Raw genomic sequence first — 53865 nt, 5'->3', positions numbered from 1 at the left:
CCGGAACCGGCGGGCCTGCCTGGAGGCGGAACCGCCGGTGTCTCAGACGTACTCGGAGATCTCGACGCCGTAGGTACCCGGCTCGAGGGCTTCGAAGATGTGGGGGACGTCGCCGGGGTAGGAGATGTAGTCACCCGGGTGCAGTTCCTCCGGGGCGTCCGTCACGCCGACGCGAGCCCGGCCCGCGCAGAGCACGATGTGCTCGACCACCCCGGTCATGTGCGGGTCGGAGCGCCGCGGCGTGCCCGGCTCGCCGCGGACCACGTAGATGTCCCGCCGGGCGCCGGTGGGACAGGCCGACAGCAGCGTGCACGCGTAGTCGGCGTGCTCGGCGAACACCGTCGGGCCCTTGCCGGCGCGGACCACGCGGACCTTCGGCCGCTCCGGCTCCACCAGCCGGGAGAACGGGACGTCGAGGGCGACGCCGAGCGCCCACAGCGTTTCGACGCTGGGGTTGCCGGTGCCGGACTCCAGCTGCGACAGCGTCGACTTGGCCAGGCCGGCCCGGCGCGCCACCTCGGTCAGGGACAGCCCCGCGCGGGTCCGTTCGCGGCGCAGCGACGCCGCGATGATCTCCAGCGGCGCTCCGCCGGCTTCCTGCGCCATCCGTTCGCTCCATCGGTCTGTTTGTTCGCCTTGACGAACATGGGGTGTGTCGTTCACTGTAGAACACATGCGTTCGATCTGGCGAACACTCGATCGGGATCTCGCCCGGGACATCGGCCTGGTCTGTCTCGCCGATTGTCTCGTGGGGGTCTCCTACGGCGCCATCGCGGTGAGCTCGGGCTTTCCGCTGTGGCTGCCGATGCTGATGTCGCTGCTGGTCTTCGCCGGGGCGTCGCAGTTCATGTTCGTCGGCATCGTGGCCGCCGGCGGCAACCCGTTCGCGGCCGTGCTCGCCGGGCTGCTGGCCAACGCGCGGCACCTGCCGTTCGGCTTCGCGGTCGGCGACGTCCTGGGCGAGCGGTGGGCGGCCCGGCTGGCCGGCAGCCACCTGATGATCGACGAATCGGTCGCGTTCGCCCTGGCCCAGCGCGAGGCGCACCGCCGCCGCGCGGCGTACTGGGCCTGCGGGATCGGCCTGTTCGCCTGCTGGAACCTCGGCGTGGCCGCCGGCGCGTTCGCCGGGACGGCGATCAGCGACACCGACGTGTTCGGCCTCGACGCGGCGTTCCCGGCGGTGCTGCTGGCCCTGGTGCTCCCGTCGCTGCGCGACCAGGCGGCGCGGCTGCCGGTGCTGACCGGGGTGGTCGTGGCGCTGGCCGCGACGCCGTTCCTGCCCGCCGGGCTGCCGGTGCTGCTCGCGCTGGCGGGCGTCGTCGTCGGCGTCGCGGCGAAGGAGCCCGAACTGCAGGAGGTGTCCTGATGGACGGGGTGGAGCTGCTGGTCGGCACGGCGGTGCTGGCGCTGGGGACGTTCGCGTTCCGGTTCGCCGGCCCGGTGCTGCGCAGCCGGGTGAAATTGTCGCCTCGGGCGGAACGGCTGATGGCGCTGGCGGCGGTGGTGCTGCTGGCGGCGCTGGTCGCGGTCAGCGCGCTGACGGAGGGGCACGGCTTCGCGGGCTTCGCCCGGCCGGCCGGGGTGCTAGTCGGCGGGGTGCTGGCGTGGCGGAAGGCCCCGTTCGTGCTGGTGGTGGTCGCGGCCGCGGCGACGGCGGCGCTGCTCAGGCTCGCCGGGGTGCCCTGACCGGGGGCGCGCGGCGGCGAGGGGGGCGGACCGGAGGTCGCGAATGACTCATTCGCGACCTCCGGTGCCGCGAATGAGTCATTCGCGGCGGTGTGGCCGGGGCGCTGACCTGCCGGGAAGCCGTGGAGTGCGGGCGTCTAGGCTGGTGGGAAGGTCTTTCGGGAGGTCGGGTTGTCGTCGGAGCCGGTGATCGGTGTGCTCGCCATGCAAGGCGCCGTGCGCGAGCACGTCGCGATGCTGGCCGAAGCGGGGGCGCGGGCCAAGCCCGTGCGCCGCGCCGCCGAGTTGTCCGAAGTGGACGGTCTGGTGCTGCCCGGTGGCGAGTCGACCGCGATGTCGCGGCTGCTGGAGAGCTTCGAGCTGCTCGAGCCGCTGCGGGCGCGGATCGCCGAGGGGCTGCCCGCGTTCGGCTCGTGCGCCGGGATGATCCTGCTGGCGCGGCAGACCCTCGACGGGCGGCCGGACCAGCAGCAGCTCGGCGGGCTCGACGTCGTCGTCCGGCGCAACGCCTTCGGCAGGCAGGTCGACTCCTTCGAGGCCGACCTGGACTTCGCCGGCGTGGACGGCGAGGTCCACGCCGTGTTCATCCGGGCCCCATGGGTCGAGAAGGCCGGTGACGGCGTCGACGTGCTGGCCACGGTCAGCGGCGTGCCCGGCGTGGACGAGGAGACCGCTAGGATCGTCGCGGTCCGGCAGGGGGCGGTGCTGGCGACCGCGTTCCACCCGGAACTGACGCCCGACGTGCGGGTGCACCGGCTGTTCGTCGACCTCGTGCGAAAGGCTGCCTGAGACGCGGTGCCCGGCCGGGGTACGGAACAGATGGAGGAGAGATGAGCGGCCACTCCAAGTGGGCCACCACGAAGCACAAGAAGGCCAACCTCGACGCGAAGCGCGGCAAGCTCTTCGCGCGGTTGATCAAGAACATCGAGGTGGCCGCCCGCACGGGCACCGGTGGTGGCGACCCGGATGGCAACCCCACGCTCTACGACGCCATCCAGAAGGCGAAGAAGAACTCGGTCCCGCAGGACAACATCGAGCGCGCCCGCAAGCGCGGCGCCGGTGAAGAGGCCGGTGGCGCCGACTGGCAGACCATCACCTACGAAGGTTACGGCCCGAACGGCGTCGCCGTCCTGATCGAGTGCCTCACCGACAACCGCAACCGCGCGGCGTCGGAGGTCCGCACCGCGCTGACCCGCAACGGCGGCTCGCTCGCCGACCCGGGCTCGGTGGCCTACCTGTTCAACCGCAAGGGCGTGGTCCTCATGCCCAAGGGGGACGCGGCCGAGGACGACGTCCTCATGGCGGTGCTCGACGCGGGTGCCGAAGAGGTCAACGACCTCGGCGAGAGCTTCGAAATCGTGTCCGAGGCGACCGACCTGGTGCCGGTCCGCAAGGCCCTGCAGGACGCCGGCTTCGAATACGAGTCGGCCGACCTGACGTTCCTGCCGTCGGTGAGCGTCCCGCTCGACGCGGACGGCGCGAAGAAGGTCTTCAAACTGATCGACGCCCTCGAAGACTGCGACGACGTCCAGAACGTGTTCGCGAACTTCGATGTCTCCGACGAGGTGCTCGCCGAAGTCGGCTGAGTTTTCCTTGTCCCGCAAGGGTTCTCCGCCCGGGCCGGAAACTTTCCGGCCCGGGCACTGGGCTCCGGCGGGCTCGTCAGGCAGAATGTGCGCCGTGACCTCGACGACCCCCGCCGCTGCCGCCGACATCACCGCCGACATCACTGCCGAGCTGTCCGCGGACGAACTGCGCCTGATCGAATGGATCGAGGGGCAGGCCAAGGAACGCGGCAACGCCGTCATCAACGTCGCCGCGGACGACGAAGGCGCCGGCTACTCCTTCACCGCGTGCGCGTGGGCGCTGCACAACGTGCCGGAGGCCGTCGTGGTCGGGCTGCCCGGCAACATGGGCCAGGTGCTGCTCGACGCCTACGTCGACCGCGCGGCCAACGGCGAGATCTTCGAGGTCGGCAAGCGCTACGACAACTTCTTCGACGGCGTCCCCGTCGTCCTGGAGCGCGTCAACAAGGGGCACTACCCCCAGTACTTCGGCACGGCCTTCCTCATCTACCCGGACGGCGACTTCCCGGCGCTGCAGCTGATCGTCGCGACGCCGGAAGGCAAGTTCCCGTGGCACCCGGACGCCCCCGAGGGCTTCGCCGAGTGGCAGGTGGTGCTCACCGACAGCGGCCGCCCGGAGAGCTGGACCCCCGGCGTCGACGGCCCCTAGAAGTTCCGCAGGTCGGCGGCCGCTTCCGGGTACTCCCGGGCGAGTTCCGCGGCCGGAGCGAACTCGACGCAGTCGTCCGTGTACGGCGGTACGACGACGGTCCCCAGCAGGCTCCACGCGCCCGTCGTGACGGTCGCCTGCCAGGTCCCGGCGGGCACCACGACCTGAGGATGTTCCCCGGCGGCGACGTCGGTGCCGAGTATCGGCCGCTCGACCGAGCCGTCCGGGTGCAGCAGCAGCATCCGCGCGGGCGCCCCCGCGTGGTGCACCCAGACCTCCACGCGGTCCAGCCGGTGCGGTGCCGAACGCTCCGGCGCGACGAGCAGGTAGTAGATCGCCGAGCCGGTGTCCGACCGCCAGCTCTGCGCCCACCGCCCGCCTTCGACGGGCAACGGCTGGAGTCCCAGGTGGGTGACGAAATCCGAGGGCTGCGGCATGTCACCCATCCTGCCGCAGGCGCGCCCAGTAGCCTGCAACCTCGAACTGGTGTTCGCGGCGGGAAGGAATGCGGGTGCGGGTGCTCGGGGTCGACCCCGGTCTGACCAGGTGCGGCCTGGGGGTGGTCGACGGCGGCAAGGGCCGGGCCGTCCGCTGCGTCGCCGTCGATGTCGTGCGGACGCCGGCGGACGCCGATCTGGCGCACCGGCTGCTCGGCATCTCCGACGAGGTCGAGCGGTGGATGGACAAGTACAAGCCGGCCGCGGTGGCGGTCGAGCGGGTCTTCGCCCAGCACAACGTCCGGACCGCGATGGGCACCGCGCAGGCCGGTGGCGTGGTCGCGCTGGCCGCCGCGCGCCGTGGACTACCCGTCGTGTTCCACACGCCGAGCGAGGTCAAGGCCGCCGTCAGCGGGTCGGGGCGGGCGGACAAGGCGCAGGTCACCGCCATGGTGATGCGCCTGCTCAACCTCGAGGTCGCGCCGAAGCCCGCCGACGCCGCCGACGCGCTCGCCCTCGCCATCTGCCACCTCTGGCGGGAGCCGATGCGGGCCCGGCTCGCCGAGGCCGAAGCCCGCGCGGCCGAGATGGCCCGCACGCACAAGGCCCGCCTCGCCGCGGCGGCGAAACAAGCAAAGAACCCAGGAGCAGCACGATGATCTCGTCGGTACGCGGAGAAGTCCTCATCGTCGGCCTGGACCACGTCGTGGTCGAGGTCGGCGGGGTCGGCTTCGCCGTGCAGGCCACCCCCGCCACCCTCGCCACGCTGCGCCGCGGCGAGGAGGCCCGGCTGCACACCGCGCTGGTCGTGCGCGAGGACTCCCTGACGTTGTTCGGCTTCGCCGACGCCGACGCGCGGGAGCTGTTCGGCCTGCTGCAGACGGTGTCCGGCATCGGGCCGCGGCTCGCGCTGGCCACCCTCGCCGTGCTGGACCCGGACAAGCTGCGGGCCGCGCTGGTGGAAGGCAACATCACCGTGCTCACGTCGGTGCCGGGCATCGGCCGCAAGGGCGCCGAACGGCTCACCCTCGAACTGCGGGACAAGGTCACCGCGCTCGGCGGCGCCGGCGAGACGCCCGCCGTCACCGCTCCCGGCGCCCTGCGCGCCGAGGTCGTCGAGGCGCTGGCCGGGCTCGGCTTCCCGGCCAAGCAGGCCGAGCAGGCCGTGGACAAGGTCCTCGCCGACGGTGACGGCCACACCACGTCCAGCGTGCTGCGCGCCGCCCTGGCCACCCTCGGCCGGAAGCGGTAGGCCGCGCCGTGGAGTATGAAGCCGTGGAGGATGACGAGGCCCTTTCGGCGTGGGCCCAGACCGGCGAGGAGAACGTCGAAGGCACCCTGCGGCCGCGCAAGCTCGACGAGTTCGTCGGCCAGCCCCGCGTGCGCGAGCAGCTGGAACTGGTCCTGGAGAGCGCGCGGCGCCGCGGCGTGCCGCCCGACCACGTCCTGCTGTCCGGCCCGCCCGGGCTGGGCAAGACGTCGATGGCGATGATCGTCGCCGCCGAGCTGGGCGCGGCCATCCGGATCACTTCCGGCCCGGCCCTGGAACGCGCCGGCGACCTCGCCGCGATGCTGTCCAACCTCGCCCCGGGCGACGTCCTGTTCATCGACGAGATCCACCGGATCGCCCGCCCCGCCGAGGAGATGCTCTACCTGGCGATGGAGGACTTCCGGGTCGACGTCGTGGTCGGCAAGGGCCCCGGCGCCACCAGCATCCCGCTCGAAATCGCGCCGTTCACGCTGGTCGGGGCCACCACCCGGTCCGGCTCGCTGACCGGCCCGCTGCGGGACCGGTTCGGCTTCACCGGCCAGATGGAGTTCTACACCGACGCCGAGCTGGAGCTGGTCGTCCGCCGGGCCGCGACGATCCTCGACATCCCGATCGACCGCGACGGCTGCGCCGAGATCGCCCGCCGCTCGCGGGGCACGCCCCGGATCGCGAACCGGCTGCTGCGGCGCGTCCGCGACTACGCCGAGGTCCGCGCCGACGGCAAGGTGACCCGCGAGGTCGCCCGCGCCGCGCTGGCCGTCTACGACGTCGACGAGCTGGGGCTGGACCGGCTCGACCGGGCCGTGCTCACCGCGCTGACCAGGTCCTTCGGCGGCGGTCCGGTCGGCATCTCGACGCTGGCGGTCGCCGTGGGGGAGGAGGCGACCACCGTGGAAGAGGTGTGCGAGCCCTACCTCGTCCGCGCCGGTATGCTCGCCCGCACCCCGCGTGGCCGGGTCGCCACCGCGACCGCCTGGGAACACCTCGGCATGGTGCCGCCGGCCGACCTCCCAGGGCGCCCCGACCAGGGCGGGCCGACGCTCTTCGAGCAGGACTGAGTTCGACCGGGAGCGGGCGGCCGGTACCGGCGGCGGGTGGGTGTCGGCGTCCGCGCTGGTACCTGGCACACTTGACAGGAGCACATACCCAAAAACCGGACATTTCGGCTGGGCCCGGTGTCCGTCGAACGGAGAATCATGCAACAGCTATTGCTGCCCCTGCTGCTCGTGCTCGTCCTCGCCGTGCCGCTGGTGATGAGCACGCGCAAGCAGAAGAAGCAGCAGCAGGTGCAGCAGGAACTGCAGAACAGCCTGGCACCCGGTGACCGCGTGATGACCACTTCCGGTCTCTACGGCACCGTCGCCGACGCTTCGGGCGACACCACGATCGACATCGAGATCGCCCCCGGCGTCGTCACCACCTGGCTGCGGCTGGCGGTCCGCGAGAAGGTCGAGCCGGTCGTCGAGACCGAGGAGGACTCCACCGACGAGGCGGAGGCCCCGGCCGAGGAGCCGTCGATCATCGAGTCGACCTCCGGCATCAAGGACGACGAGCCGCAGACCACCGCGCAGGTGGCGCCGCCGCTGGAGCACGGCAAGAAGTAACCCCCGAGGCACCTCCCGGGCGGGCCGGGAATCCCGACGAAAGTCGGTATGACCTCGAACGCCGGGCTCACGCAGCACCGAGTAGTGTCTCGGTGCTGCGTGCGTGTCCGCCGTCATACCCGTGCCCGGGAGTCAGTCGCACACGGTCGGTTAAATGCACACAGTCCCTCCCGGTAACCCTCCGGGCGGGCAAGGAAACGTTGGGGCAACCCAGTCCGAGGAGACCGAAGCACCGTGGCATCATCGGCCGGGCATCTCCGCCCGGGACGCTATCTCGCCTTCTTCGCCCTGATCGTGATCGTGCTGTACGCGCTGGTGTTCCTCACCGGCAACCACAAGCCGACCCCGAAGCTGGGCATCGACCTGCAAGGCGGCACCCGGGTCACGCTCACCGCCCGCACCCCCGACGGCGGCCAGCCCACCCGGGAATCCCTGAACCAGGCGCGCCAGATCATCGAACGGCGCGTCAACGGGATCGGCGTCAGCGGCACCGAGGTCCTCCTCGACGGCAACAACGTCGTCATCACCGTCCCCGGCGAGCAGGGCGACCAGGCGAAGAACCTGGGCAAGACCGCGAAACTGGGCTTCCGGAAGGTCGTCGCGAACGCCACCCAGCCGGTGGTGCCGCCGCAGACCGCGCCGCCGGCCACGACCCCGCCCACCTCGGGTGCCCCGAAGAGCTCGACGCCGCCGTCCTCGGGCGCGCCGTCGACGACGTCCGGTGCCCCCACCACCACCAAGTCCGGCGGCGGTGGCGCGCCCGGCTCGGCGCTCGCGCAGCAGCAGACCACCACGCCGGCCGCGCCGAGCAGCAGCACCCCGCCGCCCACCTCGGCCCCGGCGCCCGCGCCGTCGGACGGTTCGGTCGACGCGGAGACCGCCAAGGAGATCCAGGCCGCCAAGGCGCTCCGGCAGAACCCGCAGCTGATCGGCGCCGACGGCACGGCGAACCAGGAGCTCGTGGCCAAGGCGATGGCGTCGCTCACCTGCGCGCCGAACGCCAAGGACCCCCTCGAGGGCAACGACGACCCGAAGCTGCCGCTGGTCGCCTGCGGTGACCACGACACGTACAAGTACCTGCTGGAGCCGGAGTTCCTGCCGGGCACCGAGATCGCGGACGCGAACTCGAGCTACAACACGCAGAACGGCCAGTGGGTGGTGAACCTGAGCTTCAAGAGCGCGGGCACCAAGACCTGGGCGGACTTCACGTCGAAGAACGTCGGCCAGCAGGCCGCCTTCGTGCTGGACACGCAGGTCGTGTCGGCGCCGAACATCCAGGTGGCCATCCTCGACGGCAACACCCAGATCACCGGCAAGTTCACCCAGTCCGAGGCGAAGGACCTCTCGGACATCCTGAAGTACGGCTCGCTGCCGCTGTCGTTCGCGTCCTCGGACGCGACCACGGTGTCGGCGACCCTCGGCCTCGCGTCGCTGCAGGCCGGCCTCATCGCCGGTGGCATCGGCCTGCTGGTCGTCTTCATCTACTGCCTGTTCTACTACCGGCTGCTCGGCGTGCTCACCATCCTGTCGCTGGCGCTGTCCGGCTCGCTGGTCTACGCCGTGCTGGTGCTGCTCGGCCGCTGGATCGGCTACACGCTGGACCTCGCGGGCATCGCCGGCCTGATCATCGCCATCGGGATCACGGCGGACTCGTTCGTCATCTACTTCGAACGGCTCAAGGACGAAATCCGGGAGGGCCGGACGTTCCGGTCCGCGGTGCCGCGCGGCTGGGTCCGCGCCCGGCGCACCATCCTGGCCTCGGACGCGGTGAGCTTCCTGGCCGCGGCGATCCTGTACGTCATCGCGGTCGGCGACGTCCAGGGCTTCGCGTTCACCCTCGGCATGTCCACGGTGCTCGACCTCGTCGTCGTGTACCTGGTGACGCACCCGCTGGTGGCCATGGTGTCCACGTCCAAGAACGCGTTCCTGTCCAATCCGAGGCATCTGGGCCTCGGCGCCGTGCAGCAACTGGGTTCGCAGCGGAAGAAGGCGGCTTCGGTCGGCCGCGCGAACGTGAAGGAGGCCTGACGTGGGGGTCGAAGAACTGGGCACGGACGCCGAAGGCAACGCCAAGGTGACGGCGAAGCCCGGCAAGAAGGAAAGCGTCTTCCACCGGCTCTACGTCGGCACGGGCGCGTTCGACGTCGTCGGCAAGCGCAAGCGCTGGTACGTCTTCTTCGGCGCGCTGGTGCTGGTGTGCCTGCTGTCGATGATCATCCGCGGCTTCAACCTCGGCATCGAGTTCGAGGGCGGCACGCAGATCCAGATGCCGGCGAACGGCACCCACGGCGTGATCACCGAGGACCAGGCCAAGGCGTCGTTCCTGAAGGCCCTCGGCCATCCGGCGACCGAGACGCAGAAGGTCGGCCAGGGCAACGCGTCGACCATCCAGATCCGCACCGACACGCTGAACGCGGCCGACGTCGCGAAGCTCAAGCAGGGCCTGTTCCAGGACCTGGGCCCGATCGGCAGCAACGGCCAGTCGAGCGTGCAGGCGATCAGCGACAGCGCGGTGAGCGCGTCCTGGGGTGGCGAGATCTCGCAGAAGGCGCTGATCGCGCTCGCGGTGTTCCTCGTCGCGGTGGTCATCTTCCTGGCGATCTACTTCGACGCGCGGATGGCCGCGGCGGCGCTGATCTCGCTGCTGCACGACATCCTGGTCACCGCGGGTGTGTACTCGCTGGTCGGCTTCGAGGTCACCCCGGCGACCGTGATCGGCCTGCTGACGATCCTCGGGTTCTCGCTCTACGACACGGTGGTGGTGTTCGACAAGGTCCGCGAGAACACGCGCGGCCTGCTCGGGCTGACCCGCCGCACGTACGCCGAAGCCGCGAACCTGGCGCTGAACCAGACCCTGATGCGGTCGTTCAACACGGCGTTCATCGCGCTGCTGCCGATCCTGGGCCTGCTGATCGTCGGGTACGTGCTGCTCGGCTCGGGCACGCTGCAGGACCTGGCGCTGGTGCAGCTCACCGGTACCCTCGTCGGCGTCCTGTCGTCGGTCGCCCTGGCGACGCCGCTGCTGGTCGACTTCAAGATGCGTGACCCGAAGTACCAGCAGCAGGCCGAGCGGGTCCGCCAGCGCCGGCTCAGCCAGGAGCGCAAGGCGGCGGGCGAGGACTTCGACGCCTCGGACGACGACGCGCTGGCCAAGGAACTGCGCAAGGAGAAGGCGTACGCGGCCGCGGCCAGCGTCCCGGCCCGGATCCAGAAGCAGCGCCCGGCCGGCAAGCCCGCGGGCAAGCGGAAGCGCTGACGTGGAGCTGGACGACGCCCTCGGCCTGATCGCCGAGGTGCCGGACTTCCCCGAGCCCGGCGTGCTGTTCCGCGACCTGAGCCCGCTGTTCGCGGACGCGGGCGCGTTCAAGGCCGTGACCGACGCGCTGGCGGGCACCCTCGATCCTTCGGTCGAGGCGCTCGCCGGCGTGGAGGCCCGCGGGTTCCTCCTCGCCGCGGCCGTCGGGTACGCCCGCGGCCTCGGCGTGGTCCTGATCCGCAAGCCGGGCAAGCTCCCGCAGGTCGCGGGCCGGGTCGACTACGCGCTCGAGTACGGCACGGCGACGGTGGAGCTGCCGTCGGGCGTGGTGAAGCCGGGCCAGCGCATCGCGATCCTGGACGACGTCCTGGCCACGGGCGGCACGGTGGCGGCCACCGGCAAGCTCCTGGAGGACGCGGGCGCGGTGGTCGACAGCGTCTCGGTGGTGGTCGAGCTGGCCGCCCTCGGCGGCCGCCAGGTCCTGGGCGACCGCAAGATCCACGCCCTGCAGACCTGCTGAACGCCGCTCGCCGAGTGCGGCAGCAGGACCCCAACGCCGCGAATGACTCATTCGGGACCTCGGACGTCCCGAATGAGTCATTCGCGGCATCGGGGGCAGGCCGCCGGGGTGCGGGTGAACGGGCTGGTCGCGGCGTCGAGGTCCCCCTGAACGGGCGCACCCGAGAGGTCCACGAGGCGCAGCGGCTACCCTGGTGGTCCGAAGGCCGCACGAGCAGCAGGAGGTGCGGGTGAGCCAGGAGCTCGACGCCGCGGTGCCCGCGAAGCAGGGCGCCCAGCAGAACGGGCAGGCGGCGGCACAGCCCGCGCCGCCGAAGCCGAACGGCGCGGCGCCGAACCCGTCCGCCACCCGGCGGGTCCGGGCGCGCCTCGCCCGGCGGATCACCGCGCAGCGTGCGGCCCCGGTCAAGCAGGTCCTCGAGCCCCTGGCCGTCATCCACCGCGAGCTCCACCCGAACGCCGATCTCGGGCTGCTGCAGCGCGCCTACGACGTCGCCGAGGAGCTGCACCGCAACCAGCGGCGCAAGTCCGGCGACCCGTACATCACCCACCCGCTGGCCGTCGCCACCATCCTGGCCGAGCTGGGCATGGACACGACGACGCTGGTCGCGGCGCTGCTGCACGACACGGTCGAGGACACCGGCTACGCCGTCGAGAGCCTGAAGGCCGACTTCGGCGAGAAGGTCGCCGAGCTGGTCGACGGTGTCACGAAGCTGGACAAGGTCAAGCTCGGCACGTCCGCCGAGGCCGAGACCATCCGCAAGATGGTCATCGCGATGGCCAAGGACCCCCGGGTGCTGGTCATCAAGCTCGCCGACCGGCTGCACAACATGCGCACCATGCGCTTCCTGCCGCCGGAGAAGCAGGCCCGCAAGGCCCGCGAGACGCTCGAGGTGCTCGCGCCGCTGGCCCACCGGCTGGGCATGGCCACGGTGAAGTGGGAGCTGGAGGACCTGGCGTTCGCCATCCTGCAGCCGAAGAAGTACGACGAGATCGTGCGGCTGGTCGCCGACCGCGCGCCCTCGCGCGACATCTACCTGCGGTCGGTGATCGCCGAGCTGACCAGCAACCTCGTCTCGTCGCGGATCACCGCGAAGGTCGAGGGCCGGCCGAAGCACTACTACTCGATCCACCAGAAGATGATCGTCCGCGGCCGCGACCTGGACGACATCCACGACCTGGTCGGCGTCCGGATCCTGGTCGAGGACGTCCGCGACTGCTACGCGGCCATGGGTGTGGTGCACGCGCTGTGGCAGCCGGTGCCCGGCCGGTTCAAGGACTACATCGCGCAGCCGCGGTTCGGCGTCTACCAGTCCCTGCACACGACCGTCATCGGCCCCGACGGCAAGCCCCTCGAGGTGCAGATCCGCACCTACGAGATGCACCGCACCGCCGAGTACGGCATCGCCGCGCACTGGCGCTACAAGGAGACCAAGGGCACCCACACCGGCAACGCGATGGACGTCGACGAAATGGCGTGGATGCGCCAGCTCCTCGACTGGCAGCGCGAGGCGGCGGACCCGGGTGACTTCCTCGAGTCGCTGCGCTACGAGCTGGCCGCGCGGGAGATCTTCGTGTTCACGCCGAAGGGCGACGTGATCACGCTGCCGGTCGACTCGACGCCGGTCGACTTCGCCTACGCCGTGCACACCGAGGTCGGCCACCGCTGCATCGGCGCCCGCGTCAACGGCAGGCTGGTGGCGCTCGAACGGAAGCTCGAGAACGGCGAGTCCGTCGAGATCTTCACGTCGAAGGCGGAGAACGCCGGGCCGAGCCGCGACTGGCTGTCGTTCGCCGGATCGCCGAAGGCCCGCGCCAAGATCCGGCAGTGGTTCGCCAAGGAACGCCGCGACGAGGCGATCGAAGGCGGCAAGGAAGCCATCACCAAGGAGATCCGCAAGGTCGGCCTGCCGATCCAGCGGCTGGTGTCCGCGGAGTCGATGGGCGCGGTCGCCACCGAGCTGCGCCACGCCGACATCTCGTCGCTGTACGCGGCGGTCGGCGAGGGCCACACCAGCGCGAAGCACGTCGTGCAGCGGCTGGTGGCGCTGATCGGCGGGGTCGACGCGGCGGAGGAGGAGCTCGCCGAGCGCGCGACGCCGTCCACGGTGACCCGCCGCCGCGGCTCCAACGACGTCGGCGTGGTGGTCAAGGGCGCGAGCGACGTCTGGGCGAAGCTCGCCCGCTGCTGCACCCCGGTGCCGGGCGACGAGATCCTCGGCTTCGTGACCCGAGGCGGCGGCGTCTCGGTGCACCGCACCGACTGCACGAACGCCGGTGACCTGCAGTCCCAGCCCGAGCGGCTGGTCGAGGTGGAATGGGCGCCCTCGGCGTCGTCGGTGTTCCTGGTGGCCATCCAGGTCGAGGCCCTCGACCGGCACCGGCTGCTCTCGGACGTGACCAAGGTGCTGGCCGACGAGAAGGTCAACATCCTGTCGGCCTCGGTGACGACGTCCCGCGACCGGGTCGCGGTCAGCCGGTTCTCCTTCGAGATGGGCGACCCGAAGCACCTCGGCCACGTCCTCAAGGTGGTCCGCGGCGTGGAAGGCGTCTACGACGTCTACCGCGTGACGTCGGCTTCCTGAGGCCGCCACGACCCGTCGACGGCGATGCCCGCGGCCGCGGCGATCCGGTCGCGGGATTCGAGCAGCCGGGCACGCAGGGACGGCAGGTCGACGCCCAGCAGGCGGCCGTTCCGCTTGACTGCCTTCCCGGCGACGAAGACGCTGTCGACGAGACCGGGGTGACCCGCGCTGACGATGGTCCCGGCCGGGTCGCCCACCGGGAAGACCGACGGGTCTTCGGCGTCGAGGAGCACCAGGTCGGCGTCCTTCCCGACGGTGATGCTGCCGGTGCGGTCGCCGAACCCGCACGCGTGGGCACCGTCCACGGTGGCGAACGCGAGGACGTCCCGCGTCGTGAGGGCACCGCGCTCGGTGGCCAGGGCCGTGCGCATGGCGGAGAACAGGTCGCCTCCGGCGGACGGGCAGTCGTCGACCGAGAGTGAGACGCGGACCCCGGCGGCCCACGCACGGCCGGTGACGAGCGGCTCGAAGCCCATCTTCAGCTCGACGTCCGGGCTGACCGTCACCGAGGCGCCGGCGTCGGCCAGCATCTTCAGCTGGTCGTCGGAGAGGCCGTTGCCGTGCACGATCGTCGTCTGCTCGTCGAGCAGGCCGCGGTCCCGCATCCCGGCGATCGGCCGGTCGCCGTGCCGCCAGCCACCGGTGCCGTGGACGTGCGTGCTCGTCCGGAGGCCGAGCTCCCGCGCGAGCGCGACGTCCGCCGCGGTCTCGTCCATGGTGGACATCACCGGGCCGCGCAGGCCCAGTGCCATTTCGGCGCCCGGCAGCAGGGCCCGCACCCGCCGGATCTCCGGTGCGATGTCCGGTCCCGCGGCGCCATAGCAGAAGATCGAGTGGCCGGGCGCGTCCCGCAGGGCCTGGATCGCGGCGTCGGCGTTCTCCGGACGGTCGGCGCGGTGGAACCAGTCGAGCATGGTCGTCACGCCGGAGCCGAGGGCCTCGAGCCGGCCCAGCAGGTTGCCGAGGTACACGTCCTCCGGGCGGTAGTGCGGCCCGAGCGTGCTGTGCATGGCGACGCGGTACTGGCCGAACGTCCAGTTCGCGCCGACGCCGCGGAACGCCGTCTGCCAGGTGTGCCGGTGGGTGTCCACGAAACCGGGCAGGACGATCTTGCCCGAGGCGTCGATGACCTCGGCGCCGGGAGCGTCGAGGTCCGCGCCGACCGCGGCGATCCGGCCGTCCTCGAGGAGCACGTCACCGCGGGGGAGCTCCCCGACCGCCGGATCCATGCTGACCACCATGCCGCCGCGCAGGAGTGTGCTCATCGCTGTCCTTTCCCCAGGAGTTGACGTGTCAACTCTACCTTAGACTGAACGCCATGGCGGACATGAGCCCCGGGGACTGGGCGTTCTGGGAGACCTGGATGCGCGCGCACCGGCTGCTCGTCCGCGAGCTCGACAAGGGGCTGCAGCGCGACTGCGGCATCTCGAAAGCCGAGTACAGCGTGCTGGTGACGCTGCGGCGGCCGATGCGCGTCGGGGAGCTGGCCGACGCGCTCGGCTGGGAGAAGAGCCGCGTCTCGCACCTGCTGACGCGCATGGAGAACCGCGGGCTGGTCGCGCGGACCGAGGACGGGGCCAGCGGCCGCCGCACCGGGATCGAGCTGACCGGCGAAGGCCGCCGGACGGCGGAGCGCGCGACGCTCGCGCACGGCGGCAACGTCCGCCGGCTCGTCCTCGACCACCTCACCCCCGAGCAGGCCGCGGGCATCCGGAGCTGGAGCGAGCACCTGATCGAGCGGATCGAGCCCGGTTAGAACGCGGCCGCGACCAGGGCGGCGAGCGACGGCACGGCCTGGGCGAGCGCGCCGCCGCGGCCGGACCCGCGCGGCCGGCTGAGGGCGAGCACGTCCGACACGCCGAGGGCGATCCCGGCCAGCAGCATGAACCCGCAGCAGTAGAGGACCAGCCACCGTCCGGCGTCGGCGTGGCCGGTGTGCAGCAGGATCAGCCCGAGCACCGGGCCGGCGGCGAGGAACAGGTTGTAGAACCCGACGTTGAACGACCACAGCCGGGTGGCGGGCAGGTTCGCCGTCGGGATTTTGAAGATGCCTTCGTGCACGCCCGGCCGCTCGAACAGCAGCACCTCCCAGGTGAACGCCAGCAGGTGCACCAGCACGGCCACCCCGGCGCAGACCTGCGCGACGGCGTTCACGACGTCAGTTCGATTCCGTGCCGCCCGGCGATCTCCGGGATCCGCTCGGGCGCGGCGGAGTCGACCTCGCGGAAGAACCGGCCCATCCCGCCGGTCAGGCTCACCGCGAGGAACCGCGCCGACGACGTGTGCACCGTGAAGGTGTTGACCGCGCCGGCCGGGATGCTGATCGATGCGCCGGGGCCGAGGTCGTGGAGCTCGCCGTCAACGTAGACGGTGATGCGACCGTGCAGGACGTAGAAGGCCTTGGCCCAGGGCTCGGCGTGCGGCGGGACCGACGGCCCGCGGGGCGCGTCGACCTCGAACACCTCGTAGGCGTCCCCGGTGTGCTCGCCGGCCACCTTGACGGTGATCCGCGCGTCCTTCGTGTCGAGTTCCAGGCCTTCGCCCGGAGCGCTGAAGTGGGTCATGGCCGCCACGTTAGGAATCGGGGGTGCGGCGGGGTATCCCAGAATTCCGGGATTTCCCGGCGCGGGCGGCGCGGCGCATACTGCGTCCATGTGGGACGGCCGGGCCGAGGGTGTACGGCGGGACGTCGCCGCGCTCGCGACGGCGGGCCTCGGCGTCGCCGAGCTGCACGCCGCCGCCATCGAGCTGGTCGGCCGCGTGGTGCCCACCGAGCTCACCTGCTGGGCTTCGCTGGACCCGGACACCGCGGTGATCAGCTCGATGACCAGCGGCCGGGCTCGCATCCCCGGCGAGTACGAGCCGCTGCTGGCGACCTACGAGTACGACGGCGCGCAGCCCCACACCTTCGCGGAACTGGCGCGGCGGCCGGTGCCGGTGGCGCGCCTGTCCGACCTGCCCCGCCGCGACGTCGAACGGAGCGGGCGCTTCAACGAGGTCTGGCGGCCGCTGGGACTCGGCCACGAGCTGCGCGCGGTGTTCCGGGTCGACGGCACGTCGTGGGCAGCCGCCGGCCTGGTGCGGCGGGGCGATTTCAGCGACCGCGAAGTCGAGTTCCTGACGTCGGTCGCCCCGGCGCTCGCGGCGGCGACGCGGGTGGCGGCGCGCACGCGCGGCGCGGGGGAGCGGGCGGAACCGGCGATCGTGGTGGCCGGTCCGGACGGCAAGCAGCGGGCCGCCACCGCCGCGGCCGAAGCGTGGCGGTCCGAACTGGACGAAATCGCCCCCGGCCGGTTCGCGGTGCTGCTGCGCGCGGTGGTGACCGGTGCTGTCGCGGCGGCGACCGGGACGTTCCGCGCCCGGGTCCGCGACGCCCACGGCGGCTGGATCGTGCTGCACGCCAGCCGGATGGTGACCGGCGACGGCGACGGCGAGACGGTGGTGACCGTCGACCGGGCCTCGGGCGCCGAACTGCTGAGCGTGCTGCTGGCCGCCTACGGCCTCACCGCCCGCGAACGCGACGTCTGCCGCGAGGTCCTGGCCGGACGGTCCACAACGGACATCGCGGCCCGGCTGGTCATCTCCGCGCACACCGTGCAGGACCACCTGAAGTCGGTGTTCGCCAAAGTGGACGTGCGGAGCCGGGGCGAGCTGACCGCGAAGCTGTTGTCCTAGAGGAACTTCCGCAGCAGCGCGTTCACCTCGTCCGGTCGTTCCATCGCCGGGAGGTGGCCGGTGTCGGCGAGCTCGACCAGCTCCGCGTCCGGCAGCGACTCCGCCAGGTGGTGCGAAAGCTCCACCAGGCCGAGCGCGTCCGCCGTCCCGATGACCACCAGCGCGGGTGTCGTGATCTCGGCCAGGCGGTGCCGGGTGTCGGGGATCTTCTCCGTCCACTGTGGAGCAATCCAGTCGTGGCGGTAGACCTGCTCGCACATTTCCCGCACCAGCGCGACCATCCCGGGCGGCAGGACCGAGAGGTCCCGCTCCGGGCCGGCGACGAGGTAGCGGAGGTTGGCGTCCGCCATCGCGCGCACGTCCGCCGGGTCGGGGACGCGCTCCCGGGCCTCGTATTCGGCGAGCCGGCCGGGCGGGAAGGCTTCGGTGGCCAGCCGGGCGATGTCCGCCTGCATGTGGTCCGGCCAGGTGTGCCCGGTGAGACCCGAGCCGAGCAGCACGAGCCGGGTGATCCGCTCCGGCGCGGCGAGGGCGGCGTCCAGCGCGCACGCTCCGCCCATCGACGCCCCGACCAGCGCGGCCTGCTCGATCCCCCGGGCATCGAGCAGGGCCAGCAGGTCCTCGTAGTGGGCGTGTTCGCCGGTTTCGCCCGCGGTCTCCCCGAACCCGCGGCGGTCGTAGCGGATCACCCGGTGGGTGGCGGCGAACGCGGTGAACTGCGCGTCCCACATCCGGCGGTCGCCGACCGCGGCGTGCAGCAGCACGACCGCGGGCCCCTCACCCGCCTCGTCGTAGCCGAACGCCGTCCCGTTCACTTCGATCGCCGCCATGGCCCCAAGCTAGCGACACGACCGCGTCACACACCGCGGGTTTCGCTGAGGGCGAGAAGCTAGTGTGCCGAGGCATGGACGGATTCGAGCTGACGCGCGACGGCGAGGTGGCGCGCCTGACGCTGACCCGGCCGGAGAAGATGAACGCCATCACCTACGGCATGTGGGCGGCGATCCCGGACGTCGTGGCCGAAGTGGAGGCCGACCGGGCGCTGAAGGTACTGGTGATCACCGGTGTCGGAAAGCACTTCTCCGCCGGCGCCGACATCAGCGAGTTCGGGGAGCTGCGGACCACGGCGGAAGGCGCGGCGAGCTACGACAAGGCCGTCGAGGGCGCGGTGGCCGCGCTCACCGCGATGCGGAAGCCGTCGGTCGCGATGATCCAGGGCAACTGCATCGGCGGCGGCTGCCAGATCTCGGTCGCCTGCGACTTCCGGTTCGCCGCCGAAGGCGCGCGGTTCGGCATCACCCCGGCGAAGCTCGGGATCGTGTACCACTTCGGCTCGACGCGTCAGCTCGTGTCGCTCGTCGGCCCGGCGCACGCCAAGTACTTCCTCCTGTCCGGCGAGCTGATCGACGCCGGCCGGGCCCGGGAGATCGGGCTGCTCAACGACGTCTTCCCGGCCGGCGAGCTCGAGCCGTCGACGCTGGCGTTCGTGTCGACGCTGTGCTCGCGCTCGCAGGCGTCGGTCCGCGGGATGAACCGGATCATCGAGAAGATCGTCGCCGGGCAGGAGACGCCGGACGCCGAGGTCGAGGAGATCCGCGCCGACGCGCTCCACGGCGTGGACTACGCGGAGGGCGTCGCCGCGTTCCTCGAGCGGCGCCCGCCGCGCTTCACCTTCCGCTGACCCGGCCTCAGGCGTCCAGGTACTCGCGGAAGTGCTCGGCGACGACGTCGGTGACCCCGGCGGGATCGAGCCTGCCGTCGATCTCGATGACGCGGATGCCGCGCTCCCGCGCCGACCGCACGGCCTGCGCGGCGAGCATCCGGTCGCGGGTCAGCCGCGTCCGCTGCCGCGGGATCGCGGGCTCGTCCGGCCGGTGCCGCAGCTGGTGCTGGCGGAACAGCTCGGTCGGCACCAGCACGACCATCCGGCGCGGCGAGTCCACGAGCGGCGCGACCAGTTCCGGCCGCAGCGCCCAGCCTTCGGCGACGATCGGCCGCGGCGACTCCCAGGCACGCAGGTCGTCCAAGGCGTGCTGGAAGCGCTGCCGGAACTCCGCCAGCGCCACGGTCAGCTGCTCGCCGGCGGGGATGTCGTCGGCCGGCGCGGGTTCCGTCCGCGCCCGGTCGTCGTGGTGGTAGGCCGCCAGCCCGTGCCGGTCGGCCAGCAGCCGCGCGACGGTGGACTTGCCGGTCCACGGTGCGCCGCCGATCCACAGGGCCTTCCGCAGGGTCCCGAACGGGTCCGAGGTCATCGTTCGACTATCGCGGCACCGGCGGCCCCGGGGCCAGTGTTCCGGCGGCGGTTGAGCCGTTCAGCGCAGAGTGACTTCGCGCGTACGGGGGGCCACGGTCACGATCTGTCGCCTTCGTCGTCGACCACGAGGACGGTGGAGCTGTCGGCGAACCCCGGCTCTTTTTCGAAGCGGAACCGGAACTGCCCGCCCGGCCGGATCGCGGCGATCACCTGGGTCTCGGCCGTGTCGAGCACGATGATCGAGTGTTCGGCGGTGATCGGCTCGGGTCGCAGCACCACGTCCGGACGCGGGGAGGGCACGACGATCGGCATCGGCAGGGTTCCGCTGACCGAGCCGGAGCCGTCGTCGGCCTCCTCGTGCGTCGGCGGCTCGGAGGACGGCGGCGGCTCGAAGGGCGGCGGAGGGACGATCTGCGGACGGCGTCGCCACCACAGCCCGGCGAGCAGGCCGGTCAGCAGGCCCCCGGAGCCGCTGACGGCAGAAGCCAGCCCGACGCCGAGGCCCGAGGGTTCTTCGGCGCGTTGCACCGGGGGAGCGACCGGCGTGACCGGAGTGACCGGCTTGACCGGCGGAGTGGCCGGGAGCGGCCCGAACTGCACGGCGGGGTCGTCCGCGTCGTCGGGCAGCTGCAGGACCTGGCCGGGCTCGATCGTGGCGGGGTCGGTGAACGGCGTCCCGTCGGGCCGCGGCCTGCCCTGATTCAGCTGGAAGATTTCCGGGAACCGCTTCCCGTCGCCGAGGGCCCGTTCGGCGATCTTGAACAGCGTGATGTCGTCCGGGTTGTCGGCGTGCGGCACGATGTAGTACTTGACCGACGGAGGCGGCGGCGCGGTGCCCTGAGCGAGGGCGGGACCGCCGGCCAGCACGGCGAAGAGGACCCCGGCGGCGCCGGCCTGCCCGGCCCGTCCGAGGGCGCGGCGCACCGCGGGAACCCGGTTTTCGACCATCGTCGGCACCTCTCCCCGGTGACCCGGCGGGCCTCCGGTGTTGCCCTCTACACGGGGCGGGAGCGGGTGCGGTTCAGATCTTCGTCCCAGGCCACGGTCTCGCAGGCCCCGGTGAGCCGGCCGGGAACGCCGAGAACTCCGGACCCGCCCGGCGGGCGGATCCGGAGTTCGGCTGAAGCGGAGCGGCGCTACTGGACGGTGACGCCTGTGAACTTGACTTGCTTGGTCGGCGCACCGGTGCCGTCCTGCGGGTTCGGGTTCGCGATACCGGCCCTGGCGACGGCGTCGAGCACCTTGAGGCCCTCGTCGCTGATGCTGCCGAACACCGAGTAGTCCGGCGACAGTTCGGCGGTGCCGTACACCATGAAGAACTGGCTGCCGCCGGAGTTCGGGGCCTGCGTCTTCGCCATCGCGAGGATGCCGCGGCCGTACTTGATCTCCGGGAACGCTTCGTCCGGCATCGTGTAGCCGGGGCCGCCCTGACCGTCCTGGGCCGGGTCGCCGGTGGCCGACGGGTCACCGCACTGCAGCATCTGCAGGCCTTCGGTGCCGAGCCGGTGGCACATGGTGCCGTCGTAGAAGTTCTGCTTGGCGAGGCTGAGGAAGCTCTGCACCGCGCAGGGCGCGAGCGACCGGTCGAGCGTCAGCGGGATGTCGCCCGCCGTGCTCTTGAGCGTCACGTTCACCGTGCCGGTCGACGGGACGTTCTTGCCGTCGGGCAGGTTCACCTTCTTCGGCGCCTTGCCCGTCGTGTCGGCCTTGAAGTCGCACGTCGTCGGGTTCGGCAGCGGCTTCGACCGCTTCGGCAGCGCGGTGCGCTGCGTCGGGATCTGGAGGTCGGTGGGCGGCGGGGCAGCCGAGGAGGACGACGCCGCGGCGTCGGTACTGTCGCTGCCGTTGGCGCTCACGATCCACACCACGACACCGGCGACGACGAGGACGGCCACACCGACCACACCAGCCCCGATCATCCGGCGTCGCTTCTGCTGCTCCTTCCGGCGATCGAGCTGTCGCTCGAGCTTGCGCTTCGCAGCTTCGCGGCGCTGCTGGTTGGTCGCCACCCCGGTCCCTCCCAGGTTCCGCTCGTGTCACACGTCTGAGGTGACGGCAGTGTATGGGCACAGCCTGTGAGGACCATGTACAGGGCCCGCTAGTCTCAACCCGATCGTGATCGGCGCCATCCGGCGCGGATGTCCGGGAGGCGTTCGGTGCTCGTCGTCGGGTTCGGCAGCGGCCCGCTGCAGGCGAACTGCTACCTGCTGGCGGCGGCCGCCGGCGGCCCGTGTGTGGTCGTGGATCCGGGGCAGGAAGTGGCCGGACCGCTGGCCGCCGCGCTCGAAGAGCACCGGCTGGTCCCGGCGGCTCTGATGGCCACCCACGGGCACCCCGACCACGTCGCCTCGGCCGCGTCGCTGTCCGGCGAACACGGCGTCCCGCTGCACCTGCACCCCGCCGACGCCCAGCTGTACGACGGCGCCAGCGTGCCGCTCGAGCCGGGCACCTTCGCCGGCCTCGACGTCGACGTCCGGCATGCACCGGGACACACCCCGGGATCGGTGGTCCTCACCCTGGAGACGCCGGAGGGCGGGCGGCTCGCGCTGACCGGCGACACGCTGTTCGCCGGTTCGGTCGGCCGCGGCGACGTCACGGACGCGCTGCGCGAGCTGCTGGCGCACCTGCCGGACGACACGGTGGTGCTGCCGGGCCACGGCCCGGCGACGACGATCGGCCGGGAACGCGCGGGCAACCCGTTCCTCGCCGGGACGGGGGCGTGAGCATGGCCGAGGAGGCGACCGGGCGGCTGGCGCTGTTCGAGGAGGAGCCGCGTTCGCGGCGGCGTCGCGCCATCTCGGGCCTGATCGGCGCGGTGATCGTCGCCGCGGCGTTCGGCGGTGTCGCCGGCCTGATCGGCGGCACGGTGACCGGGCTGGTCGTCGCGCTGGTGGTCGCGCTGCCGCTGCTGTACGTCATGGCCGTCAGCATCCGGCGCCGCGTCTGGCTGGAGGGCTCGACGCTGCTCGTCCGCACCTGGGGCCTGCGCCGGGTCGACCTGGTCACCGCGACGCGGCTCGACCTCGTCGTCGGCGACGTCCGGGGCACCCGCACCGTGAGCCTGCTGGTCAACGCCGGGCAGCGCGGCAAGGTGGCGAAGGTCGACCTCGCGGTGTTCTCCGGGACCGGCGGGCGCGAGCTGGGCATCCTGCCGCTGCGGAAGCTCGCGAACGCGCTGATGAACAACACCGAGGCGAACGGCCTGGTGTTCGGTGAGCTGCTGATCGCCGAGCTGAAGGCCGAGGCCCGCGAAGCCGGCGTGGCGGAACGCCCGCTCTACCGGCTGGCTTCGGTGGCGCCGTCGGGGAAGTACGTGCAGCGGTTCACGATGGAAGCCGTCAGCCGGTTTGTGGCAACGCTCGACTGAGGCTCTCGGCCGGCTCGCGTGAGGCGATCAGCGCGGCCAGGACGGTCGTCACCGGGACGGCCGCGACGATGCCGACGCTGCCCGCGAGCGTGCGGATGATCTCCTGCGCGATGTCCTCGCTGCCGAGCAGCGCGCCGAGGCCCACGCCCGAGATCGACGAGTACAGCAGCACCGGCAGCGCGGCCCCGGCGTAGGCCATCACGAGGGTGTTGACCGCGGAACCGACGTGGTCGCGGCCGATCCGCAGGCCCGAGCTGTACAGCTCGCGCCAGGTCAGGTCCGGGTTGGCTCGGCGAAGCTCCCAGACGGCGCTGGTCTGGGTGACGGTGACGTCGTCGAGCACGCCGAGCGCACCGATCACGACGCCGGCGAGCAGCAGCCCGCGCGCGTCGATGCCGTGGCCGAGCGAGCCGATCAGCGTCGTGGTGCTGTCATCGAGTCCGGTCAGTGAGGCCGCGGCGGAGAAGATCGCGGACAGGATGCCGATCAGGGCGAGGCTGACGAGCGTGCCGAGCACGGCCGCGGATGTTCTCGCCGACAGCCCGTGGGTCAGGTACAGCGCGATGAACATGATCGCGCCCGCGCCGGCGATGGCCACGACCAGCGGGTTCTCGCCGGCGAGGATGGCCGGGAGGATGAACAGGGCGATGACGACGAAGGACAGGCCGAGCGCGACGAGCGCGGCGACGCCCTGCCAGCGGCCGAGCACGAGCACGGCGACCGCGAAGAGGGCGGCGAGCACGAGAAGCGGCGTGCCGCGCTGGAAGTCGACCAGCTGGAAGCTGGCCGGGTCGGCCGCGTTCCCGCCGTTGTAGGCCAGGACGACGGCGTCGCCGGCGGTGAACCGCGGGGTGCTGGGCTCGATCGGCACGGTCAGCTTGAGCGGCTTCCCGCTCGCCGGGCCGTCGGTCATGGTGAGCTCGACGGTCAGGCAGGGTTTCGCGTTCGGGTCCGTCTGGTCGCCGACCTGGACCTGGCCCTGGGCGAGGCAGGGGCCGGTGTTGGTGGTGCCGATGCTGGCGTGCACGGGCGTGCCTTGCGGGACGACGCTCTTGGGGTCGGCTTTGCCCCAGGGGTAGAGGACGACCATGCCGACGACGGTGGCCAGGGCCAGGGGGGCGAGCAGCCAGATCAGCAGCAGCCGGACGCGTCGTGACGCCGGGGCGGCGGGGCCGTGACCGTGTCCATGGCCGTGACCGTGCCCGGTTTCGGGCTTTTTGGCGGTCCCGGCCTGGCCGGGAGTGCGCGGCTTGGCAGCCCGCTGCGGTCCGGTGTCCCCACGCCGGTGTCCGTTTTCGGCGCGGTTGGCGATGCGCTGTGGCCCGGTGTCGGCCCGGCCGCCCTCGGCGGGGAGCCGCTGGGGTCCGGTGTCCGCTCGCTTCGGGAGTCGCTGGGCGCCCGTGTCGGCTCGCCGGGGAACCCGCTGGGCACCGGTGTCGGTCCGGCCGTCACCGGTGGCGATCCGCTGCGGCCCGGTGTCGGCGCGGCGGCGAGGTGCCGCGGCCTCGGCCGGTGTCCGGCGGACGGGTTTCCGGGGCGTTCCCGGCGTTCCGGACGTCCCGCGGACCGGCGAAGGGGACACCTCGTCCGTGACCCGGCGAATCGGTCCGGTTTCGTCGTCGGTGAGGTCGGGGCGGTCCACCCGCACATCCTGACAGCGGGATCCCGGCCCCCGCACGAGGGGCCGCGGACGGCCCGGTTCGTCCGGATGCACCGTGTCGACCCTCCAGTCACGCGTGTCGTCCGTTCAATCACGCGTGTCGTCCCTTCCGGCACGCGAGTTCGCCGTTCCCGGACGCCGATCTCGCGTGATCAGCGGCCGGACTCGCGTGATTGGGGGGGTAACTCGCGTGATTGGAGGGTCATCACGCGTGATTGGAGGGACGACACGGCGTCAGGTGGGGGAGTGGCGGAGGTGGACGCGGCGGTAGGCCGACGGTGGGGTGTCGAAGTGGTCCAGGAAGGCCTGGCGGAGCGTTTCCGTCGAGCCGAAGCCGCAGCGGCGGGCGATCGTCGCCAGCGGGAGGTCGGTGCCGGACAGCAGGCGGGCCGCGTGCTCGGTGCGGATCGTGCGGACGTACTTGCCCGGGGTGGTGCCGAGGTGGGCGTCGAAGAGCCGGGTGAGCTGGCGGGTGCCGATGCCGGCGCGGGCGGCCAGCGCCGGGGTGCCGAGGTCGGCGTCGAGGTGCCCGGCGATGTACGCGGTGAGGTCGCGGACCTCGGGGTTGTCCGGCGGCGGGCCGGCCAGGAAGAGGCTGACCTGCGCCTGGTTGCCGGGCCGCTGCAGGTAGGTGACCAGCGCGCGGGCTGCCTCCCGGGCCAGCGACGGGCCGTGGTCGGCCTCCACCAGCGACAGCGTGAGGTCGAGCCCGCTCGTCACGCCCGCCGCGGTGTAGACGTTGCCGTGCCGGATGTACAGCGGCACCGGGTCCACCGTCACCGACGGGTAGTCCCTGGCCAGCCGCGCCGCGTAGCGCCAATGCGTCGTCGCGCGGCGGCCGTTGAGCAGCCCCGCCGCGGCGAGCACCTCGGCGCCCGTGCAGACCGACGCGACCCGGCGGCTGGTGCGGGCGAGCCGCCGGACGTGGGCGAGGACTCGCTCGTCGGCCGCGGCGGCCGTGCTGCCCCAGCCGCCCGCGACGACGAGCGTGTCCAGGTCTCCGGCGACCTGGTCCAGGCGCAGGTGCGGCTGCAGCGTGAGACCGGAGCTGGTGCTGATGCCCCGGCCGTCGACCGAGGCCAGCCGCAGCTCGTACGGCGGCCGCGCGCCGAGCCGGTTGGCGGCGTCGAACACATCGGCGGGGCAGGCGATGTCCAGCAGCTCGGCGTCGGCGTAGCCGACGATCGCGACCCGTCTGGGTGAGCCTGGCATGATCGAACGCTAGCAGCCGGACCGGCGCTCGGACGCGGTTCGCAGGATTTCGGACATCGCGGCCGCCCGCGCCGGGCGGTCCCGCCACGCTGAGCGGCATGACCGATGAGCAGAAGACCATCGCCTTCGTCGTCTACCCCGGGCTGACGCCCCTGGACCTGGTGGGCCCGCTGCAGGTGCTCGACGCGCTGGCCCGGTTCGACCCCGGCTACCGGACGGTCGTGGTGGGAGCCACCAGGGACACCGTCGGCACCGACACCCCGCTGCGGATCGCGCCGAGCCACACCTTCGACGAGGTGCCGTCGCCTTTCGCCGTGCTGGTACCCGGCGGCACCGTGCCGACGCTGCACGCGATGTCCGACGAGACCCTCCTCGCCTGGCTGCGCACCGCGGCGGCGAGCGCCGAGCTGGTGACGTCGGTCTGCACCGGCTCGCTGGTCCTCGGCGCCGCGGGGCTCCTGGAGGGCAGGCGCGCGACGACGCACTGGATGTTCCGCGACCTGCTGACCGGGCTCGGTGCGACGCCGGTCGCCGAGCGCTGGGTCGAGGACGGCCCGCTGATCACCGCGGCGGGCGTCTCGGCGGGCATCGACCTGGCACTGCACCTGGTGGAACGGCTGGCCGGACGGCAGCTGGCGACGAACGTCCAGTTCGGGATCGAATACGACCCGGAGCCGCCGCAGGGCGGCCTGGACTGGGCGAACCCGCCCTACGGCGACCTCAAGCCGCTGCGCGAGCACACCCTCCGCGAAGGGCTGGCCGGCAACCCGGAGCTGATGGAGAAACTGCTCGCGCACGCCTGAGGACGACGTCGGCCATCCGGGTGAGCGGGCTTCCCCGGACGGCCCGGGCGGCTAGATTCAACTCGCTCGATCAGGTGATCTCGCGGGGTGGGGGTAGCCGTGCGGTTCCAGGTCCTCGGCCCGATGACGGCCACTGTCGCGTTGCCGTCGGCGGCTCAGCCGCGGCGGCTGCTCGCCGTCCTGCTCGCGCGGGCCGGCCAGTTCGTCGGCCGCGACACCCTGGTCGACGAGCTGTGGCCCGACGGCGCGCCGGCGAGCGCGGCCGCGATCGTCCAGGTCACCGTGTCGAAGCTGCGCAAGACGCTCTCGCCCGGCCTGGGCGCCGCCGAGGCCGGGCAGCGCCTGCGGTCCGGGCCGCGGGGTTACGCGCTGACCGTCGAGCCGGGGGAGCTGGACGCGGACGAGTTCCTCACGCTGCTGTCGGCCGGTGCCGACGACCGGGCACAGCGTCGTCGAGCGCTCGAACGCGCCCTGGCGTGCTGGCGGGGCGACGCGTTCGCCGACGTCGCGGGCGGGCCGCTGCTCGAGGCGCACAAGCTGTGGCTGGAGGATCGGCGGTCGGCGGCGCTGCTGCAGCTGGTCGAGCTGGAGCTCGCCGACGGGGACGGCCGGTCCGTCGTCGAGCGGCTCGACCCGGTCGTCGCGGCCCGCCCCGCCGACGAGCGGTTCGCCGCCCGGCTCGCGTCCGCGCTGGGTGCCGTCGGCCGCCGCGAATCGGCGCTGGAGGTGCTCCGCCGGACCCGGCGGGCGCTCTGGGAAGAGGCGGGCGTGTGGCCGGGTGCGGACCTCGTCGCGGTGTACCGCCGGATCGCCGGCACGGAGTGGACGACGCCCGGGCCGCCCGCCCAGCTCCCGCCCGCGGTGCCCGACTTCACCGGCCGCGCGGCCGAGCTCGCCGACGTCGCCCGGGCGCTGCGCGGCCCGGCTCCGGTCGTGCTGCACGGGGCCGCCGGGAGCGGGAAGTCCGCGCTGGCCGTCCAAGCCGCGTGGCGGGCCCGCCGCCGGTTCCCGGACGGCCAGCTGACCGCGTCGCTGCGCGGCCCCGACGGGACGCCCGCCGACCCGGCCGCCGTGCTGACCGGGTTCCTGCGCGTGCTCGGGGCGACGCCCGCGGAGCTGGCCGACCGCGCCGGGCTGACCGGGCTCTGGCACGGCTACACCGCCGACCGCCGGCTGCTGGTGCTCCTCGAGGACGCCGCGTCCGAGACGCAGGTGCGCGCGCTGCTGCCGAGCGGGCCCGGCTGCGCCACGCTGGTCACCGCGCGCCGCGCGCTCCCCGGGTTGTGCGGCGCGCGTCCGGTTCCGGTCACCGCACTGTCCACAGAGGACTCGTGGGCACTGCTCGCGGCCGTCGCGGGTGAGTCACGGCTGCGCGCGGAACCCGAAGCCACGCAACGGCTTCTCGGGCACTGCGCCGGGCTCGCGCTCGCCGTCCGGATCGCCGGGGTGAAGCTCGCGGCGCGGCCGGACCGGCGCGTGGCCGAGCTCGCCGCGCGGCTCGCCGACGACCGCCGCCGGCTCGACGAGCTGAGCGCGGGCGACCTCGGCGTCCGGGCCGCGGTGACGTCGGCGCTGCGGGAACGCACCCCCGCCGAGGTGTCCCTGCTGCGGCTGCTCGCCGCGTTCACCGGACCGGTCCCGGACTGGTGCGCGGCCGCGCTGCTCGACCGGCCGCCGGCCGAGGCCGCCGACCGGCTCGACGCGCTGGCCGCGACCCACCTGCTGACGCCGGCCGGGACGCGGTGGGCGGTCGACCCGTTCGCCCGGCTCGTGCTGGCCGAGGGCACGCCGTCACCGCAGGAGGAGCGTGCGCTGCGCCGCGCGTGCGAGGTCGCGCTGGCGCTCGCCGAACACGCCAGGGGCCGTCCGGCACCCGGCTCGCGAAAGCCGGATCCCGCGGCCCTGCGCCGCGTCACGGCCGACCCGGCGCGCTGGGCGGCCGAGGAGACCGGGCACCTCGCCGCGGCCGTCCGGCTGGCGGGCGCGCACGGCTGGCACGAGCTGACCGGGCAGCTCGCCGACGCCTGCACCGCGCTGGCGGGCACCCCGCGGCTCGGCCACGCCGCCCGCGCCGTCTCGGTCCTCGGGCTGGCCGCGGCCCGGCGCCGCCGCGACCCGCACGCGGAGGCGGGGAAGCTCTTCGACCTCGGTTCGGTGCACGGGCAGCACGGCCGCTGGCGGCAGGCGCGGAAGTACTTCGTCATGGCCGAACGCCGTTACCGGAGGCTGGACGACCCGCGGGGCACCGGCACGGTGCTGGCCGCGCTCGCCGACATCCACCTCGACGCCGGCGATCCGCGCACCGCCGACGCCGAGCTGCGGGAAGCCATCGACCTGCTGCGCGACTGCGGTGACCGCCGCGGGCAGGCGGCCGCGGCGGCGCAGCTGGGTTCGCTGGCCGAAGACGTCGGTGACGTGCGGCGCGCGGTCGAAAGCTTCGAAGTGAGCATGCTGCTCGCCCGGCAGTGCGACGACGGCCGCTGGCACGACCAGGCCGCGAAGCGCTACGCCGACGTCCTGCGCCGCCAAGGCGACCGCGACCAGGCGGGCGACCTGCTCGCCGGCGCGCTCGGCGGGGCCGTCCGCACCGGCGAACGGCACTGGGAGGCGCACGTCCTGCGCAGCCTCGGCGACCTGCACGCCGAGGCCGGGGAACTCGCCGACGCGCACCGCTGCCTGACCCGGTCGCTGGCGCTGTTCGAGCAGATCGGGCACCGGCACGCCGCCGCCTACACCCACCGCAGCCTGGCCGAGGCCCGCCGTCGTGCGGGCGACCCGGCCGGCGCGCGGCGGCACCTGCGGACGGCGCTGGGTGTGTTCCGGGAGCTGGGCGACCGCCGCGGCGCCGGGTACGCCCTGCTCGGCCTGGGCCGGACGCAGGCGGGCGAAGGCGCCGGACGCGAGGCGGCGCGGCTCCTCCGGACGTCGGCCGACCTGTTCCGGGAGCTGGGGTTCCCCCTGTGGGAGCTGCGCGCGCTGGGGGAGCTCAACGCCGTCACCAGTGAATCCCCGGCGCGGGACCGGACTCGTGAAGTCTTGACGAAGATCAGGACCTGACGGGCGTCCCGGCTCCCCGCGCGGCCGGCGTGTTTGGCGAAGTTATGGCCGTCCCGATTTGGCTGCCCTTGTCGGATTGTCGTACCGAGGGAGCCAAGCCATGCGAGGACGACGGATGCTGGTACGGGCGGGTCTGGGGCTGACCGCTTCGGCCGCGACCGTGTTGTTCGCGACCATCGGCACCGCGTCGGCGAGTGTCGAGGTCACCAAGCTGACCCAGGCGCAGGCCGCGTCGCAGCTGTCCGCGGCCGGGGTGACGCACTCGTCGAGCGGGAACTGCACGGACCGCAACAACCCCACCTGCACGTCCTACGAGCAGATCAACCAGAGCACGGTCGACGGCGTGATCACGCTGAAGCGGGCCGGCGGCTGCGCGGTCAACATCACCGGGGGCACCGAGACCGGGCACGCCTCGGGCACCTACAGCCACTGGAACGGCTACAAGGTGGACACCGCGCACAACAGCTGCCTCGACGGCTACATAAAGAACAACTTCACCTACATCGGCCTCCGCGGTGACGGCTACCCGCAGTGGCAGGCGGCGTCCGGCAACCTGTACGCCGACGAGGGCAACCACTGGGACATCACGTACTACACCTGCGGCTGCTGACCACCGGCCGGGGCCTGCCCGCTTTGAGGGCGGCGGGCAGGCCCCGGCCGCTCAGTTCCCGATCAGCACCCAGTCGCCGGAGCCGTCGCCCGGCCGGTACGGGCTGTCGGCCCGTTTCGCGACGACGCCGGGCAGCCCGTGCTGCCGGCTGGCCCCGGCGACGGCTTCCCCGCCGCCCAGGTAGTAGCGCGGCACCTGCCAGTGCCGGTCGGCCACCCCGAGGTCGTCCAGGAGCTCCCGGCGGGCTGTGTAGGGCAGGTCGAGGGTCGCCTTGCCGTCGAGGTGCAGGACGTCGGCGGCGAAGTAGAAGACCGGGCAGCGGGCGGTGAGCCGCTTGGCGGCGGCGCCGTCGGCCCGGCGGCGTTCTTCGAGGCCGGGCGGGTGGGGCTTGCCGTCCTTCACCACGACGACTTCGCCGTCCAGCAGCACTTCCGTGGACCCGAGCTGCTCGCCCAGCTTGTGCAGCTCGGGGTAGCGGCCGGTGACGTCGGCGCCGGTTTCGTCGTGCGCGGTGACGCGGCCGCCGCAGATCAGCAGCATCGTGCGCAGGCCGCCCCAGGCGAACTCGTAGGCCCAGGCCTCGTCGTCGGGCGGCAGGTCACCCGGCACCGCCGTCATCGGCTCCAGGAACTCGGGCGCGTCCTGGTGTCCCGGCTCGGCCGGGTCGAGCCGCCGGAGCGTCCAGTCGCGGCCGTCCTCGTCGTGCCGGTTGAGGAACAGGTACTTGCCGCGCGCGCGTTCGCCGTGGAAGACGACCTCGACCTTGTGGTCGTTCCAGTGCAGGGTTTCGTACTTCCCGGTGTCCCACACGGTCATCCGGCCGCCGCCGTACTCGCCGGCCGGGATCTCGCCCTCGAAGGTGAGGTATTCCAGGGGATGGTCTTCGGTGTGCACGGCGAGCCGCGGCACGCCGGGGGAGAGCGGCAGGCCCTTCGGCACCGCCCACGACACGAGCACGCCGTCGCGCTCCAGCCGGAAGTCCCAGTGCAGCCGGGTCGCGTGGTGCTCCTGGATGACGAAGAGGTCGTCGTCCCCCGGCTGCGGCGGGCCGTCCGGCCACGGCTCGTTCGTGCGGTCGCGGCTTCGCTTCGCGCGGTATTCCTCGAGTCTGTCGGCCATCGCCGCCCCAGTACCCCTTCGGCTCGGGAGCTTCCAGGGTACCGGGGGACGACGTCAGTCCGTTTCCGCCATCGCTTCGGCGAACTGGGCCGCGTACAGCCGCGCGTAGGCGCCACCGCTGCGCAGCAGCGTTTCGTGGTCGCCCTGTTCGACGATCCGGCCGTGCTCCATCACCAGGATGACGTCCGCGTCGCGGATCGTCGACAGGCGGTGGGCGATGACGAAGCTCGTGCGCCCGCTGCGCAGCGAGTTCATCGCCCGCTGGATGAGCACCTCGGTGCGGGTGTCGACCGAGCTGGTCGCCTCGTCCAGGATGAGGATCGCCGGCTTGGCCAGGAACGCCCGCGCCACCGTGATCAGCTGCTTCTCGCCCGCGCTGACCGTGCCGCCTTCGTCGTCCAGCACCGTCTCGTAGCCGTCCGGCAGCGTGCGGACGAAGCGGTCGACGTAGGTCGCCTGCGCCGCTTCGACGATCTCCTCGCGGCTCGGATCGTCCGCGCCGTAGGCGATGTTCTCCGCGATCGTGCCGCCGAACAGCCACGCGTCCTGCAGCACCATGCCGGTCTGGTCGCGCAGCTCCTCGCGGTTCATCTTCGCGATGTCGACGCCGTCGAGCGTGATCCGCCCGCCGTCGAGCTCGTAGAACCGCATGAGCAGGTTGACCAGTGTCGTCTTCCCCGCCCCGGTCGGGCCGACGATCGCCACCGTCTGACCGGGTTCGACGGTCAGCGAGAGGTCTTCGATCAGCGGCTTGTCCGCGTGGTAGCGGAAGGAGACGTCCTGGAACTCGACCCGCCCGCGGACCACCGAGGGCCGCACGGGGTCGGCCGGCTCCGGCGCCTGCTCTTCGGCGTCGAGCAGCGCGAACACCCGCTCGGCCGAAGCGACGCCGGACTGCAGCAGGTTCGCCATGCTGGCGATCTGCGTCACCGGCTGGCTGAACTGGCGCGAGTACTGGATGAACGCCTGCACCTCGCCGAGGGTCAGGTTGCCCGACGCGACGCGCAGGGCGCCGATCACGGCCACCAGCACGTAGCTGAGGTTGCCGATGAACATCATCGCCGGCTGGATCATCCCGGAGATGAACTGCGCCCGGAAGCTCGCCTGGTACAGCGTTTCGTTCTGCTTGTCGAAGATCGCCGCGGACTCGTCGCGGCGGCCGAACACCTTGACCAGCGAGTGCCCGGTGTACATCTCCTCGATGTGCGCGTTGAGCTTCCCGGTCGTCGACCACTGCTTGATGAAGTTCGGCTGCGCCCGCTTCCCGACCTTCGCCGCCACGACCGCCGACAGCGGCACGGTCAGCAGCGCGATCAGCGCCAGCAGCGGCGAGATCAGGAACATCATGATCAGCACGCCGATGACGGTCAGCAGCGACGCGACGATCTGCGACAGCGTCTGCTGCAGCGACTGCGCCAGGTTGTCGATGTCGTTGGTGACGCGGGAAAGCACCTCGCCGCGCGGCTGGCGGTCGAAGTACTTCAGCGGCAGCCGCGCGAACTTCGCCTCGACCTCCTCGCGCAGCCGGTAGACCGCCTGCTGCACCAGCGTCGTCGTCAGCCGGGCCTGGATCAGCCCGAAGAACGACGAGATGATGAACAACGCCAGCACGGTCAGCAGGATCTGGCCGACCTTGTCGAAGTCGATGCCCATGCCCGGTACGAGGTCGACCCGGCTGTAGATGTCGGCGAGCGTGCCGTCGCCGCGGGCCCGCAGCCCGGCGACGATCTGCTCCTTGGTGACCCCCGGCGGCACTTGCTTGCCGAGAACCCCGGCGAGGATGGCGTCGGTGGCCTGGCCGAGGATCTTCGGCCCGATCACGGTCAGCGTCACGCTGGCCGCGCCGAGCACGAGGACGCCGATCAGGGCGGCCCGCTGCGGTTTGAGCAGCCGCAGCAGCCGCCTCAGCGATCCCTTGAAGTCGAGGGCTTTCTCCGGCGGTGCCCCGCCGCCCATGAAGCGGGCGGCCGGCCCGGCCACGGCCCCGGTGTTCTTGTGCCGCTGCGCGGCGGGCCGTTCCCCGGCGTCGGTGACGGCGGCTCTAGGCGATTCGGTGGTGCTCACGCAGTCTCCTCGCTGGCGCTCGTCGGCGTCGTGACCGACGCTGCTGTGTCTCTGGCGGACCTCGCAGGCTCGGTCACGCAGCCTCCTGCTCAGTGAGCTGCGACAGCACGATCTCGCGGTAGGTTTCGTTGCTGTCGAACAGTTCGTGGTGGGTGCCGGTGCCGACGACGCGGCCCTCGTCGAGGACGATGATGCGGTCGGCGGTGCGGATGGTGCTGACCCGCTGCGCGACGATGACCACCGTCGCGTCGGCGGTTTCGGAGACAAGCGCCCGGCGCAGGGCCGCGTCGGTCGCGTAGTCGAGCGCCGAGAACGAGTCGTCGAACAGGTAGATCTCCGGCTTGTGCACCAGCATCCGGGCGATCGCGAGCCGCTGCCGCTGGCCGCCCGAGACGTTCGTGCCGCCCTGCGCGATCGGCGCGTCGAGACCCTCGGGCATCGCTTCGACGAAGTCCTTGCCCTGCGCCACTTCCAGCGCGTGCCACAGCTCTTCGTCGGTCGCGTCCGGGTTCCCGTAGCGCAGGTTGCTCGCCACCGTGCCGGCGAACAGGTACGGCTTCTGCGGCACCAGCCCGACCGCGCGGGCGAGCACCGCCGGGTCGAGGTCGCGCACGTCGACGCCGTCGACCTTCACCGTGCCGGCGGTGGCGTCCATCAGCCGGGGGATCAGGTTGAGCAGCGTGGTCTTGCCGGTACCGGTCGACCCGATCACGGCGGTGGTCTCACCCGGCCGCCCGATCAGCGAAATGTCCTGCAGGACCGGCTTTTCCGCGCCGGGGTAGCGGAACTCCACCCCGGACAGCTCCAGGTGCCCGTGCACCGCGCCCGGCCGGATCGGCGACACCGGCGGGCGGACGCTGGAGGAGGTGTCGAGCACCTCGCTGATCCGCTCGGCGCTGACCTCCGCGCGCGGCACCATCATGAACATGAAGGTCGCCATCATGACGGCCGTCAGGATCTGCAGCAGGTAGGACAGGAACGCCGTCAGGGCGCCGATCTGCATGCTGCCGGAGTCGATGCGCTGCCCGCCGAACCACAGCACCGCGACGCTGGAGGCGTTCATCACCAGCATCACGATCGGGAACATCAGCGCCATCAGCCGGCCGACCCGCAGCGACACGGTCAGCAGCTCGTCGTTGGCGACGTCGAAGCGCTTCCGTTCGTGGGAGTCGCGGACGAACGCCCGGATCACGCGGATGCCCATGATCTGCTCGCGCATGATCTGGTTGATCCGGTCGATGCGCACCTGCATCAGCCGGAACGCCGGGCGCATCTTGGCGATGATCGTGCCGACCGCGACCGCCAGCACCGGCACGATGACCAGCAGCAGCGACGACAGCGGGACGTCGAGGTTCAGCGCCAGGATGATGCCGCCGACGCACATGATCGGCGCCGACACCATCAGCGTCAGCGTCATCAGCACCAGCATCTGGACCTGCTGCACGTCGTTGGTGGTGCGGGTGATCAGCGACGGCGTGCCGAACTGGCCGACCTCGCGGGCCGAGAAGTCCTGCACGCGGTGGAAGACCCCGGCGCGGATGTCGCGCCCGACCGCCATCGCCGTGCGGGCGCCGAAGTAGACCGCGCCGATCGAGCCGGCGATCTGGGCCAGCGTGACGGCGAGCATCATCGCGCCGATCCGCAGGATGTAGCCCATGTCGCCCTTGATCAGGCCGTTGTCGACGATGTCGGCGTTCAGCGTCGGCAGGTAGAGCATGGCGATCGTCTGCACCAGTTGGAGGGCGACGATCACCCACAGCGTGCTCCGGTACGGGCGCAGATGGCTGCGCAGGAGCTTGACTAACATGCCTGTTCCCCCAGGGAAATGGTGGTGTTCGGGTCGGGTTTCCGTGCGGTGCCACCGGTCAGGGTCGGCATCCCGGCGGCCAGCTCGTCCAGCAGCCGCTCCAGGGTCGGCAGGAGCGGTTCGCCCTCGGTGAACCAGTTGACGAAGGCGACGCGGACGGCGCTTTCCACCGAGGAGGCCATCAGCCGGCACAGCAGGTGGTCCACACCGCCCACCCGTTTCGCGATCGTTTCGGCGAGGACCCGCTCGACCGCCGCGTGGGCGTTCAGGAATTCCCCACGCAGCATGAGCTGGCCCATCAGCTCCCGGATACGGGCAACATACGCCCGATCCGGCTCGCCATCACGCGAATATTGCTCGAGCACGGCCTGCTTGACGGACTCCCAGAGCGGCTCGCCTTCGGGCCGGGCCAGCAGCGCTTCGCGCATGCCCTCGTGCCGGTCGACGACCACCGCGCAGACCGCCTGCTCCTTGCTGGAGAAGTAGTTGTTGAATGTGCGGGGGGAGACGCCCACTTCGTTGGCGATGTCCTCCACCCGGACGTTCTCCAGCCCGCGGTCCAGCGTCAGCCGCAGGGCGGCCTGCGCGATCGCCCGGCGGGCTTCGCGCTTCTTCCGCTCGCGCAGCGTCAGCTTCGGGGGTTCTTCCGGCGGCATGTGCGGAGTGTAGCGAAAAACTTGCGTGCTCCGCAAAAAATTGCGGGACACGCAAAGTTGGGACGAATCGGACATGGCCCCGGGATCCGCCGTGAACGTGCCGTGGGCTGCCGCGCGGCTACTCCGGGACGCCCGCCTTGGCCATGCCGTCCCGGTCGCCCGCCGCGCCGGATCGGTTACACCCCGTTTCGGCTGTGCCGCTCCCTGTGTGACCGTGCCGCGGGCGGCCGTGTGCGCTCCGTTGCGACCCGCAATTTGCAAAAATGAGCCGAATGGCCTAGCTCGCTGCGCTCACCAGCAGTGATGTCCCCGAAATTCGATCACGCAGAGCGATTGCACGGGGACCCGTTGTGGACATCCCACGAAGCTTTCTGCTTGCATGTGCGGCATCGCCGCCCGGGGGTCGGCGCACACAGCCGTCGCAGCAGCCGATCAAGGAAGAAGTGGGACCACATGGCGAGCCGGGCCCGGGAACTCCTGGATCGATCACGCGTCCTGCTGGACCGCTCCCGGGTGGCCGCCGCCCAGTACCTCACCGCGCCGCCGAAGCATCCTGTGCACACCGCACCCCCGGCGGGACCGGCGTTCGTGGAGCTGACCCGGCCGGAGCCGGTGGCGGCGCCGTCGGGCGAAGGCGTGCTGGCCGAGATCTGCGCCAGCGTCGCCCTGCGTGACCTCAACCTCCTCGACCAGCTCCTCGCGCGGCTGGAGGAACTGGAGGCGGGGGAGGAGGACCACCACCGCCTCGCCGAGCTCTACCAGCTCGACCACCTCGCCACGCGGCTGCGGCGCAACGCCGAGAACCTGCGCGTGCTGGCCGGGCAGGACACCGCCGACGCCGCCGCCCGCGCGACGTCGGTGCTCGACCTCATGCGCGAGGCGATGTCCTCGATCAACCACTACGCCCGGATCACCATCGGCCGCGTGGTCAACCTCGGCGTCGTCGGCTTCGCCGCCGAAGACCTCGGGCGGGTGCTGGCGGAGCTGTTCGACAACGCCGCCAACCAGTCCTCGCCCAGTTCGCCGGTGCACGTCAGCGCCCACCTGACCGAGCACGGCAGCGTGCTCGTCCGGATCGAGGACGAGGGCATCGGCATCCCCGCCGACCGCATCGGGGACCTCAACGCGCGGCTGGCCGCGGGCGGCGACCTCGACGACGCCGCGGCGCGGCACATGGGGCTCGCCGTGGTCGCCCGCCTCGCCGCCCGCCACGGCGTCACCGTGCGGCTCGACCGGCGCAGCCCGCACGGCACGGTGGCGACCGTGCTGCTGCCCACGGGCATCGTCACCGAGATCACCGAGCACGCGTGGTCGGGTACCCGCACCGTCGTCGGTTCGGGGGTTCGGGTGGCGGAGTCCCCGACGCGGGGCGAAGCCCCGGATGGCACCGGCACCTTCGAGCCGGTCACGGCGGCGGCCGACGGCGAACCGGTCGCCGTCGGTGCCCTGCCGCGCCGACGCCCGGGCGCCCTCCCGCGCGAGACGCCGGTGCCGCGCAAGCCCAGCCCGCGGCCGCGGCCGGTCGAGCGGGCCACCGGCGGGACCACGCCCAGCGGCCTCCCGCGCCGCGTGCCCGGCAGCATCCGGGGCGCCGCGCCGGAACCACCGCCACCACCGACGCCGCCGGGGCAGGACACCTCCGCTTCCGGGCACGAGCGGCTGCTCGCCGACCTCGGCGCGTTCGCCGACGGCGAGCAGGCCGCGCTCGCGGAGAACCGCACCCAGCAGGACGAAACGCCCGGAGGAACCACCTCGTGAGCGCTCCCCACCCCGCCCCGGCCGATTTCGCCTGGCTGCTCGACGACTTCGTGCGCAAGGTGCACGGCGTCAGCCACGCGCTGATCATGAGCGTGGACGGCTTCCCGCTCACCGCGTCGGACTCGGTCGGCGAGGCCGAGGCCGAACAGCTCGCCGCGATCGCCAGCGGCCTGCTTTCGCTGGCCGGCAACAGCGCGGCGCTGTTCGGGAAGGGCACCTGCGAGCAGATCATCATCCGGCTGACCCACGGCTACTTCCTGTTCATGGGCATCGGTTCCGGTGCCGGACTCGCCGTGCTGACCTCGGGCGAGGCGGACATGAAGGTGGTCGCCTACGAGATGACCCAGTTCATCACCAACGCCGGCCACGCGCTCACCCCCGAGGTGCGCGCGGAACTGCGCCAGGTGCTGACCGCGCGCCGGCCCCGGGCGTGAAGGAGGTGATGTCCGTGTCCACCGTGTCCGAACCCGACAGCCCTCTGGTGTGGCGCAGCCGCCGGATCCGGGCGTACGCGCTCACCGGCGGCCGGACCAGCACGCGTCACCAGCTGCTGGTCGAGACGCTGGTTTCGGTGCCGCGGTACGACCCCGCGCTGAGCGACGCGCTCATGCCCGAGTCGCGCTCGCTCTACGAACGCGCCCGGACGCGGTGCTCGATCGCCGAGCTGTCGGTCGGGCTGGACCTGCCGCTCGGGGTGGTGCGGGTGCTGATCGGGGACCTCGCCACCCAGGGCGCGGTCTTCGTCCACCCGACCGCGCACGCCTACCACCACGACACCAACGTGCTCGAGAGGATCCTTGATGGGCTCAAGCGGCTCCCCGCCTGAGGGCGATCTGCTGGCGATCTCCGCGAAGATCGTCGTCGCCGGGGGCTTCGGTGTCGGCAAGACCACGTTCGTCGGGTCGGTGTCGGAAGTGCCGCCGATGAGCAACGAGGCGTGGATGACCGAGGCGGGCGCCGGCGTCGACGAGATCCCGCCCGGCGGCAAGTCGACCACGACCGTCGCGATGGACTTCGGCCGCATCACCCTGCGCCCGGACCTGCTGCTGTACCTGTTCGGCACGCCGGGCCAGGCGCGGTTCTGGTTCCTGTGGGACGACCTGAGCCGGGGTGCGCTCGGCGCCGTCGTGCTGGTCGACACCAGCCGGATCGACGAGTCGTTCGCGGCGATCAACTACTTCGAGAACGACTCCGAGCTGCCGTTCGTCGTGGCGGTCAACCAGTTCGAGGGCAAGCCGGTGCACGACCTCGAAGAGGTGCGCGACGCCCTCGCCCTCGACCCGGCCGTCCCGCTGGTCACCTGCGACGCCCGGGACCGCGCGTCGACGATCGCCACCCTGACCGAACTGGTCGGCCACACGCTGTCGCTCGCGGTGCTCTCCGGCCCGGCCGGCCGCGAGCTCGCCGGCAGCGCCCCGCACGCCTGAGCAGGAGGAGAAGAGCCGCATGCGCAAGGTCCTGGTCGTCGGTGCCGGGCAGTCCGGCCTGCAGCTGGCCCTCGGGCTGCAGGCGAAGGACTACGACGTCACGGTGATGTCCGCGCGGACCCCGGAGGAGATCCGGGGCGGGCGGGTGATGTCGACGCAGTGCATGTTCCACGACGCCCTGCAGCACGAGCGGGACCTCGGGCTGAACCTGTGGGAAGCCGGGACGGTGAACGTCGAGGGCATCGGGATATCGGTGGCCGCGCCGGACGGCGGCCGCGCGCTCGACTGGTTCGCCGAGCTGGACCACCCCGCGCAGTCGGTCGACCAGCGGGTGAAGATGGCGGGCTGGCTGGAGCTGTTCGAAGACCGGGGCGGCAAGCTCGTCATCCACGGCGTGATGACGTCCGAACTGGACGCGCTGGCCCGGCTGTACGACCTGGTGATCATCTCGGCGGGCAAGGGCGAGCTGGTCCAGCTGTTCGACCGCGTGCCCGAGCGGTCGCCGTTCACCCAGCCGATGCGTGCGCTTTCGCTGGTCTACGCCCACGGGGTGGGCCCGCGGCCGGAACACCCGGACAAGCCGGGGGTGCGGTTCACCATCGTCCCCGGCGTCGGCGAGCTGTTCATGATCCCGGCGTACACGCTGAGCGGCAACTGCGACATCCTGTTCTTCGAAGGCGTGCCCGGCGGGCCGCTGGACTGCTTCGACGACCGCCCGGGCCCGGACGAGCACCTCGCGCGCCTGCTCGACCTGATGCGGCGGTTCGTGCCGTGGGAGTACGAGCGCTGCCGCGACGCGGAGCTGACCGACGCCAAGGCGACGCTGGCCGGCGGGTACACGCCGGTGGTCCGCAACCCGGTCGGGACGCTGCCGGGCGGCGCGACGGTGCTGGGCATGGCCGACGTCGTCGTGGCCAACGACCCGATCACCGGGCAGGGCTCGAACAACGCGAGCCACTGCGCGGCGACGTACCTGGACGCGATCCTGGCCCACGGCGACCGGCCGTTCGACGCGGCGTGGATGGACGCCACCTTCGAGCGCTACTGGGAGTACGCCGGGCCGGTCACCGAATGGACCAACGCACTGCTCCTGCCGCCGCCCCCGCACGTGCTCGAGATCCTCGGGGTCGCCGGCCAGAATCCGGCCGTGGCCCGGCGGCTGGTCAACGGATTCGCCGACCCGACGGACTTCCGGCACTGGTTCATGGACCCCGCACTTTGGGAGAAGTACCTGGCAGAGGTCTAGATCGGACTGTCGCCGGGGCACTATTCGGGCTACGGTTGTCACGTAGCGTGAAGGCGACCTCGGAGGTACGTGGCATGCGGGCGATGTGGAAGGGCTCGGTGTCGTTCGGGCTGGTCAGCATCCCGATCCAGCTGTACGCGGCCACCGAGAACAAGAACGTCTCCCTGCGCCAGGTGCACGAGGCCGACGGCGGGCGCATCCAGTACAAGCGGTTCTGCACGATCGACGGCGAGGAAGTGCCCTACGCCGAGATCGCCAAGGGCTACGAGCTGCCCGACGGCGAGATGGTGGTGATCACCGACGCCGAGATGGCCGAGCTGCCGCTGCCCACCCAGCGCACGATCGACGTGCTGGAGTTCGTGCCGCTGGAGTCGATCGACCCGATCCAGTACGACCGGACCTACTACCTGGAGCCGCAGAAGAACGCGGTGAAGCCGTACGTCGTGCTGCGGGACGCGCTGCACAAGTCGAGCCAGGTGGCCATCGCGAAGGTCGCCGTGCGGCAGCGGGAGAGCATGGCGGTGCTGCGCGTGCACGCCGACGTGCTGGTGATGACGACGATGTTGTGGCCGGACGAGGTCCGCGAGCCCGACTTCCCGTTCCTGCGCGACGACCCGCCGCAGATCCGGCCCCAGGAGCTGTCCATGGCCGGGTCGCTGATCGACTCACTGGCCGAGCCGGTGTTCGAGCCGGAGAAGTACAAGGACCACTACCGCGAGGCCCTCGAGGAGATGATCGAAGCCAAGGTCGCGGGGGAGGAGACGACCAAGCCCGCCGCGGTCACCGCCAAGGCCGACGTCGTCGACCTGATGGCGGCGCTGCAGGCCAGTGTGGACGCCGCGAAGAAGTCGCGTCAGTCCTCTTCGGAGCAGTCCGATGAGGACGCCAAGCCGGCGGCTGCGAAGAAGAAGCCGGCGGCCCGCAAGCGGGCCCCGAAGTCCGCTTGAGCCACCGGCGTCCGTCACGGAAGGGTGATCGGTCCGACACGCCGTCCCGCTGCCGCGTCCGCGTGCTTTCCGGGCCTACCTTGAGGTCCTGAGCACGATCGCGGAAGGGTGGCCCGTCATGGAATGCGCCTCTTGTGACGCGGGGATCGATCACTGCCACGGCACGCTGGTGATCCACCCGGAAGGCGGATTCACCGAGTGCACCGACGCGGCCTGCGGGGACGGTGACCGCGTCCGGCACGCGCTGATCGTCGACTGCCGGGCCCTCGCCAACGGCTGCGGGTGCGTGGCCGTGCCGCGGAAACCGTTGCTGCGCAAAGTTTCCTGAGCCTCCCGCCAGGATCCGTGAAGGCCTTCCCGCCGGGCTTCGCCGCCCGCCGGGGAGGCCTTCACGGCGTTCGGACGGCGTCAAGGGCGTAACACGATCGTGTATGCAGCTGTGTACACGGGCTTGGCAATGTGCTAACACTAACGGGGTCCTTCGGCTCTCCCTCCCCCTCGGAGCCGGAGGACCCTTTATTTTCCCGGGTGTCCCGGGAGCGGACATGTCAGTGTCTGATGTACAGTTCACTGCATGGTGACCTGTGAAACGCGGGAGGCGGCGCTCGCCCGGATCGGGCGAGCCCTGTCCGATCCGACCCGCTGCCGGATCCTCACCGCGCTGCTCGACGGCCCGGCCTACCCCGGGCGCCTGGCCGCGGAACTCGGCCTGAGCCGGTCCAATGTGTCCAACCACCTGTCGTGCCTGCGGGGCTGCGGGCTCGTCGTGGCCGGCTACGAGGGCCGTCAGGTGCGCTACGAGATCGCCGACGCGCACCTGGCCCGCGCCCTGCGCGAACTCGTCCAGGTCGTCCTGGCGGTCGAACCACGGGAAGACTGCGAGGACGAGCCGGTGGGGGCGCGATGAAGCCGGAACCGGCCACGAAGACCTGTGCGGACGGCTGCTGCGCGCCCTCGGTGGTGTCGCCGGACCGCCGGGCGGTCCTGGTGCGCCGCGTCCGGTTGCTGGTGGCGGCGACCATCACCTACAACGTCGTCGAGGCCGTCGTCGCGCTGACCGCCGGTGCCGCGGCTTCGTCCGGAGCCTTGATCGGCTTCGGGCTCGATTCGGTGATCGAAGTCGCTTCGGCGGTCGCGGTCGCTTGGCAGTTTTCGGGTGCCGACCCGGAAGCCCGCGAACGGCGGGCAATGAAGGCGATCGCGATTTCTTTCTTCGCGCTCGCGATTTACGTGACGGCCGAGGCCGTGAGTACTTTTTTCACGGGCGCCGCGCCGGAAACTTCCCGGACCGGAATCGTGCTCGCGGCCATTTCGCTCGCGGTGATGCCCGCCCTCTCCGCGGCGCAGCGCCGGGTCGGGCGGGAGCTCGGCTCGGCCAGCGCGGTCGCGGATTCGCGGCAGACCCTGCTGTGCACTTGGCTTTCCGCCGTCCTGCTGGCGGGGTTGCTGCTCAACGCCCTGTTCGGCTGGTGGTGGGCCGATCCGGCCGTCGCCCTGGCCATCGCCGCCGTGGCGGCGAACGAAGGCCGGACGGCCTGGCGCGGCCAGCACTGCTGCTGACGCGCGCCAGGCCGTGGCGAGGTCTCCCTAAAACCAGCGGCGCGAAGCGCCTCCGTTGAGGGTGGTGGTGGGGAGGAAGGCGGATCAGTACCAGTGCGCCCGGCCACCGATCCGGCGGCCCGTGCCGCCCAAGATGGCCAGTGCCACGCCGGCCACCGCGAGAATGATACCGATGGTGTACAGCACCGGGATGCCCACGATGAACCCGATGACGAGGAGAATCACACCGAGAATGATCACTTGACACACTCCTTCGCATGAGACCCGGCCCGGCTCCGTGCCGTCCGGGCGGATGCGCTCTCGACCGGAGGATGGCCAGTTTCCCGATAAACCAAACTACGGCGAATGGAGCAACCTCGGATCAAACCCGGATCAGTACCGATAGTGATCGAGCTTGTACGGACCCTCGACGTCGACGCCGATGTACTCCGCCTGCGCCTTCGTGAGCTTGGTGAGTTTCACCCCGAGCGCGTCGAGGTGCAGCCGGGCCACCTTCTCGTCGAGGTGCTTCGGCAGCCGGTGGACGTCGGTCGCGTACTCGCCGGGCTTGGTGAACAGCTCGATCTGCGCGATGGCCTGGTTGGTGAAGGAGTTCGACATCACGAACGACGGGTGCCCGGTCGCGTTGCCCAGGTTCATCAGCCGTCCCTCGGAGAGCACGATGATCGCGTGGCCGTCCGGGAACGTCCACTCGTGCACCTGCGGCTTGATCTCCTTCTTCACCACACCCGGCAGCTTCGCCAGGCCGGCCATGTCGATCTCGTTGTCGAAGTGCCCGACGTTGGCGACGATCGCGTTGTGCTTCATGCGGCTCATCTGGTCCGCGGAGATGATGCCGAAGTTGCCGGTGGTGGTGATGAAGATGTCGCCGGTGGCCACCACGTCGTCGAGCTCGACGACGTCCAGTCCGTCCATCGCCGCCTGCAGCGCGCAGATCGGGTCGATCTCGGTGACCGCGACCCGGGCGCCCTGCCCGCGCAGCGCCTCGACCGCGCCCTTGCCGACGTCGCCGTAGCCGCAGACGACCACGCGCTTGCCGCCGATCATCACGTCGGTGGCCCGGTTCAATCCGTCCACAAGGGAGTGCCGGATGCCGTACTTGTTGTCGAACTTGGACTTCGTCACGGAGTCGTTGACGTTCATCGCGGGGAAGAGCAGCTCGCCGTCCTTGGCGAGCTTGTAGAGCCGCTTGACGCCGTTGGTGGTCTCCTCGGTGACGCCGCGGATCTCCTTGGCCATCCGGGTGAAGCGGTCGCCGTCGGCCGCGAGGCTCGCGCGGAGGGTGTCGAGGATGATCCGGTACTCCTCCGGGTCCTCTTCGGACGGTTGCGGCACCGCGGCCGCCGCTTCGAACTCGACTCCCTTGTGGACGAGCAGGGTGGCGTCGCCGCCGTCGTCGAGGATCATGTTCGGCGCCTGGCCGCCGGGGAAGGCGAACAGCTGGTCGGTGCACCACCAGTACTCTTCGAGCGTCTCGCCCTTCCACGCGAACACCGAGGTGCCCGCCGGGGCGTCGACGGTGCCCTCCGGGCCGACGACGACCGCGGCGGCGGCCTCGTCCTGGGTGGAGAAGATGTTGCAGGACACCCAGCGCACCTGCGCGCCGAGCGCCACCAGGGTCTCGATGAGCACGGCGGTCTGGACGGTCATGTGCAGCGACCCGGCGATGCGGGCCCCCTTCAGCGGCTGGGCCGCGGCGTATTCCCGGCGGATGGCCATCAGGCCGGGCATCTCGTGCTCGGCCAGCCGCAGCTGGGTACGGCCGGCGTCGGCCAGCGAGAGGTCGGCGACGGCGAAGTCGAGGCCATTGCGGGTCTGCAGTTTGTCACTCATTTTCGGTGCACTCCGGAAATCGTCGACGGAACGCTCGGGAGGCAGCGCGGAAGTCCTTGCGGACAACGAAAAAGGCACCTCCCTCGCGGGAGGCGCCCTTGGAGTCGTGGTCCGGGCCGAGCGTGGCGGAAGAGAGTTCCGTCGCAGCGCCTCTCGGCCCGGAACCAGGATGGCAAAGCCGCGCCGACGCTGTCAAGCGAGGGGGCGAGCCAGGAGAAGAAGGGGGTTCAGAGCAGATGCGCGCGTCGCCAGACGCCTTCGACGACTGACCCGCAGCGTTCGTAGACCCGGCGGGCGCCGGTGTTGCGCCCCAGCACGCGCAGCGTCATCTTGCGCGCGCCACGCTGCCGCGCTTCGGTCACGGCGGCGTCGACCAGCTGTCGTGCGATGCCGAGCCGCTGCTGCTCGGCGACGAGGAAGTTTCCGGGCCGCGCGTCCTCGTCGAAGAAGGGCGTGCCAGGCGGGGGTGCCGGCGCGGAGGACACGACCGAGGTCCGGCTGCGCTGGTCGATCTCGGCGAGCGCGGCTTCGTCGTCGATGTGCGCGGTGCGGATCGGCCGATCACCGGCTCAGTGTTCCCCAAGCCTCCTTGACGATCCCGGCGAGCTCCCGCGGGTCGCCGTTGCCCTCCCTGCTCAGGGTCCGGATCGTGACGGTCAGGGCCGGCCCGCTGCGCTGGCAGCTCGTGACGAACGACTGGTCCGGATCCGGTGTCGAGCCCAGTGCGGCCGGGTCGTTGTGCAGCAGGCACTGGACATCGCCGACGCGGACGAGTTCGGTGTCCGGCTTGGCCATGCCGAGAGCCTGGGCGTCCTGGTACGGGGCGAACAGCTCCGGCGAGGGCGCGCGCACGGCGATCAGCTGGAATCCGCGGGCGAACTTGTCGTCCCGATACTCCTGGACGACCGCGCCCGCCCCACCGTAGGCCGCCGACACGGCGGCGCCGGTCTCCCGGTCGGCCTTCTCGACGCGGGCGATCATGGACTGTCCCTTCACCTTGTCGAGCTTCGCGATCGCCTCCTCGGCCCGGCTGAGCCCGCCCAGGTTGGCCGGCGCGGCCGGGGCCTGCCCGCTCGGGCCGCCGAGCAGGCTCAGCACCAGCCATGGCACGCCGACCAGGAACGCGCCGGCGAGGACGCCGATCAGGCCGACGGCGACCGGGCGGGCGAGCAGCGGGCGACGCGGTTCCGGCTGCGGCACCGGTACCTGCTGCGGTGGCGGTTCGAGCGGGAAATCTGCGGTCACCCGGAAATCCTGGCGCAGTTCGGAATGTCCCGGGAAGGCATTTTTGCGGTCACCGCTCAGAGCAGATGCGCGCGCCGCCAGACGCCTTCGGAGCGGCCGCCGATCAGGCCCGCTTCGCGCAGGAACGGCACGATCTTCTCGGCCATCCAGCGGCGCGTCCGGTGGAAGTGCGGGTTCGCGAGCGCCGCGGCCCGGCCTTCGTGCGGGTCGATCCCGACGCTGCGGTAGATCCGCGGGTCGACCATGCTGTCGACGACGCCGTAGGCGACGAGCGCGGTCCGCAGCCGGTGCCGCCGCAGGCTCGCCTTCGACAGCTTCGGTGTCTCCCGCAGCACCTCCTCCTTGGCGAACCGGACATGCCGGGCCTCCTCGACGACGTGGATGCGGTTGACCGAGCGGATCAGCGGCTGGATGCCCTCGTCGTCCATCATCGACCGCTGCAGCCGGTCGGTGGTCTCTTCGGCGACCAGCACGGCGGCGAACATCGACGGCCCGGTGGCGGTCGCGCCGAACACCTTCGCGGCGCGGTGCACGACCTTCGGGACGCCGTAGCGCGGGACGCCGAGGCGCTCGGCGGTGCGGGCGAACATCACCGAGTGCCGGGTTTCGTCGCCGATCTCGGTGAGCGCGTACTGCGCGTGCTCGGTGCGCGCGTCGAGGTCGAAGACGTAGCGGGCGAGCAGGTGCATCAGGATGATCTCGAACCACAGGCCGACGCTCATGATGCTGGCGATCTCGTGCTTGGACAGCTCGATCCGCTGCTCGGGTGTCAGCTTCGCCCACAGATCGGTGCCGTAGAGCGACACGCGCTCCAGCGGCATGTACGCCTTGTCCTCGGCGAGCGGCGCGTCCCAGTCGACGTCGACGTACGGGTCGTAGGAGTTCTTCGCGGAGCTCTTGAGCAGACGAGCCGCGATGACGTCCCGGTCGCTCATGGCCGCCTTCAAAAGTAGGGGGTACGCGACGTACTACTTACTTCGGGGAGCGTACACCGCCCGCCCCGTCCTGAGTAGGCTTCCGCCGTGACCAAGGTCGACGGACGGGCGGCGCGCTGGGCGGGCCAGCAGGAGCGGCGGCGCGCGGAGTTCGTCGACGCGGCACTGGAGGCGATCGCCGAGCACGGCCCGGACGTCTCGACCGAGCAGATCGCCGAACGCGCCGGCGTGGCCCGCACCCGCCTGTACCGCCACTTCGACGGCGCGGCCGACCTCCAGCGGGCGATCGCCCGCCGCGCGGCCGAGCTGGTGACCGCCGAGCTGGCGCCGCTGTGGCACCCCGAGGGCTCACCGAACGAGATGATCGCGGCGGCGATCTCGACGCACCTGCGCTGGCTGACCGAGCACGCCCAGCTGCACCGCTACCTCGTCCGGACGCTGCCGGCCACCCCGGAGGGCGCCGCGGACGTCCGCGGCACCATCGCGCGGCACCTCAGCGCGCTGTTCACCGGCTACCTGACGGCGTTCGGCCTCGACCCGGCGCCGGCGGACACGATCGCGTTCGGCCTGGTCGGGTACGTCGAGTCGGCGACGACCCGCTGGCTCGACCACCCCGGCACGCTCACCCTGGACCAGCTGACGGCCCAGCTGACGGGCACGATCTGGGCGATGCTGGACCACACGCTGCGGGCCGGCGGCGTCGAACTGGACCCGGACCGGCCGTTGCCGTTGCCGGACGAGCTCACGGACGGGAGATAGTCGTCGTGGTTGCAGCCGACGACGTGGACGGCGAGGGCAGATCGGTCCGGCCGGAGTTCGACTCGGTCGGCGTCGGCGTCGCCGAGGCTGGTGAAACCGAAGACGTCACGGCCGGTGGCGTGCCGGTCGTCGAAACGGGAGCCGGCGCCGCCGCATGCTGTTCCGACGAGTTCGGTCGATCGTGGTGGGTGGTCGGCGTGTGTTCCGGGGGCTTGCTGGGGCTGTCCGATGGTGTGCTCGAAGACGCCGGTGCCGGCGACTGGCTTGTCGCCGGGGTTGTCGTTCCCTCCTGAGGCTTCGAGCTGCCAAACAGCAGATAGTAGATGAGCGCGGAGGCTCCGGCCAGCGTGATCAACAGCGCCACTTTTGTCGTGGTGTCTATTCTCTTTTTCGAGGTGCTTTCTCTGTCGTACCTCACGGAAAGTCGACTGCCGTTGGATTTCGACCTGGAAGAATCGCGATCGATCGTCGCGGTGAGTTTGTCTTTTCTGTCGACGTCTTGCGTCGTGTTGTCGTCGCTCACGACCGATCGCTCCTTGGCTCCCGCAAGGTTCTCGCTGGTGAACCTTCCCCGGCAAGGTAGCGCGGACGGCTGAAACACGTTCGGGGGACCCCGGTGACCGATCGGTCCACTTCAGACTCTTGTGGTTTGTCAAGTTGGATTCGCTCGGTCGAGTTCACTCATTGGCGTGGTTTTTTGGAGTCGGTCTTCCTGGAACCAATGGCTTTAGTCCTCGCGCGGGAACTCGGCCCGCACACCCAGGAGCCGCACCGCGCGGGTCAGCTCGAACATGCCGAGCACCTCCTGCGCCGCACGGCCGATCTCGGCGGCGTCCGACGTCGGCTCGGGCAGGGTGACGCTGTGCGTGTGGGTCAGGAACGGCACGAACCGCACCTTGACCGCGACCCGCGCCGCCGGCCTGCCCTCGTCGAGGACGTCCTGGGCGACGCGCTTCGCCAGCGCGGAAACCTCCGACGCCATCTCGGCCGGATCCGTGAGGTCGCGCTGGAAGGTCGTCTCGCGGCTGCGGGACCGGGCCACCCACGGCGTCGCGCTGACGTCGGCGTCGCTGATCCCGCCGCCGAGCAGCCGCAGCCAGGGGCCGGTCTTCGGGCCGAAGCGCGCGGCGAGGGTCGCCGGGTCCGCGCCGGCCAGGTCGAGGACCGTGTGGATGTCCATTTCGGCGAGCTTCTTCGCCGTCTTGCCGCCGATGCCCCACAGCGCGTCGGTCGGGCGCGCGGCCATCACGTCCCACCAGTTCTCCCGGGTGAGCCGGAAGATCCCGCCCGGCTTCCCGAACCCGGTGGCGAGCTTGGCCCGCAGCTTGTTGTCGCCGATCCCGACCGCGCACGACAAGCCCGTCTCGCGCGCCACCGCCTCCTTGATCGCCACCGCCAGCGCCTCGGGGTCGGCCGTCTCCGCCCCGACGAACGCCTCGTCCCAGCCCAGCACCTCGACCACGACCGGCAGCTCCCGCACCGCCGCCATCACCCGCGCCGACACCTCGAGGTAGGCGTCCGGGTCACTGGGCAGGAAGACGGCGTCCGGGCAGCGCCTGGCGGCGATCCGCAGCGGCATGCCGGACTGGACGCCGAATTCGCGGGCCTCGTACGACGCCGTCGCGACGACGGCGCGCTCGGCCGGGTCGCCGTTGCCGCCGACCACGACGGGCCGTCCGCGCAGCTCCGGGTGGCGGGCGATCTCGACCGCGGCGATGAACTGGTCGAGGTCGACGTGCAGGACCCACTTCACGCCGCCCAGTCTCGCCTCAGATCCGGTGCCGCGCCACGTGCGTCCAGACCGTCCCGGTGAGGGCGATGATCCCGCAGAGCGTGACGCCGGGATCGGGCAGCACCAGCCCGAGGACCAGCAGCGTCACGGCGATGGCGTCGAAGACGATCAGGAGGGCGCTCCGGAACGCGCGCGACTTCGGGCGCCTGCCGTCGCGCAGCGCGGCAGCCAGATCGGGGTCACTGAGCTCGAGACTGCGCTCGATCTTCTCGAGCTCGGTGCGATCGTGGTGACTGAGCATCGGGGGTACTCCTTCGGCGCCGAACCCGCCGTATCGCCGTAGCGAATACCCAATCGTCCTCCCGGCGAACCGCCGAACGCCTTCTCATTTCGTGCTTTTTTCTGGTCCGACCGGGTGATACGCGCTCGGTGACCGCGTTCTGCCACGTTAAGTTGCCCCTCGAACGTGTCTGGTGACGGCCCGGACGACTGTGGGGACGCTCGGTGTGGCCGGTTTCTCCCTGTGTGCCCGGGTTCCCTTCAAGCAGCCGGAGGACCCCATGACCTTGCCCACCGAACCGATCGGCAGCATCCCGCGGCCGGACTATCTCCTCGACGGCCTCGGCGAGTTCGCCGCCGGGCGGATCGATGCCGCGGCGCTCGCCGAGCTGGAGAGCCGGGCGCTGGCCGACACGCTGAGCCGGTTCGAGGAGACCGGCTCGCCGGTGCTGACCGACGGCGAGCAGGGCAAGCCGAGCTTCGCGACCTATCCGCTGGCGGGGCTCGACGCGCTGGCCCCGGACGGCGTCGTCATCCCGTTCGCCGACGGGCACACCCGGCAGCTGCCGCGGCTCACCGCGGGCCCGTTCCGCTACGCGACCCACGCGGACTCGTACCTGACGCGGGCGAAAGCGCTCACGGACAAGCCGGTCAAGCAGGCGGTGATCGCCGCGTCGGCCCTCTCGCTGATCTACCCGGGCGACGGCATCGACGGCTACCCGCGGGAGCGGTTCGTCGCCGACCTGGTCGATGCGGCCGAAGCGGACATCCGGGGCAGTCTCGAAGCGGGTGCCGACAGCGTGCAGATCGACTTCACCGAGGGACGGCTGTCGCTGAAGCTTGACCCGTCCGGCGGGCTGCTGCGGCAGTTCGTCGACCTCAACAACGCCGTGCTGGACCGGTTCACGGCGCAGGAGCGCGCGAAGATCGGCGTCCACACCTGCCCGGGCGGCGACCAGGACTCCGTGCACAGCCTCGACGTCGACTACGCGGGCCTGCTGCCGGCGTTGTTCGACCTCCGGGCCGGGCGCTTCTACGTCGCGCTGGCCGGCGAAGGCGACCCGGAGCGGACGCTCGGGCTGATCGCCGACCACCTCAAGGCCGACCAGCGGGTGTTCGTCGGCGTCACCGACCCGATCGACCCGCGGGTGGAGACCCCGGAGGAGGTCCGCGACCGCGTCCTGGCCGCGGCCCGGATCGTGTCTCCCGACCGGCTCGGCACCTGCGACGACTGCGGGTTCTCGCCGTTCGCCGACGACACGTCGACCTCGCGCGACACCGCGTTCGCGAAGATCAAGGCCCGGGTCGAAGGGACGCGGCTGGCGTCGGAAAAGCTGGGCTGAGGTCGCCGAAGAACCGGCGCAGGGCGCCGACCACGCCGGCAAGGGTGCCGAACCACAGCACCGTGCCGGCGGTGGCGATCGCGGTGAGTTCGACCGTCCGCGGGGTGGCGCCGTCGGCGGGCAGGAACTGGGGGAGCAGTGCCAGGTAGTACACGGCGACCTTGGGGTTGAGCAAGTTGGTGAACAGGCCCTGGCGGAAGGCCGTCCGGGCGGTGAGCGGCCGCGTGCCGTCGCCGTCGCCGAGGTCGCGGTACTCGCCGCGGCGGACGGCCAGCCAGGGCTTGACGCCGAGGAACACGAGGTAGGCGGCGCCGGCGAGCTTGACGACGGTGAACGCGATCGCGGACGCGGTGAGCACGGCGGCGACGCCGAGCGCGATGGCGGCGGACCCAGGTGAACACGCCGAGCGCGATCCCCGCGCCGGCGGCGATCCCGGCGCGCCTGCCGCCGGTGAGCGAAGAGCGCGTGACGACGACGAAGTCCGGCCCCGGCGACATCGCCCCCAGCACGACGACCAGCAGGAACGAGGCGGCGGTGGCACCGGGGAGCGTGCCCCGAGGGTACCGGCCGCCGTCGATGTTCGAATTTGAACTTCGTGTAGGGTCGATCTTGTGGGTGACTCGAGGGGTGAGGACATGACGGCCGTGGTGCGGACGCGGGTGCGCATTCCCCTGCGGCTCGACGGCGGCGTCGCGGTCGACGCCGAGGCCGTCACGTTCCGCGGCCTGGCCGACGGCGGCGAGCACCTGGCCTTCGTCCTGGGCACGCCCGGCGAGGTGCCGCTGGTGCGGCCGCACTCGGAATGCCTCACCGGCGACGTCTTCGGGTCCGCGCGCTGCGACTGCGGCCCGCAGCTGGCCGAAGCCGTCGCGCGGATCTCCGAGGCCGGCGGGTACCTGCTGTACCTGCGCCAAGAGGGCCGTGGAATCGGCCTGTACAACAAGCTCGACGCGTACGCGCTCCAGGACGGCGGCCTCGACACGTACGCCGCGAACGCCGCGCTCGGCCTGCCCGAGGACGCCCGCGACTACACCGTCGCCGCGCAGATGCTGGGTGCGCTCGGCGCCGGCCGGATCGACCTGCTGTCCAACAACCCGGACAAGGCGGCGCAGCTGCGGGCGGCCGGGATCGCGGTCCGCGACCGCGTGCCGACCGGGGTGTTCGCGACCGAGAGCAACGTCCGGTACCTCCGGGCGAAGGCCGAGCAGACCGGCCACACGCTCACCCTTCCCGGCCTGGCCAGCTGATCAGGCCAGGCGCTGGGCGGCCGCCGCGGCGGGGCCCGTCGTGAGCTTTTCGAGCAGTCCGATCAGGACCGTCCGCTCCGAAGGCGTCAGCGACGCCGCCCAGGCCTGCTCACGCTCGTTGTGCTCCTGGTAGGCGTCGACGACCGAGGTGTGGCCCGCTTCCGTCAGCGCCAACCGGACCGCGCGGCGGTCGTGGGGGACCTGGGTGCGCGTCACCAGGCCGTCGCGCTCCAGTGTTTTGACCAGCGCCGAAACCGCCGCCCGGCTCATCCCGGCGAGCCGGGCGGCGTGGCGCGACTCGAGCGGGCCGGCCAGCCACAGCACGAACAGCACCCGGAACCCGCCCCAGCTCCAGCCGCGTGGCCGGTGCACCGTCGATTCCCAGTCGTAGACCAGCGCGCCGGCCAGCCGGTGCAGCGTCAGCCCGAGGCGCATCGCGACCGGGTCGGTCGCGGGCAGCTCGGCGCGCGCCTTCCCGATCGCGTAGTCGACGAACGAAAGGTAGTCGAGGTCGGCGGGTCGGTCGGTCATGCGGCCCAGGTTAGGGGAAGCGGGTTCCGCTGCGGCGGTGCGGCGGGCTAGCCTGACCGGATAGTCAATCCTTTGACGATCAAGGAGCGCTCGCCGTGACGAAGAAAGCCTTCGCCTCTTCGGCCGACCTGGCGGAGAAAGCGCAAACCCTGGAAGTCCTGGACGACGGCGTCTACGCGCTGACCGCCGAGGGCGATCCCAACATCGGTGCCATCGAAGGGGAAGACTTCCTCGTCTGCTTCGAGGCACTGGCCACGCCCGTCGCCGCCCGCGAGTGGCTCGCGAAACTCCGCGAGCACACCGGCAAGCCCGTCCGCTACCTCGTCCTGAGCCACTACCACGCGGTGCGCGTGCTCGGCGCGTCCGCCTTCGACGCCGACGTCATCGTCGCGCACGAGAACACCCGCGCCCTGATCGCCGAGCGCGGCAAGGAGGACTGGGAGAGCGAGTTCGGCCGGATGCCGCGGCTCGCGAAAGGCGCGGAGTCGGTGCCGGGGCTGACCTGGCCGACACTGACCTTCTCCGACCGGCTCACCCTCGACCTCGGCGGCGACCGCGGCGACCTCGTCCTCCAGTACTGCGGGCGCGGCCACACCGAAGGCGACCTGGTGGCCTGGCTGCCGCGGCAGAAGATCCTCTACGCCGGCGACCTCGTGGAAGCCGAAGCCTCGCTGTACACCGGGGACGCGTTCCACCGCGAGTGGGCTTCGTCCACTTTGGACCGTGTGGCGGCGTTCGGCGCCGAGGTGCTGATCGGCGGCCGCGGCGGCGTGAGCCGCGGCGCGGCGGCGGTCGAGGCGGCGATCGCGCAGACCCGGCACTTCCTCGGCACGATGATCCGCGAGGTCGGCGCGGTCCGCGACGCCGGAGGCACGCTCAAAGAAGCCTTCGAGCGCACGCACGCCGCCCTCGAAGGCCGCTACGGGCACTGGCCGATCTTCGAGCACTGCCTGCCCTTCGACGTCTCCCGGCTGTGGGACGAGCTGTCCGGCGTCGAACGGCCGGTGGTGTGGACCGCCGAACGCGACCGCGAGGTCTGGGACCGGCTGCAGGGATGACGGTCGCGGTCCTCGGCAGCGGCCCGGTCGGCCAGACGGCCGCGCTGCTGCTCGCGCGCTGGGGCGTGCCGGTCGTGCTCGTCGACGAG

The 53865-nt window shown here is 71.7% G+C and carries 62 protein-coding genes and 1 riboswitch (1 of these 63 only partly in view); of the genes, 38 read left to right on the top strand and 24 right to left on the bottom strand.

The features are described from left to right. A protein-coding gene (locus AB0G28_RS28065) for a hypothetical protein (protein ID WP_361095201.1) crosses the window boundary here: on the top strand, nucleotides 1-73 show its 3' portion. 1025 nt of this gene lie to the left of the window's left edge; only the last 73 of its 1098 coding nucleotides appear in the window; its start codon lies off the left edge, out of view; the stop codon is at nucleotides 71-73. Here AB0G28_RS28065 and AB0G28_RS28060 read toward each other — a convergent pair. Continuing rightward, a complete protein-coding gene (locus AB0G28_RS28060) occupies nucleotides 43-606 on the bottom strand; it encodes an XRE family transcriptional regulator (protein WP_361095198.1) in 564 nt (187 codons plus the stop codon). The genes AB0G28_RS28065 and AB0G28_RS28060 overlap by 31 nt on opposite strands. 67 nt (nucleotides 607-673) lie before the next feature. Here AB0G28_RS28060 and AB0G28_RS28055 point away from each other — a divergent pair, with 67 nt between their 5' ends. From AB0G28_RS28055 to AB0G28_RS28035, 5 genes are all read left to right on the top strand, one after another. Next, nucleotides 674-1366 (top strand): AzlC family ABC transporter permease, encoded by a 693-nt coding sequence (locus tag AB0G28_RS28055; RefSeq protein WP_361095196.1) that lies wholly within the window; start codon nucleotides 674-676, stop codon nucleotides 1364-1366. Further along, nucleotides 1366-1686, top strand: coding sequence for an AzlD domain-containing protein (locus AB0G28_RS28050; protein WP_361095193.1), 321 nt, complete (start codon nucleotides 1366-1368; stop codon nucleotides 1684-1686). Before AB0G28_RS28055 ends, AB0G28_RS28050 begins: the two co-directional genes overlap by 1 nt. A gap of 171 nt (nucleotides 1687-1857) precedes the next feature. Then, nucleotides 1858-2475: a pyridoxal 5'-phosphate synthase glutaminase subunit PdxT gene (pdxT, locus tag AB0G28_RS28045; RefSeq protein ID WP_361095190.1), complete on the top strand. Its 618-nt coding sequence runs from the start codon at nucleotides 1858-1860 to the stop codon at nucleotides 2473-2475. 41 nt (nucleotides 2476-2516) lie between these two features. Then, nucleotides 2517-3272 (top strand): YebC/PmpR family DNA-binding transcriptional regulator, encoded by a 756-nt coding sequence (locus tag AB0G28_RS28040; RefSeq protein ID WP_206789762.1) that lies wholly within the window; start codon nucleotides 2517-2519, stop codon nucleotides 3270-3272. Between the two features lie 85 nt (nucleotides 3273-3357). Beyond that, nucleotides 3358-3921, top strand: a complete 564-nt coding sequence (locus tag AB0G28_RS28035) for a DUF4262 domain-containing protein (protein WP_361095187.1) — start codon at nucleotides 3358-3360, stop codon at nucleotides 3919-3921. Here the strand turns inward: AB0G28_RS28035 and AB0G28_RS28030 are convergent. Beyond that, nucleotides 3918-4358 carry a cupin domain-containing protein gene (locus tag AB0G28_RS28030; RefSeq protein ID WP_361095184.1) on the bottom strand — a complete coding sequence of 147 codons (441 nt, stop codon included), beginning with the start codon at nucleotides 4356-4358 and terminating at the stop codon, nucleotides 3918-3920. The genes AB0G28_RS28035 and AB0G28_RS28030 overlap by 4 nt on opposite strands. A 74-nt stretch (nucleotides 4359-4432) precedes the next feature. Between AB0G28_RS28030 and ruvC the strand changes: the two genes are divergently transcribed. The 8 genes from ruvC to AB0G28_RS27990 all read left to right on the top strand — a co-directional run bounded on the left by ruvC (nucleotide 4433) and on the right by AB0G28_RS27990 (nucleotide 13592). Beyond that, nucleotides 4433-5017, top strand: a complete 585-nt coding sequence (ruvC, locus tag AB0G28_RS28025) for a crossover junction endodeoxyribonuclease RuvC (protein ID WP_072478481.1) — start codon at nucleotides 4433-4435, stop codon at nucleotides 5015-5017. Beyond that, nucleotides 5014-5610, top strand: a complete 597-nt coding sequence (gene ruvA, locus AB0G28_RS28020; protein ID WP_361095180.1) for a Holliday junction branch migration protein RuvA — start codon at nucleotides 5014-5016, stop codon at nucleotides 5608-5610. The genes ruvC and ruvA overlap by 4 nt, the downstream gene beginning before the upstream one ends. An 8-nt stretch (nucleotides 5611-5618) precedes the next feature. Continuing rightward, nucleotides 5619-6686 carry a Holliday junction branch migration DNA helicase RuvB gene (ruvB, locus tag AB0G28_RS28015; protein WP_361095177.1) on the top strand — a complete coding sequence of 356 codons (1068 nt, stop codon included), beginning with the start codon at nucleotides 5619-5621 and terminating at the stop codon, nucleotides 6684-6686. 138 nt (nucleotides 6687-6824) lie between these two features. Further along, nucleotides 6825-7232 carry a preprotein translocase subunit YajC gene (gene yajC, locus AB0G28_RS28010; RefSeq protein WP_361095174.1) on the top strand — a complete coding sequence of 136 codons (408 nt, stop codon included), beginning with the start codon at nucleotides 6825-6827 and terminating at the stop codon, nucleotides 7230-7232. A 234-nt stretch (nucleotides 7233-7466) separates the two neighbouring features. Then, nucleotides 7467-9260 (top strand): protein translocase subunit SecD, encoded by a 1794-nt coding sequence (gene secD / locus AB0G28_RS28005; protein ID WP_361095171.1) that lies wholly within the window; start codon nucleotides 7467-7469, stop codon nucleotides 9258-9260. A 1-nt stretch (nucleotide 9261) separates the two neighbouring features. Next, nucleotides 9262-10488 (top strand): protein translocase subunit SecF, encoded by a 1227-nt coding sequence (secF, locus tag AB0G28_RS28000; RefSeq protein ID WP_361095168.1) that lies wholly within the window; start codon nucleotides 9262-9264, stop codon nucleotides 10486-10488. Between the two features lies 1 nt (nucleotide 10489). Then, complete coding sequence (locus AB0G28_RS27995; protein WP_361095165.1) at nucleotides 10490-11008, top strand: adenine phosphoribosyltransferase; 519 nt, start codon at nucleotides 10490-10492, stop codon at nucleotides 11006-11008. A 229-nt stretch (nucleotides 11009-11237) separates the two neighbouring features. Beyond that, nucleotides 11238-13592: a bifunctional (p)ppGpp synthetase/guanosine-3',5'-bis(diphosphate) 3'-pyrophosphohydrolase gene (locus tag AB0G28_RS27990; protein WP_361095162.1), complete on the top strand. Its 2355-nt coding sequence runs from the start codon at nucleotides 11238-11240 to the stop codon at nucleotides 13590-13592. On the opposite strand, the gene AB0G28_RS27985 is transcribed toward AB0G28_RS27990, so the two are convergent. Continuing rightward, a complete protein-coding gene (locus tag AB0G28_RS27985; protein WP_361095159.1) occupies nucleotides 13568-14857 on the bottom strand; it encodes an amidohydrolase family protein in 1290 nt (429 codons plus the stop codon). The genes AB0G28_RS27990 and AB0G28_RS27985 overlap by 25 nt on opposite strands. A 53-nt stretch (nucleotides 14858-14910) precedes the next feature. Between AB0G28_RS27985 and AB0G28_RS27980 the strand changes: the two genes are divergently transcribed. Then, complete coding sequence (locus AB0G28_RS27980; protein ID WP_361095156.1) at nucleotides 14911-15348, top strand: MarR family winged helix-turn-helix transcriptional regulator; 438 nt, start codon at nucleotides 14911-14913, stop codon at nucleotides 15346-15348. Here the strand turns inward: AB0G28_RS27980 and AB0G28_RS27975 are convergent. Both AB0G28_RS27975 and AB0G28_RS27970 read right to left on the bottom strand, forming a co-directional pair. Beyond that, nucleotides 15345-15746 carry a DUF1304 domain-containing protein gene (locus AB0G28_RS27975; protein WP_361095153.1) on the bottom strand — a complete coding sequence of 134 codons (402 nt, stop codon included), beginning with the start codon at nucleotides 15744-15746 and terminating at the stop codon, nucleotides 15345-15347. The two genes, AB0G28_RS27980 and AB0G28_RS27975, sit on opposite strands and share 4 nt — an antisense overlap. After that, nucleotides 15743-16156 (bottom strand): cupin domain-containing protein, encoded by a 414-nt coding sequence (locus AB0G28_RS27970; RefSeq protein WP_361095150.1) that lies wholly within the window; start codon nucleotides 16154-16156, stop codon nucleotides 15743-15745. Before AB0G28_RS27970 ends, AB0G28_RS27975 begins: the two co-directional genes overlap by 4 nt. Before the next feature lie 88 nt (nucleotides 16157-16244). Here AB0G28_RS27970 and AB0G28_RS27965 point away from each other — a divergent pair, with 88 nt between their 5' ends. After that, a complete protein-coding gene (locus AB0G28_RS27965) occupies nucleotides 16245-17267 on the top strand; it encodes a helix-turn-helix transcriptional regulator (protein WP_361095147.1) in 1023 nt (340 codons plus the stop codon). On the opposite strand, the gene AB0G28_RS27960 is transcribed toward AB0G28_RS27965, so the two are convergent. Beyond that, entirely contained in the window at nucleotides 17264-18097 is an 834-nt protein-coding gene (locus tag AB0G28_RS27960; protein ID WP_361095144.1) for an alpha/beta hydrolase, read from the bottom strand. The two genes, AB0G28_RS27965 and AB0G28_RS27960, sit on opposite strands and share 4 nt — an antisense overlap. A 74-nt stretch (nucleotides 18098-18171) precedes the next feature. Between AB0G28_RS27960 and AB0G28_RS27955 the strand changes: the two genes are divergently transcribed. Further along, on the top strand, nucleotides 18172-18948 hold the full coding sequence (locus tag AB0G28_RS27955) for an enoyl-CoA hydratase-related protein (RefSeq protein ID WP_361095141.1): 777 nt from the start codon (nucleotides 18172-18174) through the stop codon (nucleotides 18946-18948). 7 nt (nucleotides 18949-18955) lie between these two features. Here AB0G28_RS27955 and AB0G28_RS27950 read toward each other — a convergent pair whose 3' ends face one another. The 3 genes from AB0G28_RS27950 to AB0G28_RS27940 all read right to left on the bottom strand — a co-directional run bounded on the left by AB0G28_RS27950 (nucleotide 18956) and on the right by AB0G28_RS27940 (nucleotide 21530). Beyond that, nucleotides 18956-19519: a hypothetical protein gene (locus AB0G28_RS27950; protein WP_361095138.1), complete on the bottom strand. Its 564-nt coding sequence runs from the start codon at nucleotides 19517-19519 to the stop codon at nucleotides 18956-18958. Between the two features lie 98 nt (nucleotides 19520-19617). Continuing rightward, nucleotides 19618-20469, bottom strand: coding sequence for a hypothetical protein (locus tag AB0G28_RS27945; protein WP_361095135.1), 852 nt, complete (start codon nucleotides 20467-20469; stop codon nucleotides 19618-19620). Between the two features lie 188 nt (nucleotides 20470-20657). After that, on the bottom strand, nucleotides 20658-21530 hold the full coding sequence (locus AB0G28_RS27940; RefSeq protein ID WP_361095132.1) for a peptidylprolyl isomerase: 873 nt from the start codon (nucleotides 21528-21530) through the stop codon (nucleotides 20658-20660). A 147-nt stretch (nucleotides 21531-21677) separates the two neighbouring features. On the opposite strand from AB0G28_RS27940, the gene AB0G28_RS27935 reads away from it, so the two are divergent. Together AB0G28_RS27935 and AB0G28_RS27930 are read left to right on the top strand one after the other, a co-directional pair. Further along, nucleotides 21678-22244 carry an MBL fold metallo-hydrolase gene (locus AB0G28_RS27935; RefSeq protein WP_361095326.1) on the top strand — a complete coding sequence of 189 codons (567 nt, stop codon included), beginning with the start codon at nucleotides 21678-21680 and terminating at the stop codon, nucleotides 22242-22244. Between the two features lie 2 nt (nucleotides 22245-22246). Beyond that, nucleotides 22247-22888, top strand: coding sequence for a hypothetical protein (locus tag AB0G28_RS27930; protein ID WP_361095323.1), 642 nt, complete (start codon nucleotides 22247-22249; stop codon nucleotides 22886-22888). Here the strand turns inward: AB0G28_RS27930 and AB0G28_RS27925 are convergent. Both AB0G28_RS27925 and AB0G28_RS27920 read right to left on the bottom strand, forming a co-directional pair. Continuing rightward, a complete protein-coding gene (locus AB0G28_RS27925; RefSeq protein ID WP_361095129.1) occupies nucleotides 22860-24530 on the bottom strand; it encodes a YibE/F family protein in 1671 nt (556 codons plus the stop codon). The two genes, AB0G28_RS27930 and AB0G28_RS27925, sit on opposite strands and share 29 nt — an antisense overlap. A gap of 252 nt (nucleotides 24531-24782) precedes the next feature. Further along, nucleotides 24783-25760: a GlxA family transcriptional regulator gene (locus AB0G28_RS27920; protein WP_361095126.1), complete on the bottom strand. Its 978-nt coding sequence runs from the start codon at nucleotides 25758-25760 to the stop codon at nucleotides 24783-24785. 98 nt (nucleotides 25761-25858) lie between these two features. Here AB0G28_RS27920 and AB0G28_RS27915 point away from each other — a divergent pair, with 98 nt between their 5' ends. The 3 genes from AB0G28_RS27915 (at nucleotide 25859) to AB0G28_RS27905 (ending at nucleotide 30230) form a co-directional block, all read left to right on the top strand. Next, a complete protein-coding gene (locus AB0G28_RS27915) occupies nucleotides 25859-26563 on the top strand; it encodes a DJ-1/PfpI family protein (protein WP_361095123.1) in 705 nt (234 codons plus the stop codon). Between the two features lie 99 nt (nucleotides 26564-26662). Then, nucleotides 26663-29620 (top strand): tetratricopeptide repeat protein, encoded by a 2958-nt coding sequence (locus tag AB0G28_RS27910; protein ID WP_361095120.1) that lies wholly within the window; start codon nucleotides 26663-26665, stop codon nucleotides 29618-29620. Nucleotides 29621-29720: 100 nt separating this feature from the next. Beyond that, nucleotides 29721-30230 carry a hypothetical protein gene (locus AB0G28_RS27905; protein WP_361095117.1) on the top strand — a complete coding sequence of 170 codons (510 nt, stop codon included), beginning with the start codon at nucleotides 29721-29723 and terminating at the stop codon, nucleotides 30228-30230. A gap of 51 nt (nucleotides 30231-30281) precedes the next feature. Here the strand turns inward: AB0G28_RS27905 and AB0G28_RS27900 are convergent, their stop codons facing one another. The 4 genes from AB0G28_RS27900 to AB0G28_RS27885 all read right to left on the bottom strand — a co-directional run bounded on the left by AB0G28_RS27900 (nucleotide 30282) and on the right by AB0G28_RS27885 (nucleotide 35876). After that, complete coding sequence (locus AB0G28_RS27900; protein WP_361095114.1) at nucleotides 30282-31349, bottom strand: DNA polymerase ligase N-terminal domain-containing protein; 1068 nt, start codon at nucleotides 31347-31349, stop codon at nucleotides 30282-30284. Between the two features lie 54 nt (nucleotides 31350-31403). Continuing rightward, nucleotides 31404-33413: an ABC transporter ATP-binding protein gene (locus tag AB0G28_RS27895; protein WP_361095111.1), complete on the bottom strand. Its 2010-nt coding sequence runs from the start codon at nucleotides 33411-33413 to the stop codon at nucleotides 31404-31406. A 73-nt stretch (nucleotides 33414-33486) separates the two neighbouring features. Beyond that, the gene (locus AB0G28_RS27890; RefSeq protein ID WP_361095108.1) at nucleotides 33487-35220 is read right to left on the bottom strand and encodes an ABC transporter ATP-binding protein; all 1734 of its coding nucleotides are present in this window, start codon (nucleotides 35218-35220) and stop codon (nucleotides 33487-33489) included. Then, nucleotides 35214-35876 (bottom strand): TetR/AcrR family transcriptional regulator, encoded by a 663-nt coding sequence (locus tag AB0G28_RS27885; RefSeq protein WP_361095105.1) that lies wholly within the window; start codon nucleotides 35874-35876, stop codon nucleotides 35214-35216. The genes AB0G28_RS27890 and AB0G28_RS27885 overlap by 7 nt, the downstream gene beginning before the upstream one ends. A 453-nt stretch (nucleotides 35877-36329) precedes the next feature. On the opposite strand from AB0G28_RS27885, the gene AB0G28_RS27880 reads away from it, so the two are divergent. The 9 genes from AB0G28_RS27880 (at nucleotide 36330) to AB0G28_RS27840 (ending at nucleotide 42814) form a co-directional block, all read left to right on the top strand. Beyond that, nucleotides 36330-37634, top strand: coding sequence for an ATP-binding protein (locus tag AB0G28_RS27880; protein WP_361095102.1), 1305 nt, complete (start codon nucleotides 36330-36332; stop codon nucleotides 37632-37634). Beyond that, on the top strand, nucleotides 37631-38068 hold the full coding sequence (locus AB0G28_RS27875; protein WP_361095099.1) for a roadblock/LC7 domain-containing protein: 438 nt from the start codon (nucleotides 37631-37633) through the stop codon (nucleotides 38066-38068). Before AB0G28_RS27880 ends, AB0G28_RS27875 begins: the two co-directional genes overlap by 4 nt. An 8-nt stretch (nucleotides 38069-38076) precedes the next feature. Then, complete coding sequence (locus AB0G28_RS27870) at nucleotides 38077-38460, top strand: DUF742 domain-containing protein (RefSeq protein WP_361095096.1); 384 nt, start codon at nucleotides 38077-38079, stop codon at nucleotides 38458-38460. After that, a complete protein-coding gene (locus tag AB0G28_RS27865; protein ID WP_361095093.1) occupies nucleotides 38435-39061 on the top strand; it encodes an ATP/GTP-binding protein in 627 nt (208 codons plus the stop codon). The genes AB0G28_RS27870 and AB0G28_RS27865 overlap by 26 nt, the downstream gene beginning before the upstream one ends. A 19-nt stretch (nucleotides 39062-39080) precedes the next feature. Continuing rightward, the gene (locus tag AB0G28_RS27860; RefSeq protein WP_361095090.1) at nucleotides 39081-40307 is read left to right on the top strand and encodes a styrene monooxygenase/indole monooxygenase family protein; all 1227 of its coding nucleotides are present in this window, start codon (nucleotides 39081-39083) and stop codon (nucleotides 40305-40307) included. Nucleotides 40308-40381: 74 nt separating this feature from the next. Beyond that, nucleotides 40382-41254 (top strand): Ku protein, encoded by an 873-nt coding sequence (locus tag AB0G28_RS27855; protein ID WP_361095087.1) that lies wholly within the window; start codon nucleotides 40382-40384, stop codon nucleotides 41252-41254. Between the two features lie 118 nt (nucleotides 41255-41372). After that, the gene (locus AB0G28_RS27850; protein WP_361095084.1) at nucleotides 41373-41582 is read left to right on the top strand and encodes a hypothetical protein; all 210 of its coding nucleotides are present in this window, start codon (nucleotides 41373-41375) and stop codon (nucleotides 41580-41582) included. Nucleotides 41583-41828: 246 nt separating this feature from the next. Beyond that, nucleotides 41829-42161 carry a metalloregulator ArsR/SmtB family transcription factor gene (locus AB0G28_RS27845; RefSeq protein WP_361095081.1) on the top strand — a complete coding sequence of 111 codons (333 nt, stop codon included), beginning with the start codon at nucleotides 41829-41831 and terminating at the stop codon, nucleotides 42159-42161. Then, nucleotides 42158-42814: a cation transporter gene (locus tag AB0G28_RS27840; RefSeq protein ID WP_361095078.1), complete on the top strand. Its 657-nt coding sequence runs from the start codon at nucleotides 42158-42160 to the stop codon at nucleotides 42812-42814. Before AB0G28_RS27845 ends, AB0G28_RS27840 begins: the two co-directional genes overlap by 4 nt. An 84-nt stretch (nucleotides 42815-42898) precedes the next feature. On the opposite strand, the gene AB0G28_RS27835 is transcribed toward AB0G28_RS27840, so the two are convergent. The 5 genes from AB0G28_RS27835 to AB0G28_RS27815 all read right to left on the bottom strand — a co-directional run bounded on the left by AB0G28_RS27835 (nucleotide 42899) and on the right by AB0G28_RS27815 (nucleotide 46827). After that, nucleotides 42899-43054 carry a hypothetical protein gene (locus tag AB0G28_RS27835; RefSeq protein WP_004559113.1) on the bottom strand — a complete coding sequence of 52 codons (156 nt, stop codon included), beginning with the start codon at nucleotides 43052-43054 and terminating at the stop codon, nucleotides 42899-42901. Nucleotides 43055-43186: 132 nt separating this feature from the next. After that, nucleotides 43187-44647 (bottom strand): adenosylhomocysteinase, encoded by a 1461-nt coding sequence (gene ahcY, locus AB0G28_RS27830; RefSeq protein ID WP_361095075.1) that lies wholly within the window; start codon nucleotides 44645-44647, stop codon nucleotides 43187-43189. An 83-nt stretch (nucleotides 44648-44730) separates the two neighbouring features. Then, nucleotides 44731-44808, bottom strand: a riboswitch (S-adenosyl-L-homocysteine riboswitch). Nucleotides 44809-44874: 66 nt separating this feature from the next. Further along, nucleotides 44875-45132 carry a GNAT family N-acetyltransferase gene (locus AB0G28_RS27825; RefSeq protein WP_361095072.1) on the bottom strand — a complete coding sequence of 86 codons (258 nt, stop codon included), beginning with the start codon at nucleotides 45130-45132 and terminating at the stop codon, nucleotides 44875-44877. Between the two features lie 76 nt (nucleotides 45133-45208). Continuing rightward, nucleotides 45209-45892, bottom strand: coding sequence for a hypothetical protein (locus tag AB0G28_RS27820; RefSeq protein ID WP_361095069.1), 684 nt, complete (start codon nucleotides 45890-45892; stop codon nucleotides 45209-45211). A 56-nt stretch (nucleotides 45893-45948) separates the two neighbouring features. Further along, a complete protein-coding gene (locus tag AB0G28_RS27815; protein ID WP_361095066.1) occupies nucleotides 45949-46827 on the bottom strand; it encodes a diiron oxygenase in 879 nt (292 codons plus the stop codon). A gap of 87 nt (nucleotides 46828-46914) precedes the next feature. Here AB0G28_RS27815 and AB0G28_RS27810 point away from each other — a divergent pair, with 87 nt between their 5' ends. From AB0G28_RS27810 to AB0G28_RS27800, 3 genes are read left to right on the top strand one after another with little or no spacing between them, the layout of a single operon-like run. Further along, nucleotides 46915-47586, top strand: coding sequence for a TetR/AcrR family transcriptional regulator (locus tag AB0G28_RS27810; RefSeq protein ID WP_361095063.1), 672 nt, complete (start codon nucleotides 46915-46917; stop codon nucleotides 47584-47586). Nucleotides 47587-47591: 5 nt separating this feature from the next. Further along, a complete protein-coding gene (locus AB0G28_RS27805; protein ID WP_361095060.1) occupies nucleotides 47592-47879 on the top strand; it encodes a hypothetical protein in 288 nt (95 codons plus the stop codon). A gap of 30 nt (nucleotides 47880-47909) precedes the next feature. Then, complete coding sequence (locus AB0G28_RS27800; RefSeq protein WP_361095057.1) at nucleotides 47910-48182, top strand: hypothetical protein; 273 nt, start codon at nucleotides 47910-47912, stop codon at nucleotides 48180-48182. Between the two features lie 131 nt (nucleotides 48183-48313). Here the strand turns inward: AB0G28_RS27800 and AB0G28_RS27795 are convergent, their stop codons facing one another. Together AB0G28_RS27795 and AB0G28_RS27790 are read right to left on the bottom strand one after the other, a co-directional pair. Further along, entirely contained in the window at nucleotides 48314-49339 is a 1026-nt protein-coding gene (locus AB0G28_RS27795; RefSeq protein ID WP_361095054.1) for a DNA polymerase IV, read from the bottom strand. 16 nt (nucleotides 49340-49355) lie between these two features. Continuing rightward, nucleotides 49356-49619, bottom strand: coding sequence for a DUF3040 domain-containing protein (locus tag AB0G28_RS27790; RefSeq protein ID WP_361095051.1), 264 nt, complete (start codon nucleotides 49617-49619; stop codon nucleotides 49356-49358). Between the two features lie 259 nt (nucleotides 49620-49878). On the opposite strand from AB0G28_RS27790, the gene AB0G28_RS27785 reads away from it, so the two are divergent. Next, nucleotides 49879-50940 (top strand): cobalamin-independent methionine synthase II family protein, encoded by a 1062-nt coding sequence (locus tag AB0G28_RS27785; protein WP_361095048.1) that lies wholly within the window; start codon nucleotides 49879-49881, stop codon nucleotides 50938-50940. Here AB0G28_RS27785 and AB0G28_RS27780 read toward each other — a convergent pair. Further along, nucleotides 50891-51298: a LysE family translocator gene (locus AB0G28_RS27780; protein WP_361095045.1), complete on the bottom strand. Its 408-nt coding sequence runs from the start codon at nucleotides 51296-51298 to the stop codon at nucleotides 50891-50893. The two genes, AB0G28_RS27785 and AB0G28_RS27780, sit on opposite strands and share 50 nt — an antisense overlap. Before the next feature lie 277 nt (nucleotides 51299-51575). Between AB0G28_RS27780 and ribA the strand changes: the two genes are divergently transcribed. Further along, on the top strand, nucleotides 51576-52187 hold the full coding sequence (gene ribA / locus AB0G28_RS27775; RefSeq protein WP_361095042.1) for a GTP cyclohydrolase II: 612 nt from the start codon (nucleotides 51576-51578) through the stop codon (nucleotides 52185-52187). On the opposite strand, the gene AB0G28_RS27770 is transcribed toward ribA, so the two are convergent. Beyond that, complete coding sequence (locus tag AB0G28_RS27770; RefSeq protein ID WP_361095039.1) at nucleotides 52188-52718, bottom strand: MarR family transcriptional regulator; 531 nt, start codon at nucleotides 52716-52718, stop codon at nucleotides 52188-52190. A gap of 95 nt (nucleotides 52719-52813) precedes the next feature. Between AB0G28_RS27770 and AB0G28_RS27765 the strand changes: the two genes are divergently transcribed. Next, nucleotides 52814-53776 carry an MBL fold metallo-hydrolase gene (locus AB0G28_RS27765; protein ID WP_361095036.1) on the top strand — a complete coding sequence of 321 codons (963 nt, stop codon included), beginning with the start codon at nucleotides 52814-52816 and terminating at the stop codon, nucleotides 53774-53776. Further along, nucleotides 53773-53865: FAD-dependent monooxygenase (locus AB0G28_RS27760; RefSeq protein ID WP_361095321.1), on the top strand; the 93-nt coding region annotated here is incomplete at its 3' end. The genes AB0G28_RS27765 and AB0G28_RS27760, both read left to right, overlap by 4 nt.

The organism is Amycolatopsis sp. NPDC021455 (assembly GCF_040640995.1).
Taxonomy (GTDB): domain Bacteria; phylum Actinomycetota; class Actinomycetes; order Mycobacteriales; family Pseudonocardiaceae; genus Amycolatopsis.
This window is presented reverse-complemented; position numbering and strand designations above follow the sequence as displayed.

Bases quoted from the DNA above. Each gene is read 5' to 3' on its own strand.
- AB0G28_RS28060 (WP_361095198.1), bottom strand. From the start codon at position 606: ATGGCGCAGGAAGCCGGCGGAGCGCCGCTGGAGATCATCGCGGCGTCG.
- AB0G28_RS28055 (WP_361095196.1), top strand. From the start codon at position 674: ATGCGTTCGATCTGGCGAACACTCGATCGGGATCTCGCCCGGGACATC.
- AB0G28_RS28050 (WP_361095193.1), top strand. From the start codon at position 1,366: ATGGACGGGGTGGAGCTGCTGGTCGGCACGGCGGTGCTGGCGCTGGGG.
- AB0G28_RS28040 (WP_206789762.1), top strand. From the start codon at position 2,517: ATGAGCGGCCACTCCAAGTGGGCCACCACGAAGCACAAGAAGGCCAAC.
- AB0G28_RS28035 (WP_361095187.1), top strand. From the start codon at position 3,358: ATGTGCGCCGTGACCTCGACGACCCCCGCCGCTGCCGCCGACATCACC.
- AB0G28_RS28030 (WP_361095184.1), bottom strand. From the start codon at position 4,358: ATGCCGCAGCCCTCGGATTTCGTCACCCACCTGGGACTCCAGCCGTTG.
- ruvA (WP_361095180.1), top strand. From the start codon at position 5,014: ATGATCTCGTCGGTACGCGGAGAAGTCCTCATCGTCGGCCTGGACCAC.
- yajC (WP_361095174.1), top strand. From the start codon at position 6,825: ATGCAACAGCTATTGCTGCCCCTGCTGCTCGTGCTCGTCCTCGCCGTG.
- AB0G28_RS27985 (WP_361095159.1), bottom strand. From the start codon at position 14,857: ATGAGCACACTCCTGCGCGGCGGCATGGTGGTCAGCATGGATCCGGCG.
- AB0G28_RS27980 (WP_361095156.1), top strand. From the start codon at position 14,911: ATGGCGGACATGAGCCCCGGGGACTGGGCGTTCTGGGAGACCTGGATG.
- AB0G28_RS27970 (WP_361095150.1), bottom strand. From the start codon at position 16,156: ATGACCCACTTCAGCGCTCCGGGCGAAGGCCTGGAACTCGACACGAAG.
- AB0G28_RS27965 (WP_361095147.1), top strand. From the start codon at position 16,245: ATGTGGGACGGCCGGGCCGAGGGTGTACGGCGGGACGTCGCCGCGCTC.
- AB0G28_RS27960 (WP_361095144.1), bottom strand. From the start codon at position 18,097: ATGGCGGCGATCGAAGTGAACGGGACGGCGTTCGGCTACGACGAGGCG.
- AB0G28_RS27955 (WP_361095141.1), top strand. From the start codon at position 18,172: ATGGACGGATTCGAGCTGACGCGCGACGGCGAGGTGGCGCGCCTGACG.
- AB0G28_RS27950 (WP_361095138.1), bottom strand. From the start codon at position 19,519: ATGACCTCGGACCCGTTCGGGACCCTGCGGAAGGCCCTGTGGATCGGC.
- AB0G28_RS27945 (WP_361095135.1), bottom strand. From the start codon at position 20,469: ATGGTCGAAAACCGGGTTCCCGCGGTGCGCCGCGCCCTCGGACGGGCC.
- AB0G28_RS27930 (WP_361095323.1), top strand. From the start codon at position 22,247: ATGGCCGAGGAGGCGACCGGGCGGCTGGCGCTGTTCGAGGAGGAGCCG.
- AB0G28_RS27920 (WP_361095126.1), bottom strand. From the start codon at position 25,760: ATGCCAGGCTCACCCAGACGGGTCGCGATCGTCGGCTACGCCGACGCC.
- AB0G28_RS27915 (WP_361095123.1), top strand. From the start codon at position 25,859: ATGACCGATGAGCAGAAGACCATCGCCTTCGTCGTCTACCCCGGGCTG.
- AB0G28_RS27905 (WP_361095117.1), top strand. From the start codon at position 29,721: ATGCGAGGACGACGGATGCTGGTACGGGCGGGTCTGGGGCTGACCGCT.
- AB0G28_RS27900 (WP_361095114.1), bottom strand. From the start codon at position 31,349: ATGGCCGACAGACTCGAGGAATACCGCGCGAAGCGAAGCCGCGACCGC.
- AB0G28_RS27890 (WP_361095108.1), bottom strand. From the start codon at position 35,220: ATGTTAGTCAAGCTCCTGCGCAGCCATCTGCGCCCGTACCGGAGCACG.
- AB0G28_RS27885 (WP_361095105.1), bottom strand. From the start codon at position 35,876: ATGCCGCCGGAAGAACCCCCGAAGCTGACGCTGCGCGAGCGGAAGAAG.
- AB0G28_RS27880 (WP_361095102.1), top strand. From the start codon at position 36,330: ATGGCGAGCCGGGCCCGGGAACTCCTGGATCGATCACGCGTCCTGCTG.
- AB0G28_RS27870 (WP_361095096.1), top strand. From the start codon at position 38,077: ATGTCCGTGTCCACCGTGTCCGAACCCGACAGCCCTCTGGTGTGGCGC.
- AB0G28_RS27865 (WP_361095093.1), top strand. From the start codon at position 38,435: ATGGGCTCAAGCGGCTCCCCGCCTGAGGGCGATCTGCTGGCGATCTCC.
- AB0G28_RS27860 (WP_361095090.1), top strand. From the start codon at position 39,081: ATGCGCAAGGTCCTGGTCGTCGGTGCCGGGCAGTCCGGCCTGCAGCTG.
- AB0G28_RS27855 (WP_361095087.1), top strand. From the start codon at position 40,382: ATGCGGGCGATGTGGAAGGGCTCGGTGTCGTTCGGGCTGGTCAGCATC.
- AB0G28_RS27850 (WP_361095084.1), top strand. From the start codon at position 41,373: ATGGAATGCGCCTCTTGTGACGCGGGGATCGATCACTGCCACGGCACG.
- AB0G28_RS27845 (WP_361095081.1), top strand. From the start codon at position 41,829: ATGGTGACCTGTGAAACGCGGGAGGCGGCGCTCGCCCGGATCGGGCGA.
- AB0G28_RS27840 (WP_361095078.1), top strand. From the start codon at position 42,158: ATGAAGCCGGAACCGGCCACGAAGACCTGTGCGGACGGCTGCTGCGCG.
- ahcY (WP_361095075.1), bottom strand. From the start codon at position 44,647: ATGAGTGACAAACTGCAGACCCGCAATGGCCTCGACTTCGCCGTCGCC.
- AB0G28_RS27815 (WP_361095066.1), bottom strand. From the start codon at position 46,827: ATGAGCGACCGGGACGTCATCGCGGCTCGTCTGCTCAAGAGCTCCGCG.
- AB0G28_RS27800 (WP_361095057.1), top strand. From the start codon at position 47,910: ATGAGCGCGGAGGCTCCGGCCAGCGTGATCAACAGCGCCACTTTTGTC.
- AB0G28_RS27790 (WP_361095051.1), bottom strand. From the start codon at position 49,619: ATGCTCAGTCACCACGATCGCACCGAGCTCGAGAAGATCGAGCGCAGT.
- AB0G28_RS27785 (WP_361095048.1), top strand. From the start codon at position 49,879: ATGACCTTGCCCACCGAACCGATCGGCAGCATCCCGCGGCCGGACTAT.
- ribA (WP_361095042.1), top strand. From the start codon at position 51,576: ATGACGGCCGTGGTGCGGACGCGGGTGCGCATTCCCCTGCGGCTCGAC.
- AB0G28_RS27770 (WP_361095039.1), bottom strand. From the start codon at position 52,718: ATGACCGACCGACCCGCCGACCTCGACTACCTTTCGTTCGTCGACTAC.